Raw genomic sequence first — 57,671 nt, 5'->3', positions numbered from 1 at the left:
AGGTCTAGCTGCGTACCTTATCGCGCTTATTGCGTTTGGTATTGTGCAGATTTCAGAACTGCGCCGCCGTTTTCCGATCGATATCGTCGTGATTGTCGGTTCCGCTTTGTCTATTGCTCAACTGATGATCTCTTCTGGATTGTCAGAAAGAATGGGAGTGATGTTTATTGAAGCGTTTAATGGCTGGGGAGTATTTGGTGCCTTGGTGGCGACTTATATCATGACATTGGTACTCACTGAATTGGTGACAAACAATGCCGCGGCTGCGCTTTCTTTTCCTATCGGCTATAGCATGGCGGTGGGTTATGGCGTGGATCCGATGCCATTCATCATGGCGGTTTTGTTCGGCGCGAGTGCGAGCTTTATCTCTCCCTACGGTTACCAAACTAACCTGCTGGTGTACAGCGTAGGAAATTACAAATTGACCGACTACGTGAGAATTGGAGTGCCAATTTCGATTGTGTACTCTGTATTAGTACTTACTTTGATCCCGGTCTTTTTCCCGTTTTAATTCCGATATTTACAAGGATACGTTATGACTGCCGAAACGACGGTAAAAGATGAAAACATTGTTTGGCACCAGCATTCGGTTGATAAACAGTTTCGTGCTGAATTAAAGAAGCAAAAACCTGCCGTATTGTGGTTCACTGGTTTATCTGGAGCGGGTAAATCAACCGTAGCGGGGGCGTTGGAAAATCGCCTTGCAGCATTGGGTTACCACACCTATTTATTGGATGGTGACAATGTACGGCATGGTTTGTGTAGCGATTTAGGTTTTTCTGAACAGGACCGTCGCGAGAACATTCGTCGCATTGGTGAACTGGCGAAGTTGATGGCAGATGCGGGTTTAATTGTTCTGTCGGCGTTTATTTCACCGCATCGTGCAGAGCGGAAGTTAGTGCGCGATTTATTGCCAGAAGGCGAGTTTATCGAAGTGTATGTCAATGCATCTCTAGAGGTTTGCGAAGGTCGAGATCCTAAGGGTTTATACCGTAAAGCCCGTGCGGGAGAGATTCCTAATTTCACTGGTATTGATTCGGAATATCAAGCGCCAGAGAACCCTGAAATCGATTTGCCCGCGGGAGAAAAGAGTGTCGATGAGCTGGTAGATTTGTGCTTAATCGATCTTAAACAACGCGGTGTGATCCGATAAAAAAGCATTTAGATCATAGGTGACCTAAAGCTCTTTGAGCTGCTTGAGAAGTATTTGGATCATAGGTGATCAAATGCTTCTCAAGCTGGCTAGACGGTATGATGAACCGTACTTTTAGCTTCACTATGGACACTAAATCTATGATTTAACAGTGCAAGCATTTGATCGTAGTATTCGGCATGTGGTTTGTTTCCGAGCAAGGTACAGAGCTCATTACCTGTGGGTGTGAAGCGGTAATATAAAAGGCGGACACCTTTGCTGTTTACGTTCAGTGACAAGTTTTTACCTTGGTAGGTGAGGGCCAACGGTGTCTCGATACTAATTTCGCCAGATTCAAGTTCGGCACTGTGCAGCAGCCCTAATTCAATTAAGAGCAACAAGCTTGAATACGGCAGTTGAAAACTTCCCATATTTAGGCTGTTGGCGACGTCTCGCTTGCCGAAGCTAAATATTCCTCCTTGCGCTTTGTAACCAATCAGCAGTTTTCTGCTGTGATCCCCTCCAAAACTGCACGCTAAAGAGGCGGCTCTTTGCAGAGTTTGTGCTTCCTTTGGTGACATGTCTTTGAGGGTTTTCAACGCTTTCATGGACGTTGAACCCGGATTGGTCACTTCACGCTTCATCACTTGAGCCCATAGCTTTTGCATCGCGCTGTTATGGATGTCTTGAGCCATCTCAAAAAATCGATGCAACCAATCTTGGTCTGGCTCTCCCGCTGTCTCATCTCGGCATGAACTGTGCGCTAATTTTAAAATCTGTTCTAAGTTTTTTTGTCGCTGTTCTTGGCGTCTTTGCTCTCGCAATTGGGCTCTTTCAAACGCAGATTTGGCTGGCGGTTCGGTTTGCAGTAAGGCGTCAAGACCGTGTATTTGGGCAATGGTTTTTACCTTACTAGCACTGTCTTTTATGTAGCCTTGTTTCTTTTCTTGTTGCGTATTTTTTTTTGTGTCTGACTGATGTTCGATGACAACAGGTTGCTTTGTCGGGTCTGCCATTCGTTTTCCTACCAAGAACTGCGCGGTTCGCACGTTTAAATTTACACCTTATCTGACCAAGCGACCAGACAGGAGTTCTCAGTTTTTGAACGAATAGGGCTATTCAAAATGATAATGAGTTGTTAAAATTGTTATCGTTATTTTGGAGGGGCTATGAAGTTCTCAGAAGCAGGTAAACTCAAAAAGCACCTGTCGATAGCGTTTCTTTTGGTTATTTATGTGGGCGTGTTAGCGTATTTATCTCGTTATATCGTTTAGCACAAAGCTAAAAAAGGCGCCAGTGTGACGCCTTAGGTGTAGCGAGGCTTATCGACGACTTAAATTACATATCGTCGTAGGCTTCTATTTCTGATCCCTCAATAACGTAAGCCGTTTCTGCCAGTTCGTGGTTTATCGTCTCGGTTTTCAACGTTCCAACCACATATATAACATCCCACAACTCTTGAACAGGAGCGCCTTTCGGAAACTTCACGTAAATGATCTGGTTTGGAGGCGGTGGTGGCACGTGAATACAAGCTCCAAAGTATGGCACTAATAAAAACTCGGTGACGGTATTGGCATCACCTTCAAGTGGGATAACAAACCCTGGAATTTTAACTTGGCTTCCGTTCAGTTCTGGTCGAACATTACCAATCTTGGACTGCTGCGCTGCGCCACCACTGTGATCAGATGCAGGCATGCCTATACTGTCGAACAATTTACGCTCTTTTTCTGGAACAAGGTCAATCCAGTCAAGCTTCAATGGTTCTTCGCTGGCCATAACAGGCGCTGTGAATGCGACGACCAGCAAGCAACTTGCGAGTATTTTTTTCCACATTTTATTAAATCCTTATTGTCATTCCGTCACTCAGTGACTGTCGGTAGGCGCGGAGTGCGGGAATGAAACCAATCACAATACCAGCGCATTGTACGAAACCTAATAGCATCCACTCATAAGTAGATAAGATGCTTAAGGTGAGATGTATTCCATAGTGCTGTTGGATGATCGGCTGCGCGATAGCAAGAATGGCATACAGCCCAGTAACGCCAGTAATAATACCAGCAGCAGTAAGCAAGCTAGCTTCACTAATTAAGAGTGAGAAAACATGACGAGGCCTTGCTCCCATGGCACGCAAAATCGCCATTTCACGGCGGCGTTCCTGTAGGCTAGTTAATAGACTGCTTAACATACCTAACAACCCTGCGATCACGACAAAACCAGATACTGCCATTAGGGCTTGCTCTGCAACCGACATCATTCCCCATAACTCATGCAACGCAACGCCGGGCATAATGGCGCTGAGCGGCTCTTTGGGGTAGGTGTTAATTTGTCTTTGCAGGGCGAAAGTTTGAATACGAGATTTCAAACCAACGAGCATAGCGGTAATTTGTTTGGGCTGAAAGTCTCTGTTTTTGAGATCTTGTGCCTTGGGTGTCGGGCCCAAACGCGCACCACTTTCCCATCCGACGTGAATGGCTTCGATGGCTTCCAATGATACATGGACAGTTTTGTCGACTGGTGTTCCTGTAGGTGCAAGGATACCGACAACTTTAAATGGCAGATTGTCATGACGGCTAAAGCCAACGTCGCTAATGCCGTGGGCAATGATGATTTCGCTACCGATATCATAACCAAGTTGTTTAGCGACATCAGAACCTAGCACGGTTTCAAATAAACCATTGAATTCTCTACCCTTGCTAAATGTTAGTGGTTGCTTACTTCCAAACTTGTAATGCTCAAAGTAACTGTGATTGGTTCCCATAACTCGGAAGCCTTTATGCGAGTCGCCAAGCGAGATTGGAATAGCCCAATCGACTGAACGATGGTTGGCAAACTCTTGGTAGCTTTTCCAATCGATGTTGTTGGTCGCATTACCAATACGAAACACAGAATAGAGCAATAGGTTCACTTGCCCAGAGCGTCCACCAATAATGAGGTCAGTGCCTGAAATTGTATTGGCGAAGCTATCCTTGGATTGAGTTCGGATACGCTCGACGCCCAAGAGGAGTACCACTGAAATCGCAACGGTCATGATGGTTAGAATTGCCGTCGCTTTGCGGTTCATCAAGCTTTTCCAGGCGAGCTTTACTACAGCACTCATGATATGGCTCCTAGGCTAGATACTTGATTAATGTCGGGTAGATTGAGCGTGCGATCGAATAAGGGTTCGAGTGTTGGGTCGTGGCTAACGAATACCAGTGTGGCATTGGCTTGATTCGCTTGCTCCATAAGGAGCTCAATAAATGCTTTACGATTGTCATAGTCTAAAGCTGAGGTTGGTTCGTCAGCGATCACTAACTCTGGATGTCCTATCAGAGCTCGAGCCGCAGCCACACGTTGTTGTTGACCAATACTCAATTCAGAGACAGGGCGTGTATGAAGCTCGTTTGGCAAGTGCAGTCGTTCTAGTAGGGCCTGAGCCTGTTCATTTAACGCTTGAGATGAGGCACCTAAATGGGCACGGTCACGTCGTATTTTACTGAACTGACATGGCAATAATACGTTTTCAAGTACGTTAAGGTACGGCAATAAATTGAACTGTTGAAAGATGTAGCCAATATGATTGGCGCGAAAGCGGTCTCTCTGACTGGCACTTAAACTAGCAAGGTCAGTATCGAGAACAGATAGAGAGCCTGAAGTTAATGTGTTAATCCCCGTCAACAAAGCGAGCAAGGTCGATTTACCGCAGCCACTTGGACCTTTGATAAACACATGCTCGCCTTGTGTAATGTGTAATTTGGGGATGTGGATGGTTGGGTTGGTTGAACCGGGCCAGAAAAATTGGGCATCCTCTAGCTCGACAACATTTGGTGTGGTTTCAGTCATATTAAATCACCAAAGCTGTGGCGTGTAAGTGGGTACTTACACGCCACTCGTGTTATTTGATTACGATTTGGGTGTTATCTTTGCTTAATTTAATTGCTGATTGCATGGTATCAGTGAATATATTGACGCTGATGGACTCTGTAGTTGGGAATTGGTTAAACCAATCGGTTTGGATTTGGCTAAGCTGATTAACTTGTTCGCAATTGAAGCGATATTGCACCGAAAATTCACCGTGACCGCCATGATCGTGCGCCTCATCATGAGCGTCATGGTGGTCATGTTTATCATGATGTTCATTATGATCATGGTGTTCGTGCCCTTCATGATCGTGATGTGCATGGTCATCATGGTCGTGCTCACTATGATCATGTTCCTCATGAGTTTCGCTTAGGTTGTGGCTCACGTAAGCTTCTTCAATATTACAATCAGCTTGTGAGTTAATAGCGAACAATGCGTTGCTGTCTTCGAGTGTAGCGACGGCTTGTTTAAGCGCTTGCTCTTGTTGCGCGTTTTCTGGAGCATGTTCGAAACCCACAACATCAGCTCCAGGAGCTGTGATCTCTACTAACAGATCTTTGCCATCTTGGGCGATATTAAACTCGACGTGACCATGCACATGAGCACCATGCTGGCGGTATTCGTTTGCATTCGCTGCTGTCGATAAAGTGAGGCCAATAGCAAGGGCTAAAACGTGTTTTGATGACATTGTATTTTTCCTAATTTTACTGGCATTAACCAAAGGCGGTATTGCTCAGATTCGAGTTTCACTAAGTTATTGTTCCCTGACACACTAGGTGCGGAAATGAACTCAATAATTTTGAGTGTGGAATAGTTTGGAAATTAAGCAAAATAAGGAGGGGCACGAGCAGCGCCAAGAACTTCTTCGCCGTACACGAGATGCAAAAAAACATGATGATGCTGGGCGCGCGTAAAAGTCGGTGTAGAGAGGGTAGGTTGTACCTTTGCTATACCGTGCTGAACACCAGAAAATAATTGGCAATGATGATGGGTATGATGGTCGGGCGTCAGATCGACTTGATGAAGTACAACCGCAAAGTTCCAAGCGATCAGCAACGCAATACTGAAAAATAAAGCAGTGCGATACCAATATCTTAGTGTTTTTTGCTGGTGGTGGTACATCTGAGCTCCTCTTACCGACTGTTATAATATAACACCCATAATGAATAAAAGTTCACTCTTTTGTTGGCTAGCAGAAAAATTTAACTCCACACATGCGTGCCGAAAAATATTGGTAATACTCTCTGTGGAAGTGTCGCACTTATAAAGAGCAGAGTTATCACTGCCCATGCTTCTAATCAAATTCATATAGCTCCTTACAACAAGAATAAGGAGCCATTCAATGAAGCTAGATGTTCTGTTTAATAAGCTCAATGACTTTTGTTATCTCATCTTGCTCAAGTGCGCCCTCTTTGACAAACAGAACTTTGCCCGTTTTGTCTTGAACAATAATGGCCGAGCTTTCTTCTTTCAGGTCCCAAGTATTAGCAACTACGCCATTTTCATCAAGAACCATGGATGACCAAGGAAACTCTTTTTTGCTGTCTTGAGCTGAAGACTTCACGAAAGAGCCTGTCCCCCAAATTGCATCATCTTGGTTGATGATAGTCGTCGTCTGGTAGCTTTCTTGTGGAAAATTTGCCGCTGTTATTGCCGACATTAAAGGGGCATTCATCTCTTTTGAACTGCTACGGCCTGCGATGGCTTGAATAACACGAACTTTGCCTTGCATATGTTGAGTTGCCCAGGGTTGGTATGCAACGCCTTCTCCTTGTAAAACAATCTCGCCGTAAGCGGCAACATTGACAGGAGGAACGCTTTTACCCACTGACAAGTTGTGTGCAAAGGTCAAGCTTGGCGTTAAGGCCAGTAGTAGAGGTAGGAGAGTCTTAGTTTTCATATTGTTATATTCCGTACGAGGTTTGGAAGCTTCCAGTATATATCCAGATCTTAGAAATTTGTAGGACCGTTGATAACATTTATTTAACGTATGGAGTGGTGTAATCTTGCGTTATATTTAGAATTTGCTAAAATGATTTCCGTCGCAAATTGCGCATTAAGATTGCAGAGGAAAAATAAGCAATCCGTGTTTTCTCAAAGGAATTGAGGTGAGTTATGCTACGTGAGTTTGCTGTATATCGACCATTACAAGTGGCCCGTTTTGTTAAAACGTTGTTCAAAGGTCAGTTTTTTATTGTTGGGGTTGGCTGTTTTCAGTTCGACAATGGCAAAGTGTTACTACCTGACGTCAACGATCATAAAAGGCTCACCATCTTTAAAGAAGTCAACCAAGTGATAGCATCATTATCGGCTTAGTTAGCTTGGTACCCACTTAGATTTAGAAAAGAGCGACCATATCGGTCGCTCTTTTTGTTGCTGGTTAGGTTTATCCTTGGAGGCTTGGTGGGAAGCAAACTCCCGTTCCTCCGATGCCACAGTAACCATCAGGGTTTTTCGCCAAATATTGCTGGTGGTAGGTTTCCGCAAAGTAATACGGACCTGCTGGTTGTATTTCGGTGGTGATGTTCGCGCGTTGCTCTTCTTGCAGTGCTTGCTGATACAAGAGTTTCGATTTCTCTGCGCTCTCGAGTTGCCCCGTCGAATAAGTGTAAATTGCAGAACGATATTGAGTACCTAAGTCGTTACCTTGACGCATTCCCTGAGTTGGGTCGTGTTTTTCCCAAAAAACAGCCAGTAGCTTTTCTAATGAGATGACGCGTTCATCGAAAACGACTCGTACGACTTCTGTATGACCCGTTTTACCTGTACAGACCTCTTCATACGTGGGATTGGGTGTGTACCCCCCAGCGTAACCGACCGAAGTAGATACAACGCCGTCGAGTTGCCAAAATACGCGCTCAGCGCCCCAAAAACAGCCCATTCCGAGCAAAATCTGCTGTTGGTGTGACGCAAGAGGCGCCTTTAGGTTAGATTTATTTACAAAATGATGATCGTCAATCTGCATTGGTTGATCTCTACCTGGCAAGGCATCTTCTATACTGATCAATGTTTGTTTGTTGAGCATGGTATTTGTCCTTCAATACGTGTCTTAAATTTGCGAACTTTTTCATTTCGTCTGTATCTGATGCTGTGATGACATAGACCGCGTTAAACCTATTAATATTACAGACTTAGAATCTAATTGGCGTTATCATTATTTACGTTTACTTAACCTCATTCAGCCATAAAAGCATGATAAAAAAAGCTCTCCCCACCATTGTTGGCCTGTTTGCCTTTTCTCATGGTGCCTATGCCGATGTTTCTTTGACTTTGAAAGGCATTGATGGCGCTTTAGAAGAGAATGTCAGTGCGTATCTATCATCTATTCCAGAGAAGGATTACTCCACTTCTCTGCGTTTTCAAGCGAGATTAGATCAAAGTATCACTGAAGCGCTTAACGCGCTTGGGTATTATCATGCAAAAATTTCATACTCTATTCCTGAAGCGAATGATGAGTTAATTGTGCTCATCAAGCCGGGCTTGCCAGTGAAAGTGAAAGTCATGGATGTGGTCATCACTGGAGAGGCCAAGGACGATGAAGAATTTGCAAAACTTATTGAGCGCTCTCCGCTCAAAGTTGGCCAAGTTTTGAATCAAGGCCAATACGACAGCCTTAAGTCAGGCATTCGTAACTTGGCGCTTCAGCGTGGTTACTTCAATGGTGAGTTTACGCTAAGTCGATTAGAGGTTATCCCTGATCTGAACGAAGCTAATGTCCGTTTGCACTACAGCAGTGGAATACGTTTCAATTTTGGCGACGTTTCTTTTATTGGCAACCACATCTGGGAAGACCGTGTCGCATCACTACAACCTTTTAAAGAAGGGGACCCATACAACGTTTCGAAGCTGGGCGAGTTTAACCAGAAGCTATCAAATACGGAGTGGTTTTCCTCAGTTTTTGTTGAGCCTGAATTGGATAGGCTTGATGATGGCCGAGACTTGCCAATTAAAGTGTCTTTATCTCCTGCTTCTAAGAATCAGATCGAGACGGGTATTGGTTACTCAACGGATGTCGGCGTTCGAGGAACGTTGAAGTGGAAGAAACCTTGGGTGAGCTCCCGAGGACACAGTTTCAACACTGCTTTATCCCTATCTAAGCCAGAGCAAACCGTGACTGCTTCTTACAAAATTCCTTTAGAAGATGTCGCTAACGATTATTATCAAGTTCAATATGGGCTTAAAAACCTAGACAACCGTGACACGCAGAGTATCGAGTCTAACCTTGCAGTGGAGCGTCATTGGTTAGCAGACGGTGGTTGGCATAATACCGTTTATGTTCGTCATTTGTACGAGAGCTTTACGCAAGGTTTACAAGATGATGAATTCAACTTCGTACTTCCAGGTGCGACATTTTCTCGGACTAGGGTTCGAGGGGGCAATATGCCAATGTGGGGAGACAAGCAAAGCATCACTATTGAGTATGGTGATACCGCTATGCTTTCTGAAACTAGAGTGCTCCGCTTAATTGGCTCGACTTCTTGGATTCGTGGTATTGGAGAGAATCATCGTGGTTTGTTCCGCTTAGAAGGTGGTGCGAATATTACCGATGAACTTGAAAAACTATCACCGTCGCTGCGTTTCTTCGCTGGTGGTGACAATAATATTCGTGGTTACGGCTATGAATCTATTTCACCTGTGGATGAGAGTGGCGCCCTGACGGGGGGTAAATACATTGTTAGCAGTACATTAGAATACCAATATCGTGTTTATGGAAACTGGTGGGCTGCAACGTTTTACGATATTGGTGATGCGTTTAATGAAACACCAGATTGGAAATCAGGTGCTGGTGTTGGTATCCGCTGGGCGTCTCCGGTGGGCCCTGTTAGTTTTGATTTTGCATGGGGGTTGGATGCAAAACCAGAACGAGAGTTTCGTATCCACTTCTCATTGGGGCCTGAGCTATGATCAAAATGATGTTTAAGTGGACCAAATGGCTGTCGCTCAGTTTGATTGGTCTATTGCTGTTGCTCATCATTATTGTCGCGACAGTTTTGTTTACCCACCCAGGCCTCAAATTTGCCTTGTGGGGAGCTGAAAAAGCATTACCACAATTGCAGATTGAAAAAGTGCAGGGTTCATTGTTTCCTCGCTTCGAACTGCATAACGTCAGTTTTGTCGATGAGTCTTTGAATATCGACGCCAAAGTCGAGCGTTTAGCTTTGGCAGTGAACTTCCGCTGTTTCTTTGACCCTAAGGTCTGTGTCGATGAGTTAAGACTGCAGGGGCTTGACTTTAAGATGCCAGAGCTACCGCCAGCAAGCGAGGAGCAAGAGGAAACACCACCACTGCGTTCTATCAGTACGCCAGTGCCAATTTTTGTTAATAAAGTCAGCTTTAATGACATCAATGTCAATGTGCTGGGCAATCAAATTGATTGGCAAACATTCTCGACCGCTTTGTCGATGCAGGGTGATCGTTTGGTGATCGCACCTACCGCGTTGAAAGACATTAATGTGGCTTTAGCACCAAGTGAGGCTGAACCTGAAGCGGCTGCCGAGGAGCCGAAAGAAACTGACGTTACGCCGCAAGATATTGTGTTACCCGAAGTATGGATTCCACTGACGGTGGAAGCGCGCCGTCTGGATATTCACAACTTTAAACTGGCAGGTGAAACGCCAGTGATCGTCAATCATCTTGGTTTGGTTGCAAGAGCAGGCGGTGAACGTGTTGATGTCAAAACGTTAGAGCTCGACATGCCAGAAGTGGAAGGCGAGTTGAGCACACAAGTGACGCTTTCTTCTGATTACCCTATCAAAGCGCAACTGGACGCGTTAGTGAAGCAAGCGGATGCGAAGGGACAAAAACTGTCGCTTTCGGTCTCGGGTTCGGTTGGTGATTTGTCACTAAATGCTACGCTTTCTGAGCTTGTACAAGCGGAGATCAAAGGTGATATTCAACCGCTTAAAACGCAGTTACCGTTTGATGTCGCGATTAAAAATGTACAGGCGCAATGGCCGCTATTTGGACAAAGCGATTACCAGGTTTCTGTACCAAGCTTGGCGGCAAAAGGCTCACTTGATGGCTACGAAGTCGCATTAGAAACCAAAGCGTCAGGCAAAGATATTCCCGCCGTTGATGTCGCACTAAACGGCAAAGGTACGTTAGAGCAAATTGACCTCGAAAGCCTTGTAGTGAAAACCTTAGGGGGCGAACTCTCTGGGAAAGTCATGGCCAATTGGGCCGCGCCAATCAACTGGCAAGCTGACTTAAACCTGAAGAACATTCAACCAGGATTGCAGTGGAAAGAAGCCGAAGGGGATATTAGCGGTAATCTTTCGACTTCGGGGTCGTTAACAGAACAAGGCGGTTGGCAAGTCAGTTTGCCTAAGTTAGACATTGACGGCATTTTGCGAGGTTATCCGCTGAATGTTGAAGGGCAACTTGAAGCGTCTGATAAGAACGGCAAAGGCGAAGACATCCAACTTACCACTCAGGGTTTAGCGCTTTCTCATGGCCCGAACCAACTGAGTGCAAAGGGTAAGATCGATAAGCAAATTCTGATGGATGTTGAGGTTAACTTCCCTGATTTTGCGAAAAGTGTTCCGGATCTTGCAGGTAAAATGCAAGGTAAAGTCGCACTACGTGGTAGCTTGAAAGAACCAGACATCAATCTTGATCTCGCTTTAAATCAGATAAACTGGCAGCAACAGGCGAACGTAGAAACGATCACCTTAAAGGGTGATGTGAAGCCTCTGCCAGCACCAAAAGCGAACATAAGCCTAATTGCGAACAACATTACCTATGACGACATAAAAGTTGATAGTGCTGACCTTGAAGTCTCTGGGGATGAAAAACTGCATCAACTTACGCTCGATGTAGTGTCTGACCTGGTGTCGACCAGTTTAGAAATTGAAGGGACATTCCAGCAGAAACCAGAAATGATTTGGGATGGGGCGCTGCGCCGCTTGACGCTGAGCTCGCAACAAGGCCCGTGGGCGTTGCAAAAATCGACCGCGGTGAAGGTCAATATCGACAAACAGATCGCGAACGTTCAAGCGCATTGTTGGTTGCAAGCGGAGTCGAGCGTATGTCTAACCGAAGACATTAGTGTCGGTAAGAGTGGCCAGGCGAAGTTAGCCATCAATGATTTTGATTTTGACCAAATCAAACAATTCCTGCCGCCAGAAACCAAGCTGCAAGGCTCGGTTAATGCACAGGCTTTTGCTAAATGGGCACCAGAGAAAAAGCCTGAAGTAACCTTAAGTGTCAATATGCCAAAAGGCCAAGTTGAACAAGCGCTTGAACAGCCAATTAAAGTCGGTTGGGAAAGCTTCAACTTTAAAGCAGCATTAGCGAAAGACAAGCTTGATGCCGAGTGGCTATTTGATGTGAAAGATAACGGTGACTTGTCTGGTAAGGTTTCTTTACTGAATGTCTCGACTGAAAAGCCCACTATTGATGGTAAGGTTTCACTCTCTACGTTCCACTTGGATTTCTTGGCACCGTTGATTGGTGAGTACAGCTTGTTTAAAGCAAACATGAATACTGACCTAGCGATATCAGGTGACGTCATGCATCCGAAGGTTAATGGTCAGTTCTTGATTGACCAAATGAAGCTACAGGGTGAAGTCACACCGATAGATATAAACTCAGGGCAGGTCGTCATCAACTTTAAAGGCCATCAAGCGGACTTGGATGCCGGAATTTTAACCCCGGATGGTGAGTTGAACGTTATCGGTGATGCCGATTGGCAGGACTTACAGAACTGGCGCACTAAAGCGCGTGTATTTGCTAAAGAGCTCAATGTTGATTTGCCTCCAATGGTAAAAATCAAAGTGGAGCCTGACATGACAATAGATGTGACCCCTCAGCTTGCGAAAATTGAGGGTGATATTAATTTGCCATGGGGCAGAATTGTCGTCGAAGAGCTTCCACCAAGTGCGGTAGGTGTATCGAGTGATACCGTTATTCTCGATAAAAACTTGCAGCCAGTGGACGATGTGGCTGCGATGCCGTTTGATGTGGAAACGAACATCAACATTAAAATTGGTGATGACTTCCAACTTGCCGCTTTTGGTTTAAAAGGTGGGTTGAAAGGGAACCTAAACGTGACACAAAAAGACAAAGGTCCTTTCATCGTTGGTGAAGTGAATGTTGTCGACGGTTCTTATCGTTCGTTTGGTCAGGACTTATTGATTAAAGAAGGTAAGATTCTGATGAATGGTCCACCAGATCAACCTTACTTGTCTATCAAAGCGATTCGTAATCCAGACAATACCCAAGATGATGTCATTGCAGGGGTACAAGTGTCGGGCCCAGCATCTGATCCGAGTATAGAAATTTTCTCAGAGCCCGCGATGAACCAAGCCAATGCACTTTCTTATCTACTTCGTGGTCAAGATATTGATGGTGAAGCCGGTGGTAATGCAATGACGACTACCTTAATTGGTTTAAGCTTGGCGAAGAGTGGGCGTGTGGTTGGTGAAATCGGTGAAGCCTTTGGCGTACAGGATTTACAGCTGGACACTGCTGGGTCGGGCGATGATTCGCAAGTGACGGTGAGTGGTTATATTCTGCCAGGTTTGCAGGTGAAATATGGTGTCGGCATCTTTAACTCCCTAGGTGAGTTCACTGTGCGTTACCGATTGATGCAAGACTTGTATTTAGAAGCAGTATCTGGTGTAGATAGCGCCGTTGACCTACTCTATCAGTTTGAGTTCGATTAAAGTGCTTTAACCTAAGCATATACAGTCATGACTAAGGAGTGGTTATGCAGCATTTGATTTTTGTCTACGGCACGTTACGCAAGGGAGAGTACAACCATCAGTATTTGCGCTCGGCGCAGTTTCTTGGTTTACATGAAACGGATGCTCAATTTGCAATGTATGACTTAGGCCCTTATCCAGCGTTGTCTGTTGGGCAACGCTCGATTCAAGGTGAGGTGTACCTGATTGACAGTGAAACCTTATCTGAGCTAGATAGGTTAGAAGATGTGCCAGTGGAATATCGCCGAGAGAGCATCGTTACGCCTTTTGGCCAAGCTTGGATCTACTTATATCAAGATACTGAGCAATTAACCGAAGAAATCGCTTCCGGAGATTGGTGTCAAAAGGTGTGAGCTATACTGACATTATCAATAGCAACGAGCTAAACACTAAGGAGTCACGATGAAAGCATTCGTAATTGGAGTAATGGCGTTGCTTCTTGCTGCATGCGCACAAACAACACTACCGACTTCGAATAATGTGACCGATTGGCAAGTGTTTGGTAAGCAGTCAGCTTTAGATGGATTACGGGAGTTATCTGAGGAGCGAATTGCGAAGCTGGATGATGTTAACCATGCGACGCCAGAACTGATAATGGCTTATCAAGCGGGTTACCAGCAAGGTAAGCAAGAGTATTGCGAGCAAAGTGCTTATATGCTCGGTGTTATCGGGCGCCCGTATTTTGGCATTTGTGATGACGTTGACCCCTTCTTTCAACATGATTACGACGCTGGACGAATGTCTTCAGCAGGCGCACCTATCTAGTTGACACAGGTAAGATGAAAGCAAAAGAGCTGCCCTAGAGCAGCTCTTTTTAGTTTTGTATCAGCAGTGATGCTTATTTTTTCTGAGCGCGCTCGTAAGATTCTAGGATCTCAGCTTTAGCGGCAGCAACATCTGCCCACCCATCCACTTTCACCCATTTGCCTGCTTCAAGCTCTTTGTAACGCTCAAAGAATTGCGTGATCTGCGCTTTCAGTAGTTCTGGGATATCGTCCACATCTTGGATGTGCTCGTACTCTTTCGAGATTTTTGAGTGGGGAACCGCAAACACTTTTGCATCTTCACCCGATTCATCTGTCATCTTCAAAACGCCAACAGGACGGCAGCGAATGACTGAACCTGGCATGAGTGGGTATGGTGTTGGTACCAATACGTCGACTGGGTCGCCATCAAGAGACAGGGTATTGTTCACGTAGCCATAGTTGCATGGGTAGAACATTGGTGCAGACATGAAACGGTCGACAAATACAGCACCAGAGTCTTTATCTACTTCGTACTTGATTGGATCTGCATTTGCAGGAATTTCGATAACGACATAGATATCTTCAGGCAGCGACTTGCCTGCTGGTACATGGTTTAAGCTCATTAGAATATTCCTTTTCATTAACGATGAGTCACACAAAAGCGGCTTCATCTGATGATAAATTCGCGTTTCACTTTAGCGACAAAAACGCGGCAGGTAAACACCTGCCGCGTTGGACAAAGGTCTGAAATTATTCTTCGTCGCGGTGCAGTTCAAGGAACTCTTCAACTTTGCGAACCATGTTCTTCGAACCCACAAAGAAAGGTACACGCTGGTGCAACTCAGTAGGCTTGATGTCCATAATGCGATTCACGCCGTCCGATGCAATGCCGCCAGCTTGCTCAATGAGGAATGCCATAGGGTTACATTCGTAAAGCAGGCGTAGCTTGCCTTGTGGGTGGCTTTGTGTGCTTGGGTAAAGGTAGATACCACCTTTCAGTAGGTTGCGGTGGAAATCAGCAACCAGCGAGCCAATGTAGCGAGAAGTGTATGGGCGACCGTCTTCTGGCACGTTTTCTTGGCAGTACTTGATGTACTTCTTCACCCCTTGAGGGAAACGAATGTAATTACCTTCGTTGATGGAGTAGATCTTACCATCATCAGGAATCATCATGTTTTCATGAGAAAGACAGAAGCTGCCGATAGATGGGTCGTAAGTAAAGCCGTTTACGCCGTTACCAGTTGTGTATACCAACATGGTGGAGGAGCCGTAAATCACGTAGCCCGCAGCCACTTGCTTGTGACCAGGTTGTAGGAAGTCTTCTTCAGTTGGTGGAGTACCGATTGGAGAAACACGACGGTAAATCGAGAAGATAGTACCAACAGAGACGTTCACATCGATGTTAGAAGAACCATCAAGTGGGTCCATCAGTACTACATATTTGGCGTTTTGGTTGAGTTCTTTATTGAACGCAACTGCTTCGTCTTCTTCTTCACTGGCAACGCCACACACTTGATCACGAGCTTCAAGCGCGGCTTTGAACTTATCGTTCGCGTAAACATCGAGCTTTTGCTGATCTTCACCTTGGACATTTTCCGTGCCTACAGCACCAGTGATATCACCGAGACCCGCTGCGTTGATTTCGCGGTTAACGATTTTTGCAGCTAAACGAATGGAGGCTAAAAGGGATGATAGATCACCGCTAGCGTGGGGGAAATCCGCTTGTTTTTCGACAATGAACTCGCCTAGGGTGCGCAGTCCTGACATGGTTAATCCTTACATTTTCATTTCATTGGGGGTAGTGCGCAAGTGAGCATCTCTTTATGGATGTTAAACGATTGCGCTGGATGTAAGTTTAAGTCGCAGATCTTTTTAATGGTAATGAAGTAACTGTTTGAGATCTCAATTTATTTGTAGACTTGTTTGAGGGATTCATCAGTAAGCAAGAGGTTGTACAGTCTGTGTTCAACCTTGTCATATTTGTGAAAGGGACTGCAAGAAGAAGGCTAAAGTCACTCGCTTTTCAGGCGGTAATCGCGATAATGAAAGCATTAAAAAACGCATTACAAGGTTTAGTTTATGCACATTCATATCTTGGGTATCTGTGGCACATTTATGGGCGGCGCAGCGATTCTAGCGCGCCAATTAGGACATAAAGTCACTGGTTCTGATGCCAACGTTTATCCGCCAATGAGCACACTGCTTGAGTCTCAAGGTATTGAAATTATTGAAGGCTTTGACCCGTCTCAACTCGACCCTCAACCAGATCTTGTGGTGATTGGTAATGCGATGAGCCGTGGCAACCCTTGTGTCGAGCATGTGCTCAACACTAACATGCGTTACACCTCTGGCCCGCAGTGGCTCAACGAGTTTTTGCTGCATGATCGTTGGGTATTGGCGGTATCGGGTACACATGGGAAAACGACCACGTCGAGCATGCTTGCTTGGATACTTGAAGATTGTGGTTATCAACCGGGTTTCTTAGTCGGTGGGGTACTCGGTAACTTCGGAGTGTCTGCTCGTTTGGGTGAAAGTATGTTTTTTGTCGTTGAAGCGGACGAATATGACAGTGCTTTTTTCGATAAGCGTTCTAAGTTTGTGCATTACCATCCTCGCACTTTAATCATGAACAATCTTGAGTTTGATCATGCTGATATCTTCGATGATCTAGAAGCGATCAAGCGCCAATTCCATCATTTAGTGCGAACTGTACCGGGCAATGGATTGATCTTAGCGCCGAGAAAAGATCAGGCGTTAGCGGATGTATTAGAGCGTGGCTGCTGGACTGAAAAACAGTTCTCTGGTGAGAATGGTGACTGGCAAGCGCACAAATTAGTGCTTGATGGCTCAAAATTTGACGTTGCGTTGCAAGGCGAGAAGGTTGGTACCGTCGAATGGAATTTGGTGGGTGACCATAATGTGGATAATGCACTGATGGCGATCGCTGCTGCACGACATGTTGGAGTCACTCCGGATCTTGCTTGCCAGGCATTAGGGCGTTTCATCAATACCAAGCGCCGTTTAGAGCTGAAAGGTGAAGAACAAGGTGTGACGGTTTACGATGATTTTGCGCATCACCCAACGGCAATTGAACTTACTGTCGGTGGTTTGCGTAACAAGGTAGGTGAAAAACGCATCCTTGCTGTGTTAGAGCCGCGTTCTGCCACCATGAAGCGTGGTGTACACAAAAACACACTTGCAGAGTCACTACACAGTGCAGATGAAGTCTTCTTGTTCCAGCCAGATAATATCGAGTGGTCTGTGCAAGACATTGCCGACCAATGCAAACAGCCAGCGTTTTTCGATGCGGATATAGATAACTTTGTAGCCAAGATCGTCGAACGTGCGCGAGCAGGTGACCAAATTCTAGTCATGAGTAATGGTGGCTTCGGTGGTATTCACGGAAAACTTCTTGAGCAGTTAAAACAAAAAGCCTGATTGATATGCAAAACAAAACACAACCCTCTCACAAAAAAGCCATCACGTTGGCATTAACGGGGGCTTCTGGTGCTCCCTACGGCCTTCGTCTTTTAGAATGCTTGGTTGCGGCGGATTATCATGTCTACGTTCTGATTTCTTCGGCAGCTCGTGTTGTGATGGCAACCGAGCATAATCTTAAGCTGCCAAGTGGTCCAGAAGCAGCGCAGCAAGCATTGGTAGAGCACCTGAACTGCAATCCCGATAACATCACCGTTTGCGGTAAAGATGACTGGTTCTCACCGGTTGCGTCTGGTTCTGCTGCACCAAAGCAAATGGTGGTTTGCCCATGTTCTGCGGGAAGCGTTGCAGCGATTGCGCATGGTATGTCAGATAACTTGATCGAGCGGGCCGCTGATGTGGTAATGAAAGAGCGCGGGCAGCTGTTGCTCGTGGTTCGCGAAACACCATTTTCAACGCTACATCTGGAGAACATGCACAAACTGTCGCAAATGGGCGTCACCATCATGCCAGCAGCTCCAGGCTTCTATCATCAGCCAAAGAGTATTGAAGACTTAGTGGATTTTATGGTGGCGAGAATTCTTGACCACTTAGGTATTGAGCAAGGTTTGGTGCCTCGTTGGGGTTATGACCAGCGCTCGTGAGCTGATTGTGTAACCACTCAAATACCTTTACAATCCATCCAACTCATCGGGGAGCAAACCCATTTAGCATTGAGTCAATCAATGCATTGGGGCGCTGAGACCTAAGTGTTTAACTAGGGACCCGTATTACCTGAACCAGATAATGCTGGCGTAGGAATTGAGTCTGGATATTGGAAGTCCTTAATAGCCGCCTCAAACCCTGTGCCGCTCAACTTATTTCTCTGAAATACTCATGGAGAGCGAGCAGTGAAACCCACTCTAAATCTGATTGCCTTAGCTGCAATCACCTCTACTTCAGCGTTTGCCGCTGAAAACACATTAACCATCTATACCTACGACTCTTTTGCCGCAGATTGGGGGCCGGGTCCTAAAATCGAGCAAGCTTTTGAAGCAAAATGTGGCTGTGACGTTAACTTCGTAGCGTTGGACGATGGTGTGTCGATTCTGAATCGTCTTCGTCTTGAAGGCGGTAATAGCAAAGCGGACATCGTATTAGGTTTGGATAACAATCTGATGGCAGAAGCGAAGAAAACCGGTCTGCTTGCCGAGCACAATGTAGATACGTCCAATACAGTGTTACCAAACGGTTGGAGCGACACGACGTTTGTACCGTACGATTACGGCTACTTCGCGTTTGTGTACAACAAAGAGAAAATGACTAATCCGCCGAAAAGCATGAAAGAGCTGGTGGAAACGCGCGACGATCTGAAAGTGATTTACCAAGATCCGCGGACTTCAACGCCGGGCCAAGGCTTGATGCTATGGATGAAATCTATTTATGGCGACGATGTGACGCAAGCGTGGCAGAAGCTAGCGAGCAAAACCGTAACGGTCACGAAAGGTTGGTCTGAAGCGTATTCCATGTTCCTCAATGGTGAGTCCGATTTAGTGCTTTCTTACACCACCTCACCTGCGTACCACTTAATTGCGGAAAACGATTCGAAGTTTGCGACGGCGAATTTTGCTGAAGGCCACTACATGCAAGTTGAAGTCGCCGCCAAAGTGAAAGGGGCAAAAAATTCAGAACTTGCTGATCAATTTATGAGTTTCATTTTAAGTGATGAGTTCCAATCGGCGATGCCAACGGGTAACTGGATGTACCCAGTCACTGACGTTGAGTTACCTAAAGGTTTTGAAACTTTGAGTGTTCCAAGCAAGTCGTTGAGCTTTAGTGCTGATGAAGTGGCAAAAATGCGTAAGTCTTGGATTCGCGAATGGCAAAGCGCATTGACGTTTTAGCTGACGTTTCCACCCTCATCTGAATGAGATAGGTTTTACCTTTGAATTCTGTTCCAAAAATAGGTTTAGGGGTCGCGATGATCATCGCGACCTTTGTTATTTCTGCCCTAGGTGCTTTGATTGTTCAAGCCCCTTCACTTGATGTGTCTGTGGTATGGGGCGACCCGTACTATCAACATGTCACCAAGTTCAGTTTCTACCAAGCGTTTCTTTCCACATTGCTCAGTGTTGGCTTTGCCATTCCAGTAGCGCACGCACTTTCGCGTCGCCAATTTATTGGTAAATCATTACTGCTTAAGCTGTTTGCATCGACACTGGTTTTGCCGGTTTTGGTTGGTGTTTTTGGGCTGTTAGCGATTTATGGCAACAGTGGTTTGTTGGCGCAGTGGTTGCAAAGTTTCGACACTAAACTGCCATTCTCTATTTACGGTTTGAACGGCATTTTACTCGCCCATGTGTTCTTTAATTTACCTTACGCGGCACGATTGCTTCTGCAAGCCTTGGAGTCTATTCCTGCCGAGCAGCATAAGCTTTGCGCGCATCTTGGGATGAGCCATTGGGATAAGTTTCGCTGGGTAGAATGGCCGCGTTTAAGGCAGCAGCTTCCCCACGTTTGTGGGTTGGTGTTTATGTTGTGCTTTACCAGTTTTGCCACTGTAATGGCGTTGGGGGGCGGGCCAAAATCCACCACCATTGAATTGGCCATTTACCAAGCGATTAAGTTTGATTTTGATTTACAAGCTGGGGCGTTATTGGCGCTGTGGCAGATGCTGTTATGTGGACTGCTTGCTATTGGAGTGCAGAAGTTAACAAGGCCTGTTTCTATCAGTGCTGGAAGCACATCGGTACAGCAATATTTAACGAAGGATCATGGGTGGTCAAAAGCTTGGGATAGCTTTTGGATCATAGGTGCCTTTTTACTGGTAATACCGCCGTTATTGATGGTGTTACTGAGTGGCATCAACCAACAAGTTTGGACAGTATTAACCGATGAGCGTTTTTGGTTTGCGCTATTGAACTCCCTCAAAGTCGCCTGTGTCGCTAGCGTGCTTGCGGTCGCTGCAGGGGTGGCCATACTATTGACCAGTCGCCGTTGGCGGTTGCAGTACAAAAACACGCGAGCCGATCAGATAGAGTTAATCGGCACCATTATTTTGGTGACTCCAGGTCTGGTGATTAGCACCGGTTTATTCTTACTACTGCGCGCATTTACCGATGTTTTTAGCTTGGCATTTTTTGTCGTGATTTTGGTGAACGGTTTGATGGCTTTGCCTTACGTGATCAAAACGCTAGCGCAGCCAATGCTGCACATTGAACAACAGTATCAGTATGTATGTGCCAGCTTAGGCATGCGTGGCTGGCAACGGTTTAAAGTGGTGGAGTGGCAGGCGCTACGCAAGCCGTTTGCACATGCGTTTGCGATCAGCTTTATGTTTGCAATAGGGGATTTAAGTGCCATAGCACTGTTTGGTGGACAAGAGTTTCGTACCTTACCTTTGTATTTGTTCCAGTTGCTTGGCAGTTATCAGATGGACGCAGCTGCGGTGGTATCGGTGACCCTATTGTTGTTGAGTGTGGGCTGTTTTGCCTTGATTGAGAAAGTATTGAAAACGAAGGAGAGAGCGTAATGTTAGTGTTGGATGATGTGCAGTACACCTACCAACGTGAACTGTTTCGTTTTGACTTAACGATTGAGCAAGGACAGATTGTGTCGCTGATGGGACCAAGTGGGGCAGGGAAGTCAACCTTGCTGGCGTTGGTGGCAGGATTCATCCATCCTGACCGTGGTGATATTTGTGTTGATGGTGAGTCCATTGTGCGTAAAGAGCCTTATCTGCGTCCGTTCTCTATGTTGTTCCAAGAGCACAATTTGTTTGCTCACTTATCGGTGCGTGACAACATCGGTTTGGGCTTACACCCAGGGCTAAAGCTTACGGTGGACCAAAATCGTCAGATTGAACAAGCCGCGCAGCAAGTTGGTGTTGCAGAGTACCTCGACCGTTTGCCAGAGCATCTTTCTGGTGGCCAGCGTCAACGTGTTGCCTTAGCGCGTTGTTTTGTTCAGCCTCATCCCATGTGGCTATTGGATGAGCCGTTCTCGGCGCTTGATCCGGTGTTGCGTGAAGAGATGCTGAGCTTGGTAAAAAAACTCGCAGCAGAGCAGGGAATAACTGTATTGATGGTCACGCACCATTTAAGCGATGCCAAAGCGATTGCCAGCCACTTTGTGTTTGTGGCAGATGGTAAAGTGGAAGCCGCGGGTGATATGTCTGCATTGAGTGAACAGCATGCTAGTGAGAAGCTTGCGGCATTTATCCGAGCAGCATGCTAGTGCCTGATAGTTGCTAGGTTATGCTTCTCCGCAACACAAACCATGCCGAGGGCCAAATTCAAATTGAGATCTTAAGCTCATGATATGGTCAATCATTGCTTGTACACGCCGTGGGCGGTTTGCTCCAGGACGATAGACTAAATAAATAGGCATTGGTACCGTGTGCCATTGCGGTAACACTCTGACTAAGGTGCCACTTTCTAGCTCTTGCGTCATGTTCTGCACAGGTAAGTTCGCGATGCCTAGTCCTTTAAGTGCGCCTTTTAATATTGCTTCTACAGTTGTACTTGAGAAGTTACTGGTTATTGAAACATTGACGGTATTATCGTGTGAGATCAGCGTCCAAGGTCCTATTTCTGAAACATATTGATACCTCAAACAGTTATGTTTTGTCAGGTCTTCTGGCGTTTCAGGTACGCCGAACTCAGCTAAATACTCAGGGCTAGCAGCCAGGACTCGAGTGGTATAGCCTAATTTTTTCGCGATTAATCGATCATCAACTATCTGACCGACTCTAATTGCCATATCAAAGCCGTGTGAAAACAGATCAACAAAATCGTTCGATGCTTCTAACGCAATTTGTACTTTTGGCCATTGTTTTAAAAATGGCAAAAAGATGTGCTCCGCCATATACGCATCCAACGCTGGTGGCGCGGAAATACGCAGCCGGCCTTGGATCTGTTGTTCCATCTCCTGAACGTCATGGCCAATTGAGTGGAATTCCTCAACTAAGCTTGCAGCACGCTCTAAAACCATTTGGCCAGCTTCGGTGATCACTAACTTTCGGGTTGTGCGCTCTAGCAGTTTGGCTTCAAAGTGTTGTTCGAGTTTGGTTATGGCTTTACTAACAGTAGATTTCGGTAGGTTTAACTCCAGCGCGCACTTGGTTAAGCTCAGTAGTCGACAGCTTGTGACAAAGATAGAAAGCGTTCTAAAGTCAATTGTTTCTAAATTCCGAACAATCACTTTCAATTATCCATATTGTTTCAATATTAATCTGATTATAGTCTGGCACCTCATCCTTAGCCATCAAGTTATTGTCATTTGAGGTAAACAACATGTCCAACTCTGTAGACTTATTTTCTCCTATCGAACTCGGTCAATTAGCATTAGATAACCGTGCCATTATGGCGCCTTTAACGCGAGCTCGTGCTGGCGCAGACCATATTCCTAATGACCTTATGGTTGAATACTACGCTCAACGTGCGAGTGCCGGACTTATCATTGCTGAATGCACCATGGTGATGGAAGGTACGTCTGCTTTCATGGCAGAGCCGGGTATTTACAACGAAGAGCAAATCGCAGCTTGGAAAAAGGTAACGGATGCGGTTCATGAGAGAGGCGGTAAGATTGTACTGCAAATTTGGCATGCGGGACGAGCTTGTCATCCTGATCTGAATGAAGGAAAAACACCTGTAGCGGCGAGCGCATTGGCCATTCGTGATGAATTAGTCCATACCCCTTCGGGTAAGCAAGCATATACGGTACCACGAGCACTCGAAGTGGATGAGATAGCTTCCATTGTTGCGGCGTTTAAACAAGGTGCAGAAAACGCCAAGAAAGCAGGCTTTGATGGGGTCGAGATACATGGCGCCAATGGTTATCTTATTGATAACTTCCTTCGTGACGGCTCAAATTTACGTACCGATGAATACGGTGGCTCGGTTGAAAATCGTGCTCGATTTTTACTTGAGATAGTGAAAGAAGTCGTTGAGGTGTGGGGACCCGGAAGAGTCGGTCTGCGTACATCTCCGCTAAATGGATTTAATGACATGAAAGACAGTGATCCAGTTGGTTTGGTGCGTTACTTAGCAGAGCAACTTAATTCTTTCGATCTTGCTTATTGGCACGTGATGCGTGCGGATCTGAAAGGCGTACAAAAAGCAGATGTTCTCAAGCCAGCACGCGAAAACTATCAAGGTCACTTAATGGCGAACGTGGGCTACAGTGCACAAGAAGCGGCAACAGCAATTGCAGAAAACAAAGTTGATGTGGTCGCATTTGGCGTTCCCTTTATCGCAAACCCAGATTTAGTTGAGCGGTTTAAGAAAAATGCACCTCTTAATGAGGCGAAACCAGAACACTTTTATTTGGGTGGAGCAGAAGGTTATACCGATTACCCAGTGATGGCATAACCCTTACTTGTTTAATATAAAAAGGACGCTAATGTTAGCGTCCTTTTTCGTTTCTGTATTTACTTAGCCTTGCGGTTTTACGATCATCACATTGATTGGAGAATATTCCACAACCTTACTCGCGACAGAGCCAAGCATTACTTTATTGATTTTAGAGCGTTTGTGGCTTGGCATAATGATGAGATCAGCGCCTAAACGTTCTGCATAATCAAGAATGGTCGCGTAGGCCTTGCCTTCAGCAACATGCACTTGGTAAACCACATCTTCAGCAATATGCTCATTAGCGAAAGCTTTTAGTTGCTGCTTCACGTCTTGCTTCATTTTGGCTGCAGCATCTTTCGGAAAGTATGTGGCAACCATCGACATGTGAATACCAGGTAGTACCGTCAGAAGATGGATTTGAGCATTTGCTTGCTTTGCCTGCCAAACCGCTAGTTCAACCGCTCGGTCTGAAAAGCCTTGGTCATTTAGATCAACCGGAACAAGAATTTGTTTGTACATTCAATGTCTCTCATTAAGGCCCCTTTATCCTCGGGGCCAAATCGGTTATGCGCTCAATTGTTCCTTACGAGCACGACGTTTTTGGTTCATTGCAAGCACCAGCAAAATCATTAAGCATGGTACAAACACCCACTCTTTCATCGGACGGTCTGCATCCTGGATAACCCACTTGATTTCCCAATCAAAGTCGATACCTGCGGACTCTGCTGGACTACCAAATTCAACCATATCGACAATCATTTTGTTGTCACTTTCGGTCAGCATCAGACCCATAGATGAAATACGTGCGTCTGCTGTTGTCGCACTGTCTTCGAATGGAAGACGAACCGTTTTCTCAATGTAGTCGCCCTCAAGGTTTTCACCGGCAACACGTAACTCCAATGATTCTCCTACATTTAGTGTTTCCGTGATTTGAGCTACCTCAACGCCAGGAGAAAGAACTTTCGCTGGGTACAGCATGTCCCACCAAAAACCTGGACGGAAAAACGAAAATGTCAGTACTAATAATAGGACTGTTTCCCACCACTTGTTACGCGTGAACCACCACCCTTGAGTTGCCGCAGAGAATATCAGCATTGCAATGATCGATGAAATGACCGTGAGTGCCAAATGCCACCAAGAGTCGATCCCCATTAACAATAACTGGGTATTGAACACAAACATGAACGGCAAAATAGCGGTTCGAATATCGTAAGTAAAACCTTGGATACCGGTACGAATTGGATCTGATTTCGCAATCGCTGCTGCTGCAAAAGCCGCAAGACCTACAGGTGGGGTATCGTCGGCCAAAATACCAAAGTAGAAAACGAACAAGTGCACCGCTATCAACGGAATAATCAAGCCATGCGCCGCGCCGAGCGTAACAATAACCGGCGCCATTAGCGTAGAGACCACGATGTAGTTCGCCGTTGTTGGCAGACCCATCCCCAGAACCAAGCTAATGATGGCGGTAAACAGCAGCATAAGAATGATACTGCCACCAGAGATAAACTCGACGAAGTCGGTCATCACTAGTCCGATACCCGTTAGTGTAACAACACCAACTACGGTGCCCGCTGCCGCGGTTGCAACGCCGATACCAATCATATTGCGCGCACCAGAAACTAAGCTCTCGGCAAGATCGACAAAGCCATCTTTGGTTTGCTGAAGCATATCACCTTGCTTTGACAGCAGTGCAATCAACGGACGTTGAGTAAGCAAAATGAAAATCATGAACACCGTTGCCCAGAATGCCGAAAGACCAGGTGAGAAACGTTCGACAGTCAAACACCAAACCAATACGACGATAGGGAGTAGGTAGTGCAAGCCTGACTTAACGGTTGGGCCAGGATCAGGTACTTCTGTTAATTCTGCATCAATCTCAATTGCGCCATCTTGCACGTGATTTGCTGAGACTTTCACCAACCCAACGTACGCGATTAATAGTGCGACGGTAACAATTGGTGTCGCGGCATCACCAAAGACGTCCTTTGTCCAACCCACTCCGTAGTAAACCAATGCGCTGATCACACACAATCCTAAGATTGTGCCAGTAAAGGACAGCAGACTTTGTACTAGTGTTGGGTTGTGGCGACGAGGAAGCCCTGTCATGCCTGCTTTACACGCTTCAAGGTGAACAATGTAAATTAAAGCAATATAAGAGATTAGCGCTGGAAGTAGGGCGGCTTTAATCACCTCAACGTAGGAGATACCGACGTATTCCACCATCAAAAATGCTGCTGCACCCATGATTGGCGGTGTTAACTGACCATTGGTTGAAGCCGCTACCTCTACCGCACCCGCTTTTGTGCCGGGAAAGCCAACACGCTTCATCAGTGGAATCGTAAAGGTGCCAGTTGTTACTACGTTTGCGATTGAAGAACCAGAAACCAGACCAGATAAACCTGATGCAACAACGGCCGCTTTAGCTGGACCACCTTTCATATGGCCAAGTAACGAGAAGGCAACTTTAATGAAGTAAGCACCAGCACCAGCGCGTTCCAGCATTGCTCCAAACAATACAAACAAGAAGACAAAAGAGGTAGAAACACCTAGCGCAACCCCAAATACGCCTTCTGTTGTTAGCCACAAGTGAGACATGGCCTTGTTCAAGCTTGCCCCTTTGTGCGCGATAACGTCAGGCATGTAAGGGCCTGCAAAGGTGTAAGTAAGGAAAACAGCAGCCACGACCATTAATGGTGGACCAAGTGCTCGGCGTGTTGCTTCTAAAAGGAGGAGCATACCGATAACAGCAACAACGATATCAACCGTTGTCGGTGCGCCTGAGCGTCCTGCTAGCTCGGTATAAAAAAGGTATATATAGGCTGCTGAAAAGCTGCCAGCCAACGCGAGTATCCAATCAACAAGAGGGATATGATCGCGAGGAGAATTCTTCATCGCTGGATAAGCAGTGAAAGCCAAAAAGATCGCGAAAGTAAGGTGGATAGATCGCGCTTCCGTGTCGTTCAGTACGCCAAAATTGAAAATAAATGGTAACGGGGATGCGTACCATAATTGAAATAGTGACCAACACAGAGGAACAAACCAAAGGATTCGTCCTTGCATTCCCGAAGGGCTACGTGCACCTGTGTCTGCCTGAGCCACCATTTCTTGCACATCTTGTGACGGAGCTTGATTCGTCGCCATGTACTTTTTCCTTATTATTGATGGTCCTGTCTGATTTTTATCGAGAACCACACTTCGCCTCTATCAGTGTAGTGAATGGAGCGAAGTTTGCTTTCGAGTATTTTGCTGCCTGAACTCAAAGTGTTGATTGTTGGGTACTCTGTTAGGCGGCGTTTAAGTTTTCTTGGGTATGAGCTCGCAGTTTTCAGAAGAAAACTGGCGAATGAAGCATACAGTTAGAACGTGCTACAACCTGTATGCTCAAACAGGCAGAAAATATTCTTTCCTGCCTGTATGTAGAGTCTGAGGAAATTACTTAATTAGACCCATTTCTTTGTAGTATTTTTCTGCACCTGGGTGAAGAGGAATAGAAAGACCAGCTTTCACCATGTCTTCTTTCTTCAAGTTTGCGAATGCAGGGTGTAGACGTTTGAAGGTATCAAAGTTTTCAAACACAGCTTTTGCCACGTTGTAAGCGACATCGTCTGAAACATCAGAGGTCGTTACCATTGTTGCTGCAACACCAAAGCTGTTTACGTCTTTGTCTGTACCGCGGTACATACCAGCCGGTACTGAGCTAAAGGCGTAGTATGGGTTGTCGGCAACAATTTTATCGATTTTAGGGCCTGTTGCTGAAACTAGCTTCGCATCACATGATGTGGTTGCTTCTTTGATTGAACCGTTCGGGTGGCCGACCATGTAAATGAAGGCGTCAATTTTGTTATCACAAAGTGCTTGAGAGCGTTCAGAGCCTTTTAGCTCAGACGCCAATTTGAAGCTGTCGTTTGTCCAACCCATCGCTTCCATGACAACGCCCATCGTTGCACGGTCACCAGAGCCTGGATTACCGATGTTTACGCGCTTACCTTTCAGGTCTTCAACGTTTTCAATACCTGAATCTGCACGCGCAATGATGTTGAAAGGTTCTGTATGAAGAGAGAACATTGCGCGTAGCTTCTTGTACGGGCCTTGTTCTTCAAACTTGCTCGTACCGTTGTAGCCGTGGTACTGCCAATCCGATTGCACGATACCAAAATCTAATTCGCCTGCACGGATAGTGTTAACGTTGTAAATTGAGCCACCAGTCGATTCTACTGAACAACGGATGTTGTGGTCTTTACGACCTTTATTTACCAACTTACAGATAGCACCACCAGTTGGGTAGTAAACACCTGTCACAGAGCCAGTACCGATGGTAATAAACTCTTGAGCGTTAACTGCGCCTGCGCCCATTACGGCTGCAGCGATAGCGCCTACTTTGAGAAGTTTGTTAAATGCCATGAATTTCCCTTCCTTATATTCATTATTTACCCGGAAATAACCATAAATCACTTCTGGAGTTTCCTATTTGGAAACGGCACCTTTTTCAATCCAATCGTTTGAAAAAGCGAGCGAATCATAACAAAAAATTGGCAGAAAATTATCCAATTGTTAAATGTTATAGTTGATAAGTCTGAATTTTGTATCAGGGGATAGGATTCAATTTGTGATTTAATTCTTTTTAAAACAATTGCTTAATTAACGTTTAGTGACTGAAATGAAAAAGATCAATTGCGTGATGTTAATCACAAAATGGATGGTTAAAGAATGAGCGGAGTAAGCAAAAAATTTACATAAATTATGGGCTACAAAATGAGACTTCTTTTATAACCCACAATGAGTTAGCTGATTGAAGCTTTATAGAACTTAACCAGTATATTCGAACAGCTCGCACACTGATTTGAAGAGTTGCTCAGTCGTAATTGCCATGGTTGGCGTAATGAAAATGGTATCGTCACCTGCGACAACACCAAGAATACCTTCGGATTTACCGAGTGAATCAAGCAAGCGAGCAATCAACTGTGCTGCACCTGGGCCAGTGTGAATTACTACTAACGCTGCGTTACGATCGATGTCTAGTACTAGTTCACGCAGAGAACTGCTGACTGTTGGGACACCTAGCTCAGCAGGAAGACAGTAAACCATTTCCATTTTTGCATTGCGCGTACGGACGGCGCCAAATTTAGTCAGCATACGTGAGACTTTAGATTGGTTGATACTCTCAAACCCTTGCTGTTTGAGTGCGTCAACAATCTCGCCCTGTGAGCCAAAGCTTTCTTCTTTTAACAGGGCTTTAAAGGCGCGAACTAAGTTGTCTTGTTTTTCTGAATTGCGCATAGTCATTACAAATCTCTTATTACGGGTCAGCAATTTTGCATATTCTCGCATATATATTCAGGCGGTGCCAAAGAGTCCCAGGATTATGTTAGATGCGTCACTGTAAACTATATACCACATAGAATTCTTTAGCGCGCTGAAGTAGGGCTGTATCTGTTTTCTTGAATTCCTTGTCATTTCAACAGAATAAAAGAATAATCCAAGCCCCATTTGTAGCACGGTAACAGCGAGTTGCGCGAGGTCGCAAAGCTAGCGTTAATTGATTGTAATCAAGTTGTGATTCCGATAGCTTTATTTAAGTTGGTTACAAACTACCCTACGAATACGTTTATAAGAGAAATACTCTCAAGGAGAACTACATGAAAGTAGCCGTTATTGGTGCCGCTGGTGGCATCGGTCAAGCCCTGGCCCTTCTACTTAAGAACCGTCTTCCTGCTGGTTCTGATCTAGCCCTATATGATATTGCTCCAGTAACTCCTGGTGTGGCCGCTGATCTTAGCCACATCCCTACGCCAGTTTCTATCAAAGGTTACGCTGGTGAAGATCCTACTCCAGCACTAGAAGGCGCGGATGTTGTGCTAATTTCTGCTGGTGTTGCGCGTAAGCCAGGTATGGATCGTGCGGATCTATTTAATGTAAACGCTGGTATCGTTAAATCGCTAGCGGAGAAGATTGCGGTTGTTTGTCCGAAAGCTTGTGTTGGTATCATCACAAACCCTGTAAATACAACAGTGCCAATTGCTGCTGAAGTTCTTAAAAAAGCGGGTGTTTATGATAAGCGTCGTCTATTTGGTGTAACAACGTTGGATGTTATCCGTTCAGAAACGTTTGTTGCTGAGCTTAAAGACAAAGATCCAGGTGACGTTCGCGTGCCAGTTATTGGTGGTCACTCTGGCGTAACGATCTTACCTCTACTGTCTCAAGTAGAAGGTGTTGAGTTTACAGCTGAAGAAGTAGAAGCATTAACGAAACGTATTCAAAATGCAGGTACTGAAGTTGTAGAAGCTAAAGCGGGTGGTGGTAGTGCAACACTATCAATGGGCCAAGCTGCATGTCGCTTTGGTCTGTCTCTGGTTCGTGCTCTTCAAGGTGAAGAAGGCGTAGTTGAGTGCGCTTACGTTGAAGGCGACGGCGAACACGCGACTTACTTCGCGCAACCTGTGAAACTGGGTAAAGAAGGCGTTGAAGAAGTACTAAGCTACGGCAAACTCAGCGATTACGAAAAGTCTGCATTAGACGGTATGCTAGAAACACTAAATGGCGACATCAACATTGGTGTTGAATTCGCAAAGTAATCTAGAAAGCCTATATAAGAAAAAAGCCGATCATTTTGATCGGCTTTTTTGATCCTTGATTTCTCAACTTCGTAAAAATGGTCGAATAAAACCACGTAGTGAAGGAGAAGATGATGGAAGCGAGTCGAATCCGTAAAGGCATGGTTGTTGAGTGCCAACAAGGCGTCGGTACGATATTAGTGGTCGACCATGAAGCAGAGACGGTATTGTTGTCCAAACAAGGGACTGAACAGCAGCTCGCCGTTAGCTTTGATGAAATAGAAGATGATCCACAACTGCATGGCGGTAGTGACAGATATTACTAGCGCCTCCGGCGTCGTCATTAGGTATCAAACGTAAAAAAGGAAGAGCATGCTCTTCCTTTTTGCTATAAGTCTTGCGTTATGGGTAGCTATTGATTACTTCGTGCGTTGTACTGCGACATGAGCCAGAGTAACAAGCGCTTGTTTGTATTCAGACTCTGGCAACACTGATAGTTCTGCGATTGCTTTGTCTGCTTCTTCTAGAGCTTTTTGCGTTGTGTATTCCAGAGAGCCCGCTTCTTTCATGACCGCAAGAATTTCTTCTAAGCGATCCATGCCATTCGCTTTCTCAATTGCTTCACGAATCATGATGGCGTTTTCTGGTGTGGTATTACGCATAGCATGGAGTAGAGGCAAAGTTGGCTTGCCTTCGGCCAAGTCATCACCCACATTTTTACCCATGTCTTCGCCATCAGAAGTGTAATCCATGACGTCATCAATGAGCTGAAACGCAGTGCCTAGATACTTACCGTAATTTTGCATTGCGATTTCCACATGCTCAGGAGCATCATTTAAGATTGCACCGATTTGAGTTGCGGATTCAAATAAGCGCGCAGTCTTAGAGTAGATGACTTGCATGTAGCTTTCTTCTGTCGTGTCAGGGTCGTTACAGTTCATCAACTGCTGTACTTCACCTTCGGCGATCACGTTTACGGCATTGCTCATTAGTTTAAGGATCTTCATGGATCCTAGTTCCGTCATCATCTGAAATGAGCGTGTATAGATAAAGTCCCCAACTAATACGCTAGCCGCATTGCCAAATGCTGCATTCGCAGTGGCTTTACCACGGCGCATGTCTGATTCATCTACCACGTCATCATGCAGCAAAGTCGCTGTATGGATGAACTCAATAAACGCAGCTGCCATTGTATGACCATTGCCTTGGTAACCAAGTGCACGGGCTGACAGTATCGCTAAAAGCGGTCTTAGACGTTTGCCTCCACCACTCACGATATAAAAACCGAGCTGGTTGATTAAAGAGACATCAGAATTAAGTTGGGCTTGAATTGTTTCATTCACTTTTGCCATGTCATCGGCAGTAAGCGCTTGGATAGTTTTAAAATCCATCGTATATCCGGCTGAAGTTAGACCCTGCAAGGCTTATTCGATTTATATAATTGTCGAATAATACACTAAAAAACGTTGATTAATACATTACTAAAGGGCATGATTGCCGCACTTTTCTTTGGCGATTAGCTTTTCGCCAATTTTTTCAAAATATGGCTTGTCATAGGAGCATCTATTCTGTAGAATCTGCGCCCTATTGATGATTAGTTTAGCGCACACCCTCAAGAAAGGCTGTGCGGAAAAAGCGGAGTAAAATATGTACGCTGTTTTCCAATCTGGTGGTAAACAACACCGTGTAAGCGAAGGTCAAACTCTTCGTTTAGAGAAATTAGACGTTGAAACTGGTGCAACTGTAGAATTTGATAAAGTTCTTCTTGTTGCTAACGGCGAAGACATCAAAGTTGGTGCTCCTCTTGTAGAGGGCGGCAAAATTGTTGCTGAAGTTGTACAACACGGTCGTGGCGATAAAGTTAAAATCGTTAAGTTCCGTCGTCGTAAGCACTCTCGTAAGCAACAGGGTCACCGTCAGTGGTTCACTGAAGTGAAGATCACTGGTATCAACGCTTAATCTATTAGGAGAGTTTAACAATGGCACACAAAAAAGCTGGTGGTTCTACTCGTAACGGCCGCGATTCAGAAAGCAAACGTCTAGGTGTTAAGCGTTTCGGTGGTGAATCTGTACTTGCAGGTAACATCATCGTTCGTCAACGTGGTACTAAGTTCCACGCTGGTAACAACGTAGGTATCGGTAAAGACCACACTCTATTCGCTCTTACTGAAGGTAAAGTGAAGTTCGAAGTGAAAGGTCCTAAGAACCGTAAGTTTGTAAGCATCGAAGCTGAGTAATTAGGTTTTTAACCAAATTACTTAATAGCTTTAAGCTGAATTCAAAAGCCCTGCCGAATCGGCGGGGTTTTTTATTTGTGGCAGTCGACATATCGAAGTTTCTCGCTAAGATCCTAAGCGATTTGAATCTGGGAGCTTAGATCTGTCATCTGCTAAAATTGTCGGATGACATAGTAAGATTTAATCCACGCACGAAGTAGTCGGAGTAAAAGATGAAGTTCGTAGATGAAGCGGTAGTAAAAGTTCAGGCTGGTGATGGCGGTAGTGGCGTTGTCAGTTTCTGGCGTGAAAAATTCATCACTAAAGGTGGCCCTGATGGCGGTGATGGCGGTGACGGTGGTGATGTTTATATCCAAGCTGATGAAAACCTAAATACCCTGATTGATTACCGTTTCCAGCGCTTCTACGAAGCTGAGCGTGGTGAAAACGGTCGCGGTGGTAACTGTACAGGTAAGCGTGGTAAAGACATCGTTCTTCGTGTACCTGTGGGTACGCGCGCTGTGGATATCCACACAAATGAAATCGTGGCGGAAGTTGCTGAACACGGTAAGAAAGTGATGATCGCAAAAGGCGGTTGGCACGGTCTAGGTAACACGCGTTTCAAATCTTCAGTAAACCGCGCGCCTCGTCAGAGAACATTGGGTACAAAAGGTGAAGTACGCGAAATTCGCCTTGAGCTATTGCTTCTTGCTGATGTGGGTATGCTTGGTCTACCTAATGCTGGTAAATCAACCTTTATCCGCGCAGTATCAGCAGCAAAACCGAAAGTCGCTGATTACCCATTCACGACTTTGATCCCAAGCTTGGGTGTCGTAAGTGTCGTACCAGAGAAAAGTTTTGTTGTTGCAGACATCCCTGGTTTGATCGAGGGTGCAGCAGATGGCGCTGGCCTTGGTATTCGATTCTTGAAGCACTTAGAGCGTTGTCGAGTGTTGCTGCACATGATCGATATTATGCCAATTGATCAGTCCGATCCGGTGCAAAATGCATTGACGATCATTGATGAACTAGAACAATACAGCGAAAAACTGGCAAGTAAGCCGCGCTGGTTAGTGTTCAACAAAGTTGATCTAATGCCTGAAGAAGAAGCGAATGAGAAGATCCAAGAAATCTTAGACGCACTAGGTTGGGAAGACGAGTACTTTAAGATCTCGGCGATCAATCGTAACGGTACTAAAGAGCTTTGTTACAAACTGGCTGACTTTATGGATAACCTACCTCGCGAAGAGGAAGAAGTGGCTGAAGAAGATAAAGTTAACTTCATGTGGGATGATTACCATAAAGATGCGATGGCGGGTAAAGACGTTATCACTGAAGATGACGACGATTGGGATGACTGGGACGATGAAGAAGATGACGGTCACGTTGTCTACGTTCGTGACTAATCAGAACGGTCAAACAATGCCTGTTTGCCTATAATTCATTAAGCCGCAATTATTTATTGCGGCTTTTTTTGTATCTAAATCATATTTAGGTGATGTGATTTACGGCACAATAACCGATACGTCGTGTTTTTTGAGGGTTAGTTTGGCCCTCGCGCGTATGAATGAGTAACACCCTAAAAGGAATTAGACTTATTTATGACTCTAGAAACCATACCGCCTAGAGAGTTGGCGGTATCTACTCAACGATCGATTTCTCGTCTTGTCGCCCAAGCCGGACAAATGCTACTTGCTCATGGTGCTGAAAGTACTCTTGTGAGCGATATTATGCGTCGTATTGGCCTAGCTTGTGGGGTGAATGAAGTTGCGGTAGCACTATCAGCTAATGCATTGGTTGTGACGACGGTAATGGATGGGCATTGCATCACCACCACCCGAAGCTGCGCTGATCGTGGCATCAATATGCGCGTTATTACGCAAATTCAACGAATCTGTATCATGATGGAGCGTGGTTTGCTCGATGCAACCATGGCGCAGAAAAAGCTGAACGCTATCAGTCCAGAGCGTTATAACCGCTGGTTGGTGGTGTTTATGATTGGCTTGTCTTGTGCGGCATTCAGTCATCTAGCTGGTGGTGATTGGGGAGTATTCATTATGACCTTTTTAGCTTCAGCTGGTGGCATGATCGTTCGCCAAGAAATTGGTCATCGTCATTTCAACCCTCTATTGAACTTTGCTGCGACCGCTTTTGTGACCACCTTAATTTCAGCACAGGCGGAAATTTACCAAATCGGTAATCTACCTACCGTAGCAATGGCATCGTCAGTATTAATGCTTGTACCTGGTTTCCCACTCATTAACTCTGTCGCAGATATGTTGAAAGGCCACATTAATATGGGGATTGCTCGATTTGTGATGGCTAGTTTACTAACGTTGGCGACATGTTTGGGGATCGTTGCTGCGATGAGTGTAACTGGAATTTGGGGGTGGGCAATCTAATGAGTTTATTTGAATTGATGTTTGGCCTTTTGAATGACATGTTTTTTGCGGCGATTCCCGCTGTAGGATTTGCATTGGTTTTTAACGTACCACAAAGAGCTTTAGTGTATTGCGCTGTTGGTGGCGCGATTGGTCATGGTAGCCGCTACTTGATGATGCAGTTTGGCATTCCTATTGAGTGGGCAACCTTTTTTGCTGCGACGTTAGTTGGGATGATTGGTGTGTACTGGTCTCACCGTTTTCTCGCGCATCCAAAAGTGTTTACTGTGGCTGCTTTGATCCCGATGGTGCCGGGTGTGTTTGCGTACAAAGCAATGATCGCTATGGTAGAAATCAATCATGTTGGCTACTCACCCGAGCTTGTCGCAACCTGTATGGAAAACTTTCTTAAGGCCATGTTTATTATTGCAGGTTTAGCTGTTGGTCTTGCGGTTCCAGGGCTGTTATTCTATCGCCGCAGACCAATTGTATAAGGACCTAACATGATCATTAGTATGATTGCCGCTATGGCCGACAATCGCATCATTGGCAAAGACAATCAAATGCCTTGGCATCTTCCCGCCGATTTCGCTTGGTTTAAGCGTTGTACCATGGGAAAACCGGTTGTGATGGGACGCAAAACCTATGAGTCTATTGGTCGCCCTTTACCAGGTCGCTTGAATATTGTTATTAGCCGTGATGAGACACTAAAGATCGAAGGCGTCACTACCGTAACATCGATTGAGCAGGCTCTGGAAGTCGCAGGTGATGTGGAAGAAGTGATGATCATTGGTGGTGGTGCGATTTACACCACTTGTCTGCCTATGGCCAATAAACTGTATGTAACACACATTGAAGCGGCCATTGATGGTGATACTCAGTTCCCAGATTGGGGAGACGAGTTTAAGGAAACTTACTCAGAAATGTATCAAGCCGATGAGAAGAACGCCTACAACATGCGCTTTACTGTGTTAGAAAAGTAATTCGAGATTAACACCGCGTAGTTAATACGGTAATGCCGTTCGTATAACAGCGAGCGGCCATCCCAACCTACCGTCATCCTGAAAAGCGACGAAAGAGCGAGATTCAGGAGCCTCTATACGAGTACTTTGTTGTCAAAGGTATTTCTATCTATTCGCAGCGCGAGGATATTAGATTCCTAGTCTCGTTAAGGCTCGTTGACCCTACAGGAGGTGTTAAGTGACAGGTATTCCTCCTACTATGGATTATCGACTGTTATTCAGTGTTTAACTTAACGCATCCTGAGTAAAAATTTTCTTATCTTCCCAACGGATCATGGTCAGTCTTCCGCCCCAAACGCAGCCAGTATCTAGCCCGATGACTTCGTTGTTCATATAGCCTTGTAGTGCAGCCCAGTGCCCAAAGAGCACCGCTTTGTTTAAGTGGATACGTTTAGGCACATCAAACCATGGAATAAGTTCGTTACCGGAAACTTGTTGCGGTGGCAATTTACAATCCATATCCAAACGACCATCAGGGAAACAAAAGCGCATCCGCGTAAAAGCATTGATAATATAACGGTATCGGTCCAAACCCTGTAGAGAGTCATCCCAGGAATCAGGTTGATTGCTGTACATGTTTTTTAATAGCCAAGGCAGCTCTTCACTTTGGATGATGCGCTCAACTTCACGGGCACACTTTCTCGCTGTTTTTAGATTCCACTGCGGTGATATGCCAGCGTGACACATCACGAACTCGTCATGCTCGGCCATTAGAGGTTGCTGAGCTAGCCATGTCAGTAGTTCCTCTTTGTCAGGGGCCGTGAAAATAGGTGCGGTTCTATCTTTGTCTTTGACCTTTTTTATCCCGTGAGCCACTGCAAGAAGGTGAAGGTCGTGATTACCAAGCACGACGATTGCGCTTGCGCCAAGTGACTTCACAAAGCGTAACGCTTCTAGTGATTTAGGCCCTCTGGCGACCAAATCACCAGCAAGCCAAAGTTGGTCTTTTTTCGCAGAGAAAGATACTTTTTCTAGTAGTCGCTGCAATTCATCAAAACAGCCTTGGATGTCACCAACAATATAGGTAGCCACTGAATCTCCAATTTACTAATTTAAAACATTTGGAACAGCCAAGCGAAATGGTTCGATTTCGGTGATGAACTCTTGCCCTTTCTCATCCAGCATTTTGTAGTGTCCTTGCATAACGCCGACAGGGGTTTCTAACGCGGTTCCGCTACTGTACGTGTATTCATCATTGCTTGGAATAAAGGGCTGCTGGCCTACCACTCCGTCACCTTCAACCGTCATTTGCTTGCCGTTCGAGTCTGTGATTAGCCAGCGGCGGCTCACTAACTGTACGGTTTGTTGGCTAAGGTTTTTGATGGTGATGATATAAGCGAAAACGTAGCGTTGTAGCTCTGGGTTGGACTGTTCTTCGATGTATTTGGTGTGAACTTGAATTTTGATGCAAGGTTGAATGACGTCCATGTGCACTCCTCAGAAACGTAATATCCCAATAATAATAAGCCAAACCTACAAGGGTTTGGCTTATTGTTTGAGTTCTTAGTGCTGCGGGTTATCCGCAAGCCAGTTCGCCATTGCGACGAATTGTTCTAGCGTCAGGTTCTCTGGACGCATGCTTGGATTAACACCTAGCTCTTCTAGTACTTCTGTGCTTAACAACGATTTGTAGCAGTTACGAACTGTTTTACGACGTTGGTTAAAGCCTTCACGACAAACGCGATCGAGCAAACGCAGATCTTTCGCCGGGCATGGCAGCTCTTCGTAAGGCACTAAACGAACAACGGCAGAATCCACTTTCGGTGGTGGAACGAATGCCGTTGGCGGTACTTCCAGTACCGGTACCACTTTACAGTAGTACTGAGCCATTACCGTTAAACGGCCGTAAGCTTTGCTGCCAGGGCCGGCGGCTAAGCGGTTTACCACTTCTTTTTGCAGCATAAAGTGCATGTCTTGAATGTCTTTATGGAACTCAAAAAGGTGGAACATCAATGGTGTAGAGATGTTGTATGGTAAGTTACCAAAAATGCGCAGCTTGTTGTTTGGCTTCACTAGTTGAGTGAAGTCAAAACGCATAGCGTCACCCTCATGGATGGTCAACTTATCTGCCAGTTCAGGGTGAGTACGTAGGCGTTCCGCCAGATCGCGGTCTAATTCGATAACTGTGAACTTATCCACTTCACGACCTACTGGCTCAGTGATTGCACCAAGACCAGGACCGATTTCAACCAGGTTTTGACCTGGTTTTGGGTTAATCGCTGATACGATTCCATCAATAATGTATGGATCGTTCAGGAAGTTTTGACCAAAACGTTTACGCGCTTTGTGCCCTAAATGGACATCATTTCTCATTGTTTCTTCTCTACCAAATCTATCGCATGCGTGAGCGCTGTTCGGAAACTCCCTGTATCCGCTTGACCTGTCCCTGCCAGATCTAATGCAGTACCGTGGTCCACCGATGTTCTAATAAAAGGTAGACCAAGAGTAATATTTACTGAACGACCAAAGCCTTTGTATTTTAATACTGGCAATACTTGATCATGGTACATGCCTAAAACAGCATCAGCATCATTTAAATATTTTTCATTGAAAATGGTATCAGCCGGCAGAGGGCCGATCAGGTTGATACCTTTTTCTTGTCGAATTTTTTCCAGTGTCGGAGTGATGGTCTCGATCTCTTCACGACCTAAGCAGCCATCTTCGCCAGCATGAGGGTTAAGCCCGCAAACGTAGATGTTTGGTTGTGCGATAGCAAACTTTTCTACAAGGTCTTTATGAAGAATATCGATGATTTTTTCTAATCGCTCTTCGGTGACAGCTTTGGACACATAAGCTAAAGGAATATGTGTTGTAACCAGCGCCACGCGTAGTCCTTCCGTTGCTAGCATCATTACGACTAGCGGCGTTTGTGACTTCTCGGCGAAAAATTCAGTATGACCACTGAATGCAACACCTGCGCGATTAATCACCCCCTTATGAACAGGGCCGGTGACAATAGCATCAAATTCATCATTCATACAGCCTAAAGCTGCTCTTTCTAGCGTTTTTAGTACATAGTGGCCATTCGCTTCATTGAGCTCGCCTGCGACCGCAGGTTCCGATATTTGGATATGGTCAACGATAAGCGTGCCCGCTTTTTGTGCTTTAGGTGCTTCTTCTGGATTGTAATCAGACAGTTGGACTTCGATGCCAAGCTGCTTGGCTCGCTCCGTCAGCATATTCTTATCGGCACAGACGACAATTTGGTGCGCCCAATCTTCTTTCGATAGGGCAAGCACTAAGTCTGGGCCGATACCCGCAGGTTCCCCTGCGGTTACGACAATTCTACGAATTGTATTAGTTGTCATTGTTGTCATCCACGATTTCAACAAACGCACTTGCGCGTAGCTCTTGCATCCATGCGCCCGCTTCTTCATTAAATTTACGGTTAAATAGAATACGGTAAGCTTTGTTCTTCATCGCTGAGTCAGTACGGTCCACTTGGCGACGATCCAACACTTCAACGATATGCCAGCCGTGAACGGTTTTGAACGGTTCGCTGATTGAGCCAACTGGCAGAGTTTCTACTTGGTGCTTGAATTCTGGCACGTAAAGATCTGGTGTTTGATAACCTAGTTCACCGTCTTGTGCTGCCGAGCCAGGATCTTGACTGTATTGTGTTGCCAATTGAGCGAACGTTGCTTCACCGGCTTTGATGCGGCGTACAAATTCATTCAGTTGCTTCTTCGCCCCTTCGTCGCTCAGAATCACTGTTGGTTTAATCAAAATATGACGCGCATTTACTTCCGTTACCGCAACCGTTTCTAGGCCTTTTACATCCTCTATTTTTAGGATGTGGAAACCAACGCCACTACGGAATGGACCAATAATGCTGCCTTTGTTTTGCATCTTGATCTGATCAGCAAAGATGGTTGGCATCTCTTCTTTACGCATCCATCCCCAATCACCACCCTGTAAAGCTTTAGGACCTTTTGAGTAGGTGTAGGCCATCTCCGTAAAGTCTGCACCTTCGTTTAGCTTTTTCGCGAGCGCTTTAGCTTCTGCTTCTACAGCTGACTTTTCTTTATCGTCAGAGAAGCGCAGTTGAATGTGTCCAATTTTGTATTGAACAGTCGCATTGGTTTCTTGTGATAGTTGCTCAGCAAGGCTATCGACCTCTGCTGGAAGGATATTAATACGGCGACGAACCAGTGCATTGCGAGCTTCTGATGCGGCGATTTCCTTACGAATTTGTTCGCGGAATTCTGGGTAACTTAAACCTTCACTTTCTACAGAAGCAGCGAGTTGTTCTACCGATTGCTCATTATTACGTGCGATCTCTGCAATCGCTTGGTTTAAACGGTTGTCGTCAATACGCACACCAATACGGTCTGCTTCTTGGCCTTGCAACGTATCAATGATAAGTTTTTCAACGACTTGTTCTTTTAACACGCTGGTAGAAGGTAAGCTCTTTCCACTTTGACGAGCGTTGGCTTGCAGCGTTTTCATCGCTGTTTCGATGTCGCTTTGTAGAACTACACCGTCATTCACGATGACCGCAACCTTATCGATCTCTACTGGTGCTGCAACCGCTCCGCAAGAGAGTAGGGTCGTGAATAAGATTGATTTCCAAATTTTCATTTAAAATTCCGTCAGTATTTTTGAATAGGCGTCTTATTCATTTAAGACGCCTATTTTGATTAATTGTTCAGATAGAATGGGCGGCCGTACTTAATCGCGTTGTCAGAACCATCCAGTTCTTTGACAGCAGTGTCTTCACGCTGGTTAGTCGCAAAGCCTTGAATACCGAAGTTAACGCTGAAGTTATTTTCGTATTCAGGTGATGCCCCGGTGCTGCCGATAGCTTGGTCTTCCCAACCAAGCAATTGGTTTGAGTAAGTGACGCCAATGTACCAACAGTCAGATTGGTAACGTAGGCTCGCTAACCATTCTAGGTCCGCATTTTCATTGAGGTCGTAGTAGTATTGACCACTCGCAGACCAGTTCGGGTTGAACTCGTAGGCCGCTACAATACCTGCTTGAGAAATACCTTTACGAGTAATTGTGTCTAGGTTTTCGAGAATGATCGTATCTTCGATGTATTCACGCGTAACGTAGCGATAGTTACCCTGAATAAAGCCGCCGTTGAATTGGTATTCCAAGGTACTGTTTGCCAACTGCATGGAGCTCAAATCAATATCGTATTGAATTCCACCGTGATAGAACAAGTAATCGTTGTAGTTGAAATCAGCTTCAATCGCCCATGATGAGTAATTGGTTGTCTCATCCGGAAGATTTGGGCTGTTGCTCAGTTTGGTCTTTTTATCGAAGTAGTAAATCTGACCAAATGAAACGTTAAGACGCTCTTTATAGTCATCATCAAAGAAGCGAGTACTCGCACCGTAGCTTAACTGGTTCGCCGAGGCGATTTTATCAATGCCACTGTACTTACGACTGCGGAATAGCCCGTAGTAGTCGGTTTGTAGCAAGGTGGTATCGTAGTTGTAGATGTTGGTTTGATCTTCTTCAGGTACGTACAAGTACTGCAGCTGAGGCTCCAGTGTTTGTGTGTAGCCCTTGATCCAGCTTGTATCTCGCTCTAAGTAAAGTTGCGCATGCGTACGGAACTCAGGAATAACACGAGAAACTTCATCATCCAACTGGTTTTGCAAGTTTACATCAGTCAAACCCGTTAAGTCTTGAGAGTAATACGTAGAGAGCACACGCGCTTCTGTTGTCCACGTTGCCCATGAGTTTGAGAGTGGCAATGTAAGCCCTGGTTCAATGTGAACACGGGTCGCATTTGGTCGCGCAGCATCGCTGGTATCGAAGCGGCTGATTTGGCTCTTCACGTCAAAGTTAAGGTAGTCTCCCCACAATGGCGTGTAGTAGTTCAAGTCTAACTGAGGAAGCAGGCGATAAGGGCGGTTCTCTTCTTTCAATAAGATTTGGAAGTCACGAACGGTTAACGAGGCATCCCAGAAGTCAGAACGATATTGTACTTGTCCTTCTTGAACCAGTTGACCATCTTCACGGTTACCAATGTCGGAGTCGAGATCGAGGAAGTAATCAATATCACTCACTTTTGAGTAATCGACTTTGACTATCCACTGTTTATTGATGATACCGTCGTGTTTAACTTGGTAGCCCCAACGAGACTTGTCCTGATATTTGCGATCACTATTGAGGTATTCGCCTTTGATTTCTCCATTTCCCCAACCATCTGTTAGGTAGCGGAAGTCAGTATCGAGTTTTGTACCACGTTGCTGCATATAGAGCGTGGTGAGTGTCATGTCATATTGAGGCGCGATGTTCCAATAGAATGGCACCTCGACTTCCATACCATCACTAGAACCGTACGATAAAGAAGGGAAGAGGAAACCCGTTTTACGCGTATCTCCAATTGGCATGGTTAGATACGGCACATAGAAAACAGGCACATCTAACACTTCAAATCGAGGATGGTGCAGCGTCGCTGTCTCTTCATCTTGGTCAACATCGATGCCTGACGCAACCAATCGCCATGAATTATCGCCTTGAGGGCACGATGTGATAGAGCCATCTTCGAGTTCATAAACCGACTGACCTGTGCGAGCGATATAGGCTGCAGTGCCTCGGCCTTGTTGGCAAAGGAACTGATAATCGGTGTTCTCAAGTGAAAACGTATCTTGATTAATGTCGTTAGTAACACGATCAGATCGAGCTTTGACTTGGCCGTCATTGAAAGTCACGTTGCCTTCGGCAACCACGACGTTGTCTTGTTGGTGCAGCGTTACGCTATCTGCGGTAATTTTCTTCTGGCCTTGGGTGACTTGTACATTACCTGAGTACTGAGCTTTGTCACCATTGATGGCTTGCAGGGTGTCAGCTTCTACCACTACTGGGGTATTAAGAGCGTCCTCCTCGCCACTTGTATCGACCAAACATTGATCTGTGGCGGGCATTTCCTGCACACTATCATGGATATTCGCTTCAGCTTGAGTGGTGGGTACAAACAAGGCGGTGCTGATAGAGGCCGCTAAAAATGTGCGGGAGAAATGTTGCATTGAATTGAACTTTCCTGTGTCACTACTACTCGATGGCTATAGGGCTTGTTGTACCCTAGCGTAATAGCCAAATGAATCAACTATAGTCGCATTTATCCCAGCGTATTGATTCACTGTGGCATAATGACGACAAAATAGCTGCAAAGATAAGCAGGCGAAATGGCCTAGCCGAAATAAAACTAATTCCATTATCATAAAGGAAATCGTTGCATCCGGCACTATAAGACCGCCGTCGTCGATAAAAATTCATTGATAGAGAACACATAATGCATATTTTTGGCAAAATTCTGGGTGCCTTTTTTGGCTTGTTACTTGGCGGGCCGCTAGGTTTACTCTTTGGCTTATTTATTGGCCATCAATTCGATAAAGCACGTCGCTTGAGTCAAGCCGGGTTCTCTACTGGCGGCTTTGGAAAAGGGCCAAGTCAAGCTCAGCGCCAAGAAGAGTTTTTTAAAGCGGCGTTTGCGGTAATGGGACATGTGGCAAAAGCGAAAGGCCAAGTCACCAAAGAGGAAATCCAACTGGCTTCAGCCATGATGGACCGCATGAATTTGCATGGCGAACAGCGTCGCGCAGCGCAAGACGCGTTTCGTGAAGGTAAAGACAGCGACTTTCCGTTAGAAGATGTTCTTGTTCGTGTGAAAATTTCGACAGCTGGTCGCTTTGACTTGTTGCAATTTTTCTTAGAGCTGCAAATCTCGGCGGCCTTTGCAGATGGCTCGATCCACCCGAGTGAACGAAATGTACTACACAAGATTGCACGTGGTTTGGGTTTCTCTTCTGAGCAATTAGAGCGTCGTTTGCAAATGCAAGAAGCCGCATTTCGTTTCCAAAGCCAGGGCGGTTTTCATGGTCAGCATCAAGGCCAATCTTCAGGTGGTAGCTGGCAACAAGCTTCACAAGCGGATCAGTTGGCCGACGCGTACAAAATTCTGGATGTGTCTTCAGATGCAGACAGTAAAACCGTTAAGCGTGCTTATCGTAAACTGATGAACGAGCATCACCCGGACAAATTGATGGCTAAAGGTTTACCACCAGAGATGATGAACGTCGCGAAAGAGAAATCTCAAGAGATTCAAAACGCTTACGATCTTATTAAGAAGGTTAAAGGCTTTAAGTAGTCGGACGTTTTCTATCAAACATTTGGATGTAAAAAAGGGCACTCAGTGCCCTTTTTCATGTCTTAGTCTTTGAGTTGCCTGTGTCTTTAGCTTTTGGCCTATCATGTCCCTAATGCTAATTGACCTCACATCCCCCCAGTTTAGTTGGCTTGATTCAAGTCCCAATCGTATTCGTATTTCACTTTGCCAGAGAAGTTTTTGTATTGCGGAGCATACTTTGCGATGTGTTTGAAGATTTGTTTTTCTCCACCAAAGTCCGTTGCAAACCAATCATAAATAGAAGACAGCTGTGCCGTGTTACCTTGGATAGATACGCCTTTGCTGCTGTTGATAAATGTTTTGGCGGCACTATCCAGTAGAGCTTGCGTGTTGTCAGCAGTGAATGCTTGAGATTGCAGATTAGGGCATCCTAGGCTGGCACAGTTAACCGCGTAATGCGTTCTTGGGTCATTCCAAATTGGACGCAAAATTCGATGTTCAATATCGTTTAAAGTTAGATCCTTCCCATTGACCACGACCACATCGTCTCCCCAAGGACCAAAGCTAAATAAACCACCTAGCTTGGTGATTGATTCGACTGGATAGTTATCCAAAATAAGATCTACCGTGATGGCGTTGTAAAGGTTTACCCAATAGGCATATTGCTCTGCTTGGTTGTATTGTAGAGGGTCTAGTTTTGCCAAACGCTGGATGTATTGTTTCAGCTTAGTTTTATCGACAGAGGAGACTTGGCTATAACGAAACAAGGTATTCTCGCCTTGTTCAACTAAATAAGTATCGAGCAGTTGTTGCCATTCTTGATGAGAAATTTGGGTTTGGTTGGCTTGATTCGATTGTTTCCAATATGGCCATAAGTCGGATTTAGGCGCGGACAATGTCGAGAAAGAAACCAGAGCACACAACAGCAATAACAGACGCTTCATAGAGATACCTTTGAATGAGATATTGTTGATAGTGTAGACCAGTTTAGTGCTTGTTTTCTTTCAGTAATCAGTGGCCTTTATTCGCTGTCATTCCGAGGAGCATAAGCGATATCAGGAATCTAATACCCACAAACTCTTGAGTAAAGACAGTATGAATCTGTACAGTGCGCTCTGGTAGTCGATCCTGAATCACGTTCCTTCGTCGCTGTTCAGGATGACGAATTTCAACAGAGGCGTTCGGTATTCTGTAAGCAAAGCGATATGAGATCAGTCACCCAAAACAAATCAAGGGCCGACAATTGCCAGCCCTTGATTTGTGTATTTACTAACGCGTCTTAACGCAAGAAGCTTGGAATATTCGCTTCGTACTCAGCAATCTTATCTTCGTGTTGAAGGGTTAGGCCAATGTTGTCCAAACCGTTTAGCAAGCAATGACGACGGAACGAATCGATTTCAAAACCATATTCTTTGCCGTTGGCACGAACGACATTCGCTTCTAGGTCGACCTCGACTTCTGCACCTTCATTTGCCTCAACAAACTGGAAGATTTCATCCACTTCTTGTTCAGTCAAACGAACTGGCACCATTTGGTTGTTGATCGAGTTGCCGTAAAAAATATCGGCAAAGCTTGGTGCGATCATCGCTTTGATGCCGTAATCCGCTAGTGCCCACGGTGCGTGCTCACGAGATGAGCCACAGCCGAAGTTTTCACGAGCCAGCAAGATAGACGCGCCTTGGTAGCGAGGTGCGTTCATCACGAACTCTGGATTTGGCTGTTCGCCAGCATCGTCTAGGAAGCGCCAGTCATGGAATAGGTGCTTACCAAACCCTAGGCGGGAGACCTTTTGTAGGAACTGCTTTGGAATGATGGCATCAGTATCAACGTTCGCTGCATCTAGAGGAACAACTAAGCCTGTGTGTTGTTTAAAGCCTGACATTGGTTTGCTCCTTAGTCTAGTTCACGAATATCTACAAAGTGACCAGCAATTGCTGCTGCCGCTGCCATCGCAGGGCTCACTAGGTGGGTACGGCCATCACGACCTTGGCGGCCTTCAAAGTTACGGTTTGAAGTAGACGCACAACGTTCATGTGGGCCCAAACGGTCATTGTTCATTGCTAGACACATCGAGCAACCTGGTAGGCGCCACTCAAAGCCCGCTTCTTTAAAGATAACGTCCAAGCCTTCCGCTTCTGCTTGCGCTTTTACTTGCTCAGAGCCAGGAACGATCAGCGCTTGAACGTGAGGCGCGACTTTGCGACCTTTCGCTACTTCAGCGGCTGCGCGCATGTCTTCGATACGTGAGTTAGTACAAGAACCAACGAAGACTTTATCGACGTTGTAATCAGACAATGACTTGCCTGCCTCTAGGCCCATGTAAGCCAATGCTTTTTCTGCCGAGGCTTTTTCTACTGGGTCGGCAAAGCTTTCTGGTGCTGGGATAGGTTGATCTACCGCGATCACTTGGCCTGGGTTAGTACCCCAAGTGACTTGTGGTTTAATGTCTGCTGCGTTTAGCGTCACGACTGCATCAAACTGAGCATCATCGTCAGTTTTTAATGTCTTCCAGTATTCTACTGCTGCATCAAAGTCGGCACCTTGAGGTGAGAATTTACGGCCTTTGATGTATTCGAACGTGGTTTCATCTGGCGCAATCAAACCGGCTTTCGCACCTAGCTCTATCGCCATGTTACATACGGTCATGCGGCCTTCCATTGAAAGGTCAGTGATCGCTTCACCACAGAATTCAACCACGTAGCCTGTACCGCCAGCTGCTGTAGTTTCACCGATGATTGCTAGCACAATGTCTTTCGCAGTAATGCCCGGAGCTACTTTGCCTTTCACTTCGATCTTCATCGTTTTAGCGCGCGCTTGTTTTAGCGTTTGAGTCGCTAATACGTGCTCAACTTCAGATGTACCAATACCAAAAGCTAGCGAGCCGAATGCACCGTGTGTAGCAGTGTGTGAGTCACCACAAACAATGGTCATGCCCGGTAGGGTAATACCAAGCTCTGGGCCCATAACATGCACAATACCTTGGTATTTGTGGTTGATGTCGTAAAGCGTAACGCCAAACTCTTCACAGTTTTTCGATAGCGTTTCCATCTGGATACGAGCCATCTCACCCGATGCGTTGATGTCTTTGGTGGTTGTCGAAACGTTGTGGTCCATGGTGGCAAAAGTTTTGCTGACCTGACGCACTTTACGACCTTTTTCACGCAAGCCGTCAAATGCTTGCGGAGACGTCACTTCATGTACCAAGTGACGGTCGATGTACAAGATTGGGTTTTCCCCTTCTGCTGCGACGGCAACGTGTGCGTCGTAGACTTTTTCGTATAATGTTTTGCCCATTGTTTGCTTCCTTTCCTCGTTATCCTTGTTGCTTTGTTTTAGCACCAATGACTTAGAGGTAAGTCATTGGTGGATAGAGGATTTAGTATTTATTATGAATCTGTTTTGTATTAAGAGTTTAAGATGTACTCAGCGATCTTATCGCCCATCTCAGACGTCGAAAGTGCAGGGTTGTCACCAGCAAGATCGCCCGTTAGCTCCCCAGCTGAAAGTGCTTTTGATACTGCGGCTTCAATGTCTTGCGCCGCAGTTTCTTCACCTAGGCTGTAACGCAGCATCAGTGCTGCTGATAGGATTTGCGCCACAGGGTTAGCAATATTCTTACCTGCGATATCGGGTGCACTGCCACCTGCTGGCTCGTACAGACCAAATTTACTTTCGTTTAGGCTTGCTGAAGGTAGCATACCCATTGAGCCAGTGATCATTGCACACTCATCAGAAATGATGTCGCCGAAGATGTTTGAACAAAGCATCACGTCAAACTGAGCTGGGTCTTTAATCAACTGCATTGTTGCGTTATCAATGTACATGTGTGACAGCTCGACATCTGGGTAATCTTTTGCGATTTCTTCTACCACTTCACGCCATAGGATTGAGCTTTGCAGAACGTTCGCTTTATCGATTGAACACACCTTCTTACGGCGTAGACGTGCAGATTCAAAAGCGATTTTTGCAATACGTTCGATCTCAAAGCGGTGGTACACCTCAGTGTCGAACGCTTTCTCTGTTGCGCCTTCACCTTCACGACCTTTCGGTTGGCCGAAGTAGATACCACCCGTCAGTTCACGGACTACCACGATGTCAAAGCCGCGACCCGAGATGTCTGCACGTAGCGGTGAGAAAGCTTCAAGACCTGAGTGAATTTGCGCTGGACGTAAGTTACAGAACAGTTGGAAGTGTTTGCGTAGTGGAAGTAGGGCACCGCGTTCAGGTTGCTCGTTTGGTGGTAAGTGCTCCCACTTAGGGCCGCCAACCGAGCCGAATAGGACTGCATCAGACTCTTCACATGCTTTTATTGTGCTCTCTGGAAGTGGGCAACCGTGGTTGTCGATCGCGATACCACCGACATCATGCTCGTCACGCTCAAACGCAATACCATGTTTCTTTTCGATTGCATCCAATACTTTATGTGCCTGCGCCATTACTTCCGGGCCAATGCCGTCACCGGGTAGGACGGCAATTTTGTACGATTTGTCTGTCATGTTAATCCTTTAAGTTTTCTAATTTTGAGCTTAATTATTTCAACGAGCGTGTTCTTTCCTGAGCCGTGTAGCCCGGTTGTTATTACACAGTCGCAATCTTTTTCTGCTTCATTTCTTCGATTTTATCTGCACGATGAATGCTGTTAATAACGTGCAATAATGCTTGGCCGGAAGCCTCAACGATGTCGGTGGAAACACCCGTACCGTGGTATTTGCGACCTTTGTAGTTGGCAATGATGTCTGCTTGACCCAAACCATCTTCACCTTCACCTTTCGCGGTTAGGTCGAATTTATCCAGAACGATGTCGTAGCCTGTCACGCGGTAGATACATTGGTATAGCGCATCAACTGGGCCATTACCGACCGCTGCTTCACACATTTCTTCATCACCGCATTGCATTTTGATGCTGGTGGTAGCCATTACGCTGCCAGACTGCACGCTTAGGTAGCTCAATTTGTAGAAGTCATCTTCTTCACGCAAGTTCGAGAAGTGCATTAGGGCTTCTAGGTCGTAATCGAACACTTGGCCTTTGCGATCAGCAAGTTTCAAGAAATCCGCATACAGCGCGTCTAGGTTGTACTCGTCTTCGTTGTAACCCATGGTATCCATATGGCTCTTCACGGCAGCGCGACCGCTGCGGCTGGTTAGGTTCAGAGCTTGGTTTTTTAGGCCAATAGACTCAGGGGTCATGATTTCGTAGGTATTCTTATTCTTCAACATGCCATCTTGGTGGATGCCTGAAGAGTGGCTAAACGCATTTGCACCCACAATTGCTTTGTTGCTTTGAATAGGCATATTGCATAGCTGGCTAACCAACTTACTGGTGCGGTGAATTTCATCATGCTTAATGCCAGTGTGAACGCCCAAAAACTCTTGACGAGTCTTGATGATCATTGCGATCTCTTCAAGTGAACAGTTACCCGCTCGCTCTCCAATGCCATTGATCGTGCCTTCTATCTGACGTGCGCCAGCTTGAACGGCGGCAATAGAGTTGGCAACTGACATCCCCAAATCGTCGTGACAGTGAACGGAGATGATCGCTTTATCAATGTTCGGAACGCGGTTAAATAGGGTTTCAATAATCCCACCAAACTCACTTGGTACGGTGTAGCCAACGGTATCTGGAATGTTGATTGTACTCGCACCTGCATTGATGGCGGCTTCTACCATGCGACATAGGTTGTCGATTGGAGTACGACCAGCATCTTCACAAGAAAACTCGACATCATCAGTGTAGTTACGTGCATGTTTAACGGCGTTGACTGCCATTTCTAGTACATCGTCGTAGCTGCGGCGTAGTTTGTCTTCTACGTGAATGGTGGAAGTGGCTAAAAACGTGTGAATACGGAATTGGTCAGCCACTTTTAATGCTTCAGCGGCAGCATCAATGTCTTTCGCAACGGCACGCGAAAGGGCACAAACTCGACTGTTTTTTATGTTTTTTGCGATGGTTTGTACAGACTCGAAATCACCTGGTGAAGAGATTGGGAAGCCAGCTTCGATAACATCAACGCCGAGTCTTTCCAGCGCATAGGCAATCTGCAGTTTTTCTTTAACCGTCAAGCTTGCTGACAACGCTTGCTCGCCATCACGCAATGTGGTGTCGAATATAATGACCTGATCGTTCATGTTTGCTTCCTTCCTGATTTCTGCACTTTTGCGCAAGTGAATCGTTTACTTCCAGTATTTAGATATAAAAAAACCCGCATTCTCATGCGGGTTCTTAGAAATTGGTGTGGTTATTTTTCTTCCACAGCCTACCCGCGCGAACTGGTCACGATCAGGAGGAGGCTAAGCAGGATAGAAAAATGAGCTGACATAGTTGTTAAGCTTTCCACAAAATTAAGTTAACAAATTAGTACCGCACTCCATGAAGCGCGTCAACCCTAAAGTCGATTTTTTATTCATATCGGATGAGTCTTTTCGTTTGCTTGAAAAAAATGATGCACTAAGTGAAACGACATGATGCGATAGAAACGTGCTAGAAGAAGTAAGTTCTCATCAAGTTTGCGACGTTTCATTACCAAAACAAGCATCGGGATTGCGACTTGTCACACAAAGGTCCGAATTGTTTGGCAAAAGTTTTGAATGACCATTTATAGTAGTGCAGTTGCACTAGGTAAAAGAAATAAGGGTTAGGGAAAGAATGAGGTTAACAAAACAATTTGGACGTTCAGCCATAGTATTTACTCTGGTCAGCTTGTCGGGTTGTCAGCTGTTTCAATCGCAGACCTATGTGGAAGTGGCTTCCCCCGTTGTTATGAATGATCACTCGCAGAGCGTCATGGTTATCAATGATCAAATGGATCGATTTTTGAGTTATGAGGGACGCGAATCGTTCTTGAATCAGATGCTTGTTGCCCTTGAGTCTGACAGCCGAAATAAGTTTAAAGGTAAAGATCCGGAAACGTATTCTTGGTGGAAGATCCGCGTTCAACCTAGTGAGAAACAGCAAGCGGAAGTTTTCCGACCAACCACTGAAGGTGTCGATACTTCAAACCCAGTAGAGTTTATGGATGTTTCTTACCGCTCTAAGACCACATTAAACCTACGCTCCAAACCGAGTCTTGAAGGGGCAAAGCTTGGCGTATTATCGAAAGGGGAAGTCTTTAATGTGCTAGCAAAAGTGGTTGATCAACCTTGGTTTCTCGTTGAACAGAAAGGAGTGATAAAAGGTTATGTCCATAAGGATTATGCGCGCAGCAATGTGATAAATCGTGACATTTTATCTACTCAGCCTAACCCTCTACTAGAGCCTAACTCGAGTAAAACGGAGCAAACGAGTATAGAGCATGAACTGTCGGGAAACTATACTTGCCGCTCACTGAGCTATGAGCTTACAAAAGATGGCGACATGACGACGGGCTCTTTGCGCGCCTGCCGCAAGAAGAGAAAAGTCTGGTATATAGACACCCCTCAACCGCAACCATCAAACCCTTCTTAATGTTCTATTTTTATGGTTATGCCCAATAGATAAATTGTTGGGCACACCTTAATTTGGCCTTTGTCATTAATTGTCCAAACTCCCGTCATGCTGTTGTCACCTAAACCTCCTACTTTTCACACAAAGGCGTTGTCAAAGTAAGGAAAGGTCACATGCGAACCATAGAGACAATTACACAGCCAATTGCAACCATTGCTAAGTTTGATTTAGCGCTCTCTAGTGTTTGTCTTAAGCACCGTTTTAATCAACAAGTCGCCAATATCAGCAAAGGAGTCTCCCACAGTGGTGACGGGCACCTTTACTTGGTGTTGGGTTTATTAGCTTGGTATTTAGATAAGGAGCAAGGAGTCTGGTTTTTACTGGCGGGTTTACTTGCTTTTGCTATCGAGCTACCAATTTATTGGACGCTGAAAAATAGTTTTAAGCGTCGTCGTCCTGAAGAGCTTAGTGCACTCCTTCCTGCTTTTATTACCCCCTCTGATCGCTATAGTCTTCCTTCAGGACACACTGCCGCTGCGTTTGTCATGGCGACGCTGATTGACCATTTCTATCCGAGCCTAGGCGTTGCTGCATTCTTTTGGGCAAGTTTAATCGGAACCGCGCGAATCTTATTGGGTGTGCACTTTTTTACCGATGTCATCATTGGTGCACTGCTTGGCAGTCTTTGTGGTGGATTAGCGATTGCGATGTTGGGAGGCTAATTGATGAAAATCTTGTACGGTGTTCAAGGGACAGGAAACGGACATATTGCACGCGCAAGGGCGATGAGTCATGCGTTTAAAGAGCACGATGTTGAGGTCGACTTTTTGTTTTCTGGGCGAGCGCCGGAAAAATATTTTTCAATGGAAGCATTTGGCGATTACCAGACTCGCCGAGGCTTCACCTTTATTACCGAAAAAGGCTCTGTAAACTACGCGAAAACAGCATTGAATAACAATTTGGTGCAGTTTTTCAAAGAAGTTAAGCAACTCGATCTGTCGTCCTACGATCTTATCATTAATGATTTCGAACCTGTGACAGCGTGGGCAGCGAGACAACAAAATAAACCTTCTATTGGTATCAGCCACCAAAATGCTTTTCGTTATCCGGTGCCACTAAAGGGAGCAAGTTGGTTAGATAAATCCGTCATTGAATACTTTGCGCCTTCTCAACACCACCTTGGTTTGCATTGGCATCATTTTGATCAACCTTTGTTACCGCCGATAGTGCATACCGTCGATAGCCAAGCAGAAAACGACGACTTCGTGTTGGTGTATCTACCGTTCGAATCGATTGAAGATATCTCGGACTTATTGTTCCACTTTAATCAACAAGCGTTTATCTGTTATCACCCGGATGTGATCGAATGTGAGCAGGTAGAAAACATAGAACTGCGCCCTTTATGCCACAGCAACTTCCAACATCATTTGCATCGCTGTAGTGGTGTCATTGCTAATGGTGGGTTTGAGCTTCCTTCAGAAGCCTTGTCTTTGGGGAAAAAATTGTTACTAAAGCCACTCGCGGGTCAATTCGAGCAGCAGAGCAATGTTGCGACCTTAGAAGACTTAGGGCTTGCGATGTCGATGGAGAGCTTAGACATTTCCGTAGTACGCCAGTGGCTAAAGGAGCAACAAGCCGAAAGTGTGAAATACCCAGATGTTGCTCAGGCTATTGTTCATTGGGTACTGCAAGGTGCATGGGATTCAAAAGCAGAGTTATCCAGACAACTGTGGGAGCAGGTTGATTTTCCAAGTTACGTGTCGAACATTTAAGTACGTTGTTCCTTCCATTTTTGACACGATTTTGTTGCAGCCTTTCTGTTTGGAAGGCTGCATTTTTATTCTTCCTCTCTCATTTCTATTCAGTGTGTATTTGCTGATAATTTGACTGATAAGTGCAAAATTCAATCAGAGATATAGCTGTCATCTGTTGTTCTTATTTCAACTAATAACTGAGCTAAATGTATGCTTGTGTTGAACGCCTGTCCTATCAATTTGCTAAATACGTCCTCAAAGAATGCATTTTTACGTGTTTTATAGTTTTTTATGTTTTTATCAAGCTTTTGTTATTTAACAAATAAATACCTAATTGGCTAAAATTTACTGATTAAATATCAATCTAGTTGCGAAACCGCAATCGATTAGTTGATAGTACAGTTCGAGCCGGAAGTATCCGGACGATAAATATAATAAAAAGTTAGGTTATCTATTCGTAAAATGATTCGAATCCAGCCGCCGTCTTTTGTGCGAGATGGGATTCTATTCGTTATGAATTTAATGAACAAAGTTGACGATTACAAAAGAGGCGCACTCAATGTTAGAGAAGAAAGACGCGATGAGCGCAATTGCTAGCTACCGTATGGAAAGCACTTTGCGTGGTGTAGATTTAAACCTACTGACTGTATTTGATGCTGTAATGCAAGAGCAAAATATTACTCGTGCAGCACATAACCTAGGCATGTCTCAACCGGCGGTAAGTAACGCCGTGGCACGCTTAAAAGTGATGTTTAACGACGAGCTATTCATGCGCCAAGGCCGTGGTATTCAGCCTACGCAACGAGCTCGTCAACTGTTTGGCCCTATTCGCCAAGCACTACAGCTGATTCGCAATGAACTTCCTAGCTCTGTATTCCAACCAGAATCTTCGACTCGCTTATTCAAGCTTGCGATTTGCAGCCCTTGTGACATGCGTTTTGCTCCGAAGATCATGGCAAAAGTGAATCAACAAGCACCAAACGTTCAGCTTCATCTAGATGCAGAATTTGACCGTTTGTTGTCTGAGCGTATGCGCTACCAAGAAATTGATTTCGTGATCGACTACGCTCGTTTTGATGAGCAAGGTTTCTCAAGTACTGAAATCTTCAAAGATGAATTAGTGGTTATCGCATCAAAAACCCACCCACGCATTCAAGGTGGTGTGACGGCTGAGCAACTGCTTAACGAAAAGCATGCGAAGTTATCGAAAGTGCATGGCCAACGTAGTTTCTCAGAGCAAGCGTACCGTGAACTGGATTGCCAAGCGGCGTATGAAGGTTCTAGTTTAAGCAACCTACTATACGTGGTGGGTCAATCTGAGCTTGTGACTATTGCACCACGTTGGATGGCGGAAAATGCGGTAAACAGCGATCAACTGCAAATTCTTGATTTCCCATTTGCGAACAAAGAAATCAGCGGATTCTTAAGCTGGCATGAATCAAGTGAAAAAGATAAAGGCCACATTTGGCTACGCGATCAACTGATGATCACTTGTGGTGAAGTCGTTGCCGCAAAATAAGATGACGTTTGGTCTTCTCGATTAGACCATATTGGTAATCATCAATTTTTACAATTCATTGGTCCCCGAGCGATTTTTGTCTCTCGGGGCTTTTTGTTTTCGTAATCAACAATCGAAACAGTAAGTTAAATAGAGTAATCATTCAGCAATTTGAGGTACGTTCGCGACGTATAAGTGATAGTTGTCTCTTATTAGTGATAAGTTTGATACTGGTCAGTTGCGTTTTAGCAAGCCGTGAGTACACTTGTTCGCTCAATTAGCTTACGCCTGTAAGCCAAAAGGTAAGTAAAAGAATGGCCAAGTTAGATTTTCATATCGTTAAACGTATTCGTGAACAAATTGCGAACGGTGGTACACGCGTTGCACTCAAGCATAAAGTGGGTGAGGAGTGGCAAGGTATTACGTGGACGCAATTTGGTCAGCAAGTTGATGCTTTATCACTTGCACTTTTGGCTCAGGGATTAGGAGTCCAAGATAAGATCGGCATTTTCTCGAACAACATGCCGCAATGGACGATCGCTGATATCGCAGCACTGCAATTACGCAGCGTGACAGTACCTATTTACCCAACCAATACTGCCGCCCAGTCGGCGTACATCATTAACAATGCAGACGTCAAAGTTCTGTTTGTTGGTGAACAGCCTCAATTTGATGCAGCAGTGAGCATTTTCGACCAGTGCGAACAGTTAGAGCTCATTGTTGCGATGTCTGATGATATAGAACTTGGCGATCATGATTTCGTTATCTCTTGGCAAGCATTTGTTGCCAAAGGCGACGCTACATATCAAGTTGAATTGGACGCGCGTTTAGATCAGGCAAAAGAAGATGATCTACTCACGCTGATCTACACCTCGGGTACAACAGGCCAGCCAAAAGGCGTTATGTTGGACTACGCAAACATTGCGGCGCAATTGGAAGGGCACGATCAGCGCTTGAGCCTTTCTCAAAGTGACGTGTCATTATGTTTCCTTCCGTTGTCACACGTATTTGAGCGCGCTTGGACCTTTTATGTATTGTACAAAGGGGCGACCAACTGCTATTTGCAAGACACCATGCAAGTACGTGATGCACTGAGCCAGGTGCGACCTACCGTGATGTGTGCCGTACCGCGTTTCTATGAGAAGATCTTCTCTGCGATTCACGAGAAAGTGTCTCGCGCGCCGATTCATCGTAAGATCATGTTTACTTGGGCAGTCAACATGGGCGCAAAAATGGCCGCTTGTCATCAAGAAAAACGTCAGCCATCGTTCTTGCTGCGTAAGTCATACGCTTTGGCGGATAAGTTGGTTCTGAGCAAACTGCGTGCGCTACTTGGCGGGCAAATCAACTTTATGCCTTGTGGTGGTGCAAAGCTGGATGAAACCATCGGTCGATTCTTCCATGCGATTGGTATCAACGTTAAGTTGGGCTACGGCATGACTGAAACCACGGCGACAGTATCGTGTTGGGATGATAAATGTTTTAACCCCGACTCTATTGGTATGTCGATGCCTGGCGCACAGGTTAAGATCGGCGAAAACAACGAGATTCTGGTTCGTGGTCCAATGGTGATGCGTGGCTATTACAAAATGCCAGAAGAGACGGAAAAGACCTTTGATGAGCACGGTTTCCTAAAAACGGGCGACGCTGGTTACATTGATGAAAATGGCAACTTGTTCATCACCGACCGTATCAAAGAGTTGATGAAAACTTCAGGTGGTAAATACATCGCTCCACAAATGATTGAAGGTGCGATTGGTAAAGACCACTTTATCGAGCAAATCGCAGTCATTGCGGATACTCGTAAGTTTGTTTCTGCGCTTATCGTGCCTTGTTATGACTCGCTAGAAGAGTACGCGAAAGAGCTGAATATCAAATATCACGATCGCGTTGAGTTGATTAAGCACCACCAGGTGGTCGAAATGCTTGAGAAGCGTGTGAACGATCTTCAAAAAGAGTTGGCAAAGTTTGAACAAGTGAAGAAGTTTAAACTGTTACCAAGAGCTTTCTCTATGGATGATGGTGAGTTAACGCCAACTCAAAAACTTCGTCGTAAAGTCATCAATGACAAATACCAAGATGAAATTGAAGAAATGTATAAGGAAAAGTCGGATAAAAAGTAACTTAAGCTGACTTAGATTTTATATTGATGAAAAAATCCCCAGTGATGTGATCGCGCATTGCTGGGGATTTTTGTTTGTATTGATTTTTTCTGCTTTGCTCGTCAAATAACGCTATTTCGCACCCAATAGCTAAAAGCTTATGAAATAATGTTCTTTTTTTGAGCGTTGAATTTTTAGTTTGTACTGTGAAATAGGAGATGTGTGGCTGCTATTCCTACTAACATTCTAATTACTAGTATCTTGTTTAAAAAGTAGACCAATCTCTCATTAGACCCTTTGATAATAAAACGTTACATTTGTTGGGTAACCTTGCGGGATGTTATGACGAACGCAAGACATAGCCGAAAACGTGGAAGTATTTCGATTAGGCTACGAATAAGACCTAGACTATGTAAAACCAGACCAATCCGTTGACCTTACGGTG

General features: G+C 45.3%; 54 protein-coding genes and 1 riboswitch (1 of these 55 running past the window's edge). Of the genes, 27 read left to right on the top strand and 27 right to left on the bottom strand.

The features are described from left to right. Window positions 1-511, top strand: partial view of an SLC13 family permease gene (locus tag R7F07_RS20985; RefSeq protein WP_005379596.1) — the end only. Its footprint begins 1,214 nt before the window's first position; only the last 511 of its 1,725 coding nucleotides appear in the window; its start codon lies off the left edge, out of view; it ends in the stop codon at window positions 509-511. A gap of 24 nt (window positions 512-535) precedes the next feature. Further along, entirely contained in the window at window positions 536-1,153 is a 618-nt protein-coding gene (cysC, locus tag R7F07_RS20980) for an adenylyl-sulfate kinase (protein ID WP_005379598.1), read from the top strand. An 89-nt stretch (window positions 1,154-1,242) separates the two neighbouring features. Here cysC and R7F07_RS20975 read toward each other — a convergent pair whose 3' ends face one another. The 7 genes from R7F07_RS20975 to R7F07_RS20945 form a co-directional block, all read right to left on the bottom strand. Then, window positions 1,243-2,148, bottom strand: a complete 906-nt coding sequence (locus tag R7F07_RS20975; protein WP_064353580.1) for a TIGR03899 family protein — start codon at window positions 2,146-2,148, stop codon at window positions 1,243-1,245. A 322-nt stretch (window positions 2,149-2,470) separates the two neighbouring features. Then, a complete protein-coding gene (locus tag R7F07_RS20970) occupies window positions 2,471-2,965 on the bottom strand; it encodes a DUF3299 domain-containing protein (RefSeq protein ID WP_064353581.1) in 495 nt (164 codons plus the stop codon). A gap of 4 nt (window positions 2,966-2,969) precedes the next feature. Then, window positions 2,970-4,229, bottom strand: coding sequence for an ABC transporter permease (locus R7F07_RS20965; protein WP_171342798.1), 1,260 nt, complete (start codon window positions 4,227-4,229; stop codon window positions 2,970-2,972). Continuing rightward, window positions 4,226-4,954, bottom strand: a complete 729-nt coding sequence (locus R7F07_RS20960) for an ABC transporter ATP-binding protein (RefSeq protein WP_033906015.1) — start codon at window positions 4,952-4,954, stop codon at window positions 4,226-4,228. The genes R7F07_RS20965 and R7F07_RS20960 overlap by 4 nt, the downstream gene beginning before the upstream one ends. Window positions 4,955-5,006: 52 nt before the next feature. After that, complete coding sequence (gene zrgA, locus R7F07_RS20955) at window positions 5,007-5,660, bottom strand: zinc uptake protein ZrgA (RefSeq protein WP_017633449.1); 654 nt, start codon at window positions 5,658-5,660, stop codon at window positions 5,007-5,009. 134 nt (window positions 5,661-5,794) lie between these two features. Beyond that, window positions 5,795-6,094 carry a DUF2607 family protein gene (locus R7F07_RS20950; RefSeq protein WP_171342796.1) on the bottom strand — a complete coding sequence of 100 codons (300 nt, stop codon included), beginning with the start codon at window positions 6,092-6,094 and terminating at the stop codon, window positions 5,795-5,797. Window positions 6,095-6,320: 226 nt separating this feature from the next. Further along, a complete protein-coding gene (locus tag R7F07_RS20945; protein WP_005383122.1) occupies window positions 6,321-6,872 on the bottom strand; it encodes a YtfJ family protein in 552 nt (183 codons plus the stop codon). Between the two features lie 215 nt (window positions 6,873-7,087). Here R7F07_RS20945 and R7F07_RS20940 point away from each other — a divergent pair, with 215 nt between their 5' ends. Further along, complete coding sequence (locus tag R7F07_RS20940; protein WP_005379612.1) at window positions 7,088-7,288, top strand: DUF1107 domain-containing protein; 201 nt, start codon at window positions 7,088-7,090, stop codon at window positions 7,286-7,288. A 70-nt stretch (window positions 7,289-7,358) separates the two neighbouring features. On the opposite strand, the gene msrA is transcribed toward R7F07_RS20940, so the two are convergent. After that, entirely contained in the window at window positions 7,359-7,997 is a 639-nt protein-coding gene (gene msrA / locus R7F07_RS20935) for a peptide-methionine (S)-S-oxide reductase MsrA (protein WP_017820282.1), read from the bottom strand. 167 nt (window positions 7,998-8,164) lie between these two features. Here msrA and R7F07_RS20930 point away from each other — a divergent pair, with 167 nt between their 5' ends. The 4 genes from R7F07_RS20930 to R7F07_RS20915 are packed head-to-tail and all read left to right on the top strand — an operon-like array spanning window position 8,165 to window position 14,442. Continuing rightward, a complete protein-coding gene (locus R7F07_RS20930) occupies window positions 8,165-9,877 on the top strand; it encodes an autotransporter assembly complex protein TamA (protein ID WP_005383121.1) in 1,713 nt (570 codons plus the stop codon). Continuing rightward, a complete protein-coding gene (locus R7F07_RS20925) occupies window positions 9,874-13,638 on the top strand; it encodes a translocation/assembly module TamB domain-containing protein (protein WP_171342794.1) in 3,765 nt (1,254 codons plus the stop codon). The genes R7F07_RS20930 and R7F07_RS20925 overlap by 4 nt, the downstream gene beginning before the upstream one ends. A gap of 44 nt (window positions 13,639-13,682) precedes the next feature. Beyond that, window positions 13,683-14,030: a gamma-glutamylcyclotransferase gene (locus R7F07_RS20920; RefSeq protein WP_017633453.1), complete on the top strand. Its 348-nt coding sequence runs from the start codon at window positions 13,683-13,685 to the stop codon at window positions 14,028-14,030. A gap of 49 nt (window positions 14,031-14,079) precedes the next feature. Next, window positions 14,080-14,442, top strand: coding sequence for a DUF2799 domain-containing protein (locus R7F07_RS20915; protein ID WP_017633454.1), 363 nt, complete (start codon window positions 14,080-14,082; stop codon window positions 14,440-14,442). Window positions 14,443-14,515: 73 nt separating this feature from the next. Here R7F07_RS20915 and ppa read toward each other — a convergent pair whose 3' ends face one another. Then, entirely contained in the window at window positions 14,516-15,046 is a 531-nt protein-coding gene (gene ppa / locus R7F07_RS20910) for an inorganic diphosphatase (protein ID WP_005379635.1), read from the bottom strand. 127 nt (window positions 15,047-15,173) lie between these two features. Next, window positions 15,174-16,190 carry a class 1 fructose-bisphosphatase gene (gene fbp, locus R7F07_RS20905; protein ID WP_005383114.1) on the bottom strand — a complete coding sequence of 339 codons (1,017 nt, stop codon included), beginning with the start codon at window positions 16,188-16,190 and terminating at the stop codon, window positions 15,174-15,176. A 312-nt stretch (window positions 16,191-16,502) separates the two neighbouring features. Between fbp and mpl the strand changes: the two genes are divergently transcribed. From mpl to thiQ, 5 genes are all read left to right on the top strand, one after another. Further along, complete coding sequence (mpl, locus tag R7F07_RS20900; RefSeq protein ID WP_171342792.1) at window positions 16,503-17,861, top strand: UDP-N-acetylmuramate:L-alanyl-gamma-D-glutamyl-meso-diaminopimelate ligase; 1,359 nt, start codon at window positions 16,503-16,505, stop codon at window positions 17,859-17,861. A gap of 5 nt (window positions 17,862-17,866) precedes the next feature. Continuing rightward, window positions 17,867-18,505 carry a flavin prenyltransferase UbiX gene (locus tag R7F07_RS20895; protein WP_033906022.1) on the top strand — a complete coding sequence of 213 codons (639 nt, stop codon included), beginning with the start codon at window positions 17,867-17,869 and terminating at the stop codon, window positions 18,503-18,505. 37 nt (window positions 18,506-18,542) lie between these two features. After that, a riboswitch (TPP riboswitch) is annotated at window positions 18,543-18,679 on the top strand. A gap of 72 nt (window positions 18,680-18,751) precedes the next feature. Continuing rightward, window positions 18,752-19,744, top strand: a complete 993-nt coding sequence (gene thiB / locus R7F07_RS20890; protein WP_171342790.1) for a thiamine ABC transporter substrate binding subunit — start codon at window positions 18,752-18,754, stop codon at window positions 19,742-19,744. A 41-nt stretch (window positions 19,745-19,785) separates the two neighbouring features. Further along, entirely contained in the window at window positions 19,786-21,372 is a 1,587-nt protein-coding gene (gene thiP, locus R7F07_RS20885) for a thiamine/thiamine pyrophosphate ABC transporter permease ThiP (RefSeq protein WP_171342789.1), read from the top strand. Then, window positions 21,372-22,076, top strand: a complete 705-nt coding sequence (gene thiQ / locus R7F07_RS20880) for a thiamine ABC transporter ATP-binding protein (protein WP_171342788.1) — start codon at window positions 21,372-21,374, stop codon at window positions 22,074-22,076. The genes thiP and thiQ overlap by 1 nt, the downstream gene beginning before the upstream one ends. Window positions 22,077-22,094: 18 nt before the next feature. Here the strand turns inward: thiQ and R7F07_RS20875 are convergent, their stop codons facing one another. Then, window positions 22,095-23,042 (bottom strand): LysR family transcriptional regulator, encoded by a 948-nt coding sequence (locus tag R7F07_RS20875; protein ID WP_005379650.1) that lies wholly within the window; start codon window positions 23,040-23,042, stop codon window positions 22,095-22,097. 92 nt (window positions 23,043-23,134) lie between these two features. Between R7F07_RS20875 and R7F07_RS20870 the strand changes: the two genes are divergently transcribed. Further along, the gene (locus R7F07_RS20870) at window positions 23,135-24,211 is read left to right on the top strand and encodes an alkene reductase (protein WP_025768366.1); all 1,077 of its coding nucleotides are present in this window, start codon (window positions 23,135-23,137) and stop codon (window positions 24,209-24,211) included. A gap of 63 nt (window positions 24,212-24,274) precedes the next feature. Here R7F07_RS20870 and R7F07_RS20865 read toward each other — a convergent pair whose 3' ends face one another. From R7F07_RS20865 to argR, 4 genes are all read right to left on the bottom strand, one after another. Then, the gene (locus R7F07_RS20865; RefSeq protein ID WP_171342786.1) at window positions 24,275-24,712 is read right to left on the bottom strand and encodes a universal stress protein; all 438 of its coding nucleotides are present in this window, start codon (window positions 24,710-24,712) and stop codon (window positions 24,275-24,277) included. A gap of 45 nt (window positions 24,713-24,757) precedes the next feature. Beyond that, entirely contained in the window at window positions 24,758-27,337 is a 2,580-nt protein-coding gene (locus R7F07_RS20860) for a TRAP transporter permease (protein WP_017820274.1), read from the bottom strand. A gap of 291 nt (window positions 27,338-27,628) precedes the next feature. Further along, window positions 27,629-28,597, bottom strand: coding sequence for a TAXI family TRAP transporter solute-binding subunit (locus tag R7F07_RS20855; RefSeq protein WP_005379657.1), 969 nt, complete (start codon window positions 28,595-28,597; stop codon window positions 27,629-27,631). 405 nt (window positions 28,598-29,002) lie between these two features. Beyond that, window positions 29,003-29,473 carry a transcriptional regulator ArgR gene (gene argR / locus R7F07_RS20850; protein ID WP_005379659.1) on the bottom strand — a complete coding sequence of 157 codons (471 nt, stop codon included), beginning with the start codon at window positions 29,471-29,473 and terminating at the stop codon, window positions 29,003-29,005. 359 nt (window positions 29,474-29,832) lie between these two features. Between argR and mdh the strand changes: the two genes are divergently transcribed. Next, complete coding sequence (gene mdh, locus R7F07_RS20845; protein WP_005379660.1) at window positions 29,833-30,768, top strand: malate dehydrogenase; 936 nt, start codon at window positions 29,833-29,835, stop codon at window positions 30,766-30,768. 113 nt (window positions 30,769-30,881) lie between these two features. Next, entirely contained in the window at window positions 30,882-31,073 is a 192-nt protein-coding gene (locus tag R7F07_RS20840) for a hypothetical protein (protein ID WP_005379661.1), read from the top strand. 93 nt (window positions 31,074-31,166) lie between these two features. Here R7F07_RS20840 and ispB read toward each other — a convergent pair whose 3' ends face one another. Then, window positions 31,167-32,138, bottom strand: a complete 972-nt coding sequence (gene ispB, locus R7F07_RS20835; RefSeq protein ID WP_005383097.1) for an octaprenyl diphosphate synthase — start codon at window positions 32,136-32,138, stop codon at window positions 31,167-31,169. A 256-nt stretch (window positions 32,139-32,394) separates the two neighbouring features. Between ispB and rplU the strand changes: the two genes are divergently transcribed. The 6 genes from rplU (at window position 32,395) to folA (ending at window position 36,327) form a co-directional block, all read left to right on the top strand. Next, entirely contained in the window at window positions 32,395-32,706 is a 312-nt protein-coding gene (rplU, locus tag R7F07_RS20830; protein WP_005383096.1) for a 50S ribosomal protein L21, read from the top strand. A gap of 20 nt (window positions 32,707-32,726) precedes the next feature. Beyond that, complete coding sequence (gene rpmA / locus R7F07_RS20825) at window positions 32,727-32,984, top strand: 50S ribosomal protein L27 (RefSeq protein WP_005383095.1); 258 nt, start codon at window positions 32,727-32,729, stop codon at window positions 32,982-32,984. A 212-nt stretch (window positions 32,985-33,196) separates the two neighbouring features. After that, window positions 33,197-34,369, top strand: a complete 1,173-nt coding sequence (gene cgtA, locus R7F07_RS20820; protein WP_042522432.1) for an Obg family GTPase CgtA — start codon at window positions 33,197-33,199, stop codon at window positions 34,367-34,369. Window positions 34,370-34,564: 195 nt separating this feature from the next. After that, a complete protein-coding gene (locus R7F07_RS20815) occupies window positions 34,565-35,365 on the top strand; it encodes a threonine/serine exporter family protein (protein WP_005383089.1) in 801 nt (266 codons plus the stop codon). Continuing rightward, a complete protein-coding gene (locus R7F07_RS20810; protein ID WP_053306852.1) occupies window positions 35,365-35,838 on the top strand; it encodes a threonine/serine exporter family protein in 474 nt (157 codons plus the stop codon). The genes R7F07_RS20815 and R7F07_RS20810 overlap by 1 nt, the downstream gene beginning before the upstream one ends. A 9-nt stretch (window positions 35,839-35,847) precedes the next feature. Further along, window positions 35,848-36,327 carry a type 3 dihydrofolate reductase gene (gene folA, locus R7F07_RS20805; protein WP_005379666.1) on the top strand — a complete coding sequence of 160 codons (480 nt, stop codon included), beginning with the start codon at window positions 35,848-35,850 and terminating at the stop codon, window positions 36,325-36,327. A gap of 264 nt (window positions 36,328-36,591) precedes the next feature. Here the strand turns inward: folA and apaH are convergent, their stop codons facing one another. The 6 genes from apaH to lptD all read right to left on the bottom strand — a co-directional run bounded on the left by apaH (window position 36,592) and on the right by lptD (window position 43,352). Continuing rightward, complete coding sequence (gene apaH / locus R7F07_RS20800) at window positions 36,592-37,398, bottom strand: bis(5'-nucleosyl)-tetraphosphatase (symmetrical) ApaH (protein WP_054574252.1); 807 nt, start codon at window positions 37,396-37,398, stop codon at window positions 36,592-36,594. Window positions 37,399-37,413: 15 nt separating this feature from the next. Then, window positions 37,414-37,794: a Co2+/Mg2+ efflux protein ApaG gene (gene apaG / locus R7F07_RS20795; RefSeq protein ID WP_005379668.1), complete on the bottom strand. Its 381-nt coding sequence runs from the start codon at window positions 37,792-37,794 to the stop codon at window positions 37,414-37,416. Window positions 37,795-37,869: 75 nt separating this feature from the next. Then, window positions 37,870-38,679, bottom strand: a complete 810-nt coding sequence (rsmA, locus tag R7F07_RS20790; RefSeq protein WP_005379669.1) for a 16S rRNA (adenine(1518)-N(6)/adenine(1519)-N(6))-dimethyltransferase RsmA — start codon at window positions 38,677-38,679, stop codon at window positions 37,870-37,872. Then, window positions 38,676-39,674: a 4-hydroxythreonine-4-phosphate dehydrogenase PdxA gene (gene pdxA / locus R7F07_RS20785; protein WP_005383085.1), complete on the bottom strand. Its 999-nt coding sequence runs from the start codon at window positions 39,672-39,674 to the stop codon at window positions 38,676-38,678. Before pdxA ends, rsmA begins: the two co-directional genes overlap by 4 nt. Beyond that, window positions 39,664-40,947 (bottom strand): peptidylprolyl isomerase SurA, encoded by a 1,284-nt coding sequence (gene surA, locus R7F07_RS20780; RefSeq protein WP_005379672.1) that lies wholly within the window; start codon window positions 40,945-40,947, stop codon window positions 39,664-39,666. Before surA ends, pdxA begins: the two co-directional genes overlap by 11 nt. A gap of 59 nt (window positions 40,948-41,006) precedes the next feature. Continuing rightward, on the bottom strand, window positions 41,007-43,352 hold the full coding sequence (gene lptD / locus R7F07_RS20775; protein WP_171342785.1) for an LPS assembly protein LptD: 2,346 nt from the start codon (window positions 43,350-43,352) through the stop codon (window positions 41,007-41,009). 266 nt (window positions 43,353-43,618) lie between these two features. Between lptD and djlA the strand changes: the two genes are divergently transcribed. Continuing rightward, window positions 43,619-44,473, top strand: coding sequence for a co-chaperone DjlA (djlA, locus tag R7F07_RS20770; RefSeq protein WP_005383076.1), 855 nt, complete (start codon window positions 43,619-43,621; stop codon window positions 44,471-44,473). Between the two features lie 140 nt (window positions 44,474-44,613). Here djlA and R7F07_RS20765 read toward each other — a convergent pair whose 3' ends face one another. The 5 genes from R7F07_RS20765 to leuA form a co-directional block, all read right to left on the bottom strand. Beyond that, on the bottom strand, window positions 44,614-45,396 hold the full coding sequence (locus tag R7F07_RS20765; protein WP_005383074.1) for a DUF547 domain-containing protein: 783 nt from the start codon (window positions 45,394-45,396) through the stop codon (window positions 44,614-44,616). A gap of 335 nt (window positions 45,397-45,731) precedes the next feature. Further along, entirely contained in the window at window positions 45,732-46,334 is a 603-nt protein-coding gene (leuD, locus tag R7F07_RS20760) for a 3-isopropylmalate dehydratase small subunit (protein ID WP_005383071.1), read from the bottom strand. Window positions 46,335-46,345: 11 nt separating this feature from the next. After that, complete coding sequence (leuC, locus tag R7F07_RS20755; protein WP_005379681.1) at window positions 46,346-47,746, bottom strand: 3-isopropylmalate dehydratase large subunit; 1,401 nt, start codon at window positions 47,744-47,746, stop codon at window positions 46,346-46,348. 110 nt (window positions 47,747-47,856) lie between these two features. Further along, window positions 47,857-48,948, bottom strand: coding sequence for a 3-isopropylmalate dehydrogenase (leuB, locus tag R7F07_RS20750; RefSeq protein WP_158173626.1), 1,092 nt, complete (start codon window positions 48,946-48,948; stop codon window positions 47,857-47,859). A gap of 82 nt (window positions 48,949-49,030) precedes the next feature. Beyond that, window positions 49,031-50,578, bottom strand: coding sequence for a 2-isopropylmalate synthase (gene leuA, locus R7F07_RS20745; protein WP_005379685.1), 1,548 nt, complete (start codon window positions 50,576-50,578; stop codon window positions 49,031-49,033). Between the two features lie 517 nt (window positions 50,579-51,095). Here leuA and R7F07_RS20740 point away from each other — a divergent pair. The 5 genes from R7F07_RS20740 (at window position 51,096) to R7F07_RS20720 (ending at window position 57,247) form a co-directional block, all read left to right on the top strand. Continuing rightward, window positions 51,096-51,893, top strand: coding sequence for an SH3 domain-containing protein (locus R7F07_RS20740; RefSeq protein WP_054574255.1), 798 nt, complete (start codon window positions 51,096-51,098; stop codon window positions 51,891-51,893). A gap of 152 nt (window positions 51,894-52,045) precedes the next feature. Further along, window positions 52,046-52,594: a phosphatase PAP2 family protein gene (locus R7F07_RS20735; RefSeq protein ID WP_005379690.1), complete on the top strand. Its 549-nt coding sequence runs from the start codon at window positions 52,046-52,048 to the stop codon at window positions 52,592-52,594. A 3-nt stretch (window positions 52,595-52,597) separates the two neighbouring features. Next, window positions 52,598-53,644 carry an MJ1255/VC2487 family glycosyltransferase gene (locus tag R7F07_RS20730; protein ID WP_158173627.1) on the top strand — a complete coding sequence of 349 codons (1,047 nt, stop codon included), beginning with the start codon at window positions 52,598-52,600 and terminating at the stop codon, window positions 53,642-53,644. A gap of 541 nt (window positions 53,645-54,185) precedes the next feature. Next, window positions 54,186-55,145: a LysR family transcriptional regulator CalR gene (gene calR / locus R7F07_RS20725; protein ID WP_005379693.1), complete on the top strand. Its 960-nt coding sequence runs from the start codon at window positions 54,186-54,188 to the stop codon at window positions 55,143-55,145. A gap of 293 nt (window positions 55,146-55,438) precedes the next feature. Next, the gene (locus R7F07_RS20720) at window positions 55,439-57,247 is read left to right on the top strand and encodes an AMP-dependent synthetase/ligase (RefSeq protein WP_158173628.1); all 1,809 of its coding nucleotides are present in this window, start codon (window positions 55,439-55,441) and stop codon (window positions 57,245-57,247) included. Window positions 57,248-57,671: the final 424 nt, after the last annotated feature.

Source organism: Vibrio sp. YT-16 (assembly GCF_033337405.1).
In the GTDB taxonomy this organism is placed as follows: Bacteria; Pseudomonadota; Gammaproteobacteria; order Enterobacterales; family Vibrionaceae; genus Vibrio; species Vibrio alginolyticus.
The sequence above is the reverse complement of the archived record's forward strand: the minus strand, read 5'-3'. Positions and strand labels throughout refer to the sequence as shown.

Excerpts from the sequence above, each read along its gene's own strand:
- mpl (WP_171342792.1), top strand. The coding sequence starts at position 16,503 with ATGCACATTCATATCTTGGGTATCTGTGGCACATTTATGGGCGGCGCA.
- R7F07_RS20965 (WP_171342798.1), bottom strand. The coding sequence starts at position 4,229 with ATGAGTGCTGTAGTAAAGCTCGCCTGGAAAAGCTTGATGAACCGCAAA.
- surA (WP_005379672.1), bottom strand. The coding sequence starts at position 40,947 with ATGAAAATTTGGAAATCAATCTTATTCACGACCCTACTCTCTTGCGGA.
- folA (WP_005379666.1), top strand. The coding sequence starts at position 35,848 with ATGATCATTAGTATGATTGCCGCTATGGCCGACAATCGCATCATTGGC.
- leuB (WP_158173626.1), bottom strand. The coding sequence starts at position 48,948 with ATGACAGACAAATCGTACAAAATTGCCGTCCTACCCGGTGACGGCATT.
- apaG (WP_005379668.1), bottom strand. The coding sequence starts at position 37,794 with ATGGACGTCATTCAACCTTGCATCAAAATTCAAGTTCACACCAAATAC.
- rsmA (WP_005379669.1), bottom strand. The coding sequence starts at position 38,679 with ATGAGAAATGATGTCCATTTAGGGCACAAAGCGCGTAAACGTTTTGGT.
- zrgA (WP_017633449.1), bottom strand. The coding sequence starts at position 5,660 with ATGTCATCAAAACACGTTTTAGCCCTTGCTATTGGCCTCACTTTATCG.
- R7F07_RS20810 (WP_053306852.1), top strand. The coding sequence starts at position 35,365 with ATGAGTTTATTTGAATTGATGTTTGGCCTTTTGAATGACATGTTTTTT.
- R7F07_RS20975 (WP_064353580.1), bottom strand. The coding sequence starts at position 2,148 with ATGGCAGACCCGACAAAGCAACCTGTTGTCATCGAACATCAGTCAGAC.
- fbp (WP_005383114.1), bottom strand. The coding sequence starts at position 16,190 with ATGTCAGGACTGCGCACCCTAGGCGAGTTCATTGTCGAAAAACAAGCG.
- leuD (WP_005383071.1), bottom strand. The coding sequence starts at position 46,334 with ATGTCAGGCTTTAAACAACACACAGGCTTAGTTGTTCCTCTAGATGCA.
- msrA (WP_017820282.1), bottom strand. The coding sequence starts at position 7,997 with ATGCTCAACAAACAAACATTGATCAGTATAGAAGATGCCTTGCCAGGT.
- calR (WP_005379693.1), top strand. The coding sequence starts at position 54,186 with ATGTTAGAGAAGAAAGACGCGATGAGCGCAATTGCTAGCTACCGTATG.
- leuA (WP_005379685.1), bottom strand. The coding sequence starts at position 50,578 with ATGAACGATCAGGTCATTATATTCGACACCACATTGCGTGATGGCGAG.
- leuC (WP_005379681.1), bottom strand. The coding sequence starts at position 47,746 with ATGGGCAAAACATTATACGAAAAAGTCTACGACGCACACGTTGCCGTC.
- thiQ (WP_171342788.1), top strand. The coding sequence starts at position 21,372 with ATGTTAGTGTTGGATGATGTGCAGTACACCTACCAACGTGAACTGTTT.
- R7F07_RS20740 (WP_054574255.1), top strand. The coding sequence starts at position 51,096 with ATGAGGTTAACAAAACAATTTGGACGTTCAGCCATAGTATTTACTCTG.
- R7F07_RS20970 (WP_064353581.1), bottom strand. The coding sequence starts at position 2,965 with ATGTGGAAAAAAATACTCGCAAGTTGCTTGCTGGTCGTCGCATTCACA.
- R7F07_RS20735 (WP_005379690.1), top strand. The coding sequence starts at position 52,046 with ATGCGAACCATAGAGACAATTACACAGCCAATTGCAACCATTGCTAAG.
- R7F07_RS20765 (WP_005383074.1), bottom strand. The coding sequence starts at position 45,396 with ATGAAGCGTCTGTTATTGCTGTTGTGTGCTCTGGTTTCTTTCTCGACA.
- mdh (WP_005379660.1), top strand. The coding sequence starts at position 29,833 with ATGAAAGTAGCCGTTATTGGTGCCGCTGGTGGCATCGGTCAAGCCCTG.
- R7F07_RS20950 (WP_171342796.1), bottom strand. The coding sequence starts at position 6,094 with ATGTACCACCACCAGCAAAAAACACTAAGATATTGGTATCGCACTGCT.
- R7F07_RS20860 (WP_017820274.1), bottom strand. The coding sequence starts at position 27,337 with ATGGCGACGAATCAAGCTCCGTCACAAGATGTGCAAGAAATGGTGGCT.
- R7F07_RS20720 (WP_158173628.1), top strand. The coding sequence starts at position 55,439 with ATGGCCAAGTTAGATTTTCATATCGTTAAACGTATTCGTGAACAAATT.
- pdxA (WP_005383085.1), bottom strand. The coding sequence starts at position 39,674 with ATGACAACTAATACAATTCGTAGAATTGTCGTAACCGCAGGGGAACCT.
- R7F07_RS20930 (WP_005383121.1), top strand. The coding sequence starts at position 8,165 with ATGATAAAAAAAGCTCTCCCCACCATTGTTGGCCTGTTTGCCTTTTCT.
- R7F07_RS20940 (WP_005379612.1), top strand. The coding sequence starts at position 7,088 with ATGCTACGTGAGTTTGCTGTATATCGACCATTACAAGTGGCCCGTTTT.
- cysC (WP_005379598.1), top strand. The coding sequence starts at position 536 with ATGACTGCCGAAACGACGGTAAAAGATGAAAACATTGTTTGGCACCAG.
- R7F07_RS20815 (WP_005383089.1), top strand. The coding sequence starts at position 34,565 with ATGACTCTAGAAACCATACCGCCTAGAGAGTTGGCGGTATCTACTCAA.
- cgtA (WP_042522432.1), top strand. The coding sequence starts at position 33,197 with ATGAAGTTCGTAGATGAAGCGGTAGTAAAAGTTCAGGCTGGTGATGGC.
- R7F07_RS20915 (WP_017633454.1), top strand. The coding sequence starts at position 14,080 with ATGAAAGCATTCGTAATTGGAGTAATGGCGTTGCTTCTTGCTGCATGC.
- R7F07_RS20925 (WP_171342794.1), top strand. The coding sequence starts at position 9,874 with ATGATCAAAATGATGTTTAAGTGGACCAAATGGCTGTCGCTCAGTTTG.
- R7F07_RS20945 (WP_005383122.1), bottom strand. The coding sequence starts at position 6,872 with ATGAAAACTAAGACTCTCCTACCTCTACTACTGGCCTTAACGCCAAGC.
- lptD (WP_171342785.1), bottom strand. The coding sequence starts at position 43,352 with ATGCAACATTTCTCCCGCACATTTTTAGCGGCCTCTATCAGCACCGCC.
- R7F07_RS20840 (WP_005379661.1), top strand. The coding sequence starts at position 30,882 with ATGGAAGCGAGTCGAATCCGTAAAGGCATGGTTGTTGAGTGCCAACAA.
- djlA (WP_005383076.1), top strand. The coding sequence starts at position 43,619 with ATGCATATTTTTGGCAAAATTCTGGGTGCCTTTTTTGGCTTGTTACTT.
- R7F07_RS20920 (WP_017633453.1), top strand. The coding sequence starts at position 13,683 with ATGCAGCATTTGATTTTTGTCTACGGCACGTTACGCAAGGGAGAGTAC.
- R7F07_RS20855 (WP_005379657.1), bottom strand. The coding sequence starts at position 28,597 with ATGGCATTTAACAAACTTCTCAAAGTAGGCGCTATCGCTGCAGCCGTA.
- rpmA (WP_005383095.1), top strand. The coding sequence starts at position 32,727 with ATGGCACACAAAAAAGCTGGTGGTTCTACTCGTAACGGCCGCGATTCA.
- ppa (WP_005379635.1), bottom strand. The coding sequence starts at position 15,046 with ATGAGCTTAAACCATGTACCAGCAGGCAAGTCGCTGCCTGAAGATATC.
- R7F07_RS20870 (WP_025768366.1), top strand. The coding sequence starts at position 23,135 with ATGTCCAACTCTGTAGACTTATTTTCTCCTATCGAACTCGGTCAATTA.
- R7F07_RS20960 (WP_033906015.1), bottom strand. The coding sequence starts at position 4,954 with ATGACTGAAACCACACCAAATGTTGTCGAGCTAGAGGATGCCCAATTT.
- R7F07_RS20865 (WP_171342786.1), bottom strand. The coding sequence starts at position 24,712 with ATGTACAAACAAATTCTTGTTCCGGTTGATCTAAATGACCAAGGCTTT.
- R7F07_RS20895 (WP_033906022.1), top strand. The coding sequence starts at position 17,867 with ATGCAAAACAAAACACAACCCTCTCACAAAAAAGCCATCACGTTGGCA.
- argR (WP_005379659.1), bottom strand. The coding sequence starts at position 29,473 with ATGCGCAATTCAGAAAAACAAGACAACTTAGTTCGCGCCTTTAAAGCC.
- ispB (WP_005383097.1), bottom strand. The coding sequence starts at position 32,138 with ATGGATTTTAAAACTATCCAAGCGCTTACTGCCGATGACATGGCAAAA.
- R7F07_RS20730 (WP_158173627.1), top strand. The coding sequence starts at position 52,598 with ATGAAAATCTTGTACGGTGTTCAAGGGACAGGAAACGGACATATTGCA.
- rplU (WP_005383096.1), top strand. The coding sequence starts at position 32,395 with ATGTACGCTGTTTTCCAATCTGGTGGTAAACAACACCGTGTAAGCGAA.